The organism is Actinomadura sp. NPDC047616, from assembly GCF_040642915.1.
Lineage (GTDB): Bacteria > Actinomycetota > Actinomycetes > Streptosporangiales > Streptosporangiaceae > Spirillospora > Spirillospora miaoliensis.
In genome coordinates, this window is the sequence record NZ_JBEYTB010000003.1 from 395,508 (window position 1) to 452,385 (window position 56,878).

General features: G+C 72.7%; 53 protein-coding genes and 1 pseudogene (2 of these 54 only partly in view). 12 read left to right on the forward strand and 42 right to left on the reverse strand.

From position 1 onward, the window contains the following. The 4 genes from ABZ801_RS09385 to ABZ801_RS09400 form a co-directional block, all read right to left on the reverse strand. A protein-coding gene (locus ABZ801_RS09385) for an ABC transporter permease (protein WP_360694957.1) crosses the window boundary here: on the reverse strand, window positions 1-323 show its beginning. It extends 544 nt beyond the left edge of the window; 323 of the gene's 867 nt are visible here — the first part of the coding sequence; the start codon lies at window positions 321-323; its stop codon lies off the left edge, out of view. Next, window positions 323-1,570 carry a spermidine/putrescine ABC transporter substrate-binding protein gene (locus ABZ801_RS09390; protein WP_360694960.1) on the reverse strand — a complete coding sequence of 416 codons (1,248 nt, stop codon included), beginning with the start codon at window positions 1,568-1,570 and terminating at the stop codon, window positions 323-325. Before ABZ801_RS09390 ends, ABZ801_RS09385 begins: the two co-directional genes overlap by 1 nt. Next, entirely contained in the window at window positions 1,567-2,718 is a 1,152-nt protein-coding gene (locus tag ABZ801_RS09395; RefSeq protein WP_360694963.1) for an ABC transporter ATP-binding protein, read from the reverse strand. The genes ABZ801_RS09390 and ABZ801_RS09395 overlap by 4 nt, the downstream gene beginning before the upstream one ends. 231 nt (window positions 2,719-2,949) lie before the next feature. Then, window positions 2,950-3,378, reverse strand: coding sequence for an HIT family protein (locus ABZ801_RS09400; RefSeq protein ID WP_360694966.1), 429 nt, complete (start codon window positions 3,376-3,378; stop codon window positions 2,950-2,952). Window positions 3,379-3,446: 68 nt separating this feature from the next. Between ABZ801_RS09400 and ABZ801_RS09405 the strand changes: the two are divergent. Both ABZ801_RS09405 and ABZ801_RS09410 read left to right on the forward strand, forming a co-directional pair. Beyond that, a pseudogene (locus tag ABZ801_RS09405) lies at window positions 3,447-3,827 on the forward strand (ATP-binding cassette domain-containing protein); the annotation flags it as partial. Window positions 3,828-4,796: 969 nt separating this feature from the next. Next, entirely contained in the window at window positions 4,797-5,486 is a 690-nt protein-coding gene (locus ABZ801_RS09410; protein ID WP_360695750.1) for a hypothetical protein, read from the forward strand. A gap of 37 nt (window positions 5,487-5,523) precedes the next feature. On the opposite strand, the gene ABZ801_RS09415 is transcribed toward ABZ801_RS09410, so the two are convergent. From ABZ801_RS09415 to rlmN, 3 genes are all read right to left on the reverse strand, one after another. Beyond that, window positions 5,524-6,327, reverse strand: a complete 804-nt coding sequence (locus ABZ801_RS09415; protein WP_360694969.1) for a YwqG family protein — start codon at window positions 6,325-6,327, stop codon at window positions 5,524-5,526. 63 nt (window positions 6,328-6,390) lie between these two features. Continuing rightward, complete coding sequence (locus ABZ801_RS09420) at window positions 6,391-6,897, reverse strand: DivIVA domain-containing protein (protein ID WP_344948117.1); 507 nt, start codon at window positions 6,895-6,897, stop codon at window positions 6,391-6,393. Window positions 6,898-6,995: 98 nt separating this feature from the next. Continuing rightward, entirely contained in the window at window positions 6,996-8,144 is a 1,149-nt protein-coding gene (gene rlmN, locus ABZ801_RS09425) for a 23S rRNA (adenine(2503)-C(2))-methyltransferase RlmN (protein WP_360694973.1), read from the reverse strand. Between the two features lie 120 nt (window positions 8,145-8,264). Here rlmN and ABZ801_RS09430 point away from each other — a divergent pair, with 120 nt between their 5' ends. Beyond that, window positions 8,265-9,398 carry a suppressor of fused domain protein gene (locus ABZ801_RS09430; RefSeq protein ID WP_344948111.1) on the forward strand — a complete coding sequence of 378 codons (1,134 nt, stop codon included), beginning with the start codon at window positions 8,265-8,267 and terminating at the stop codon, window positions 9,396-9,398. A 72-nt stretch (window positions 9,399-9,470) separates the two neighbouring features. On the opposite strand, the gene ABZ801_RS09435 is transcribed toward ABZ801_RS09430, so the two are convergent. From ABZ801_RS09435 to rpsB, 5 genes are all read right to left on the reverse strand, one after another. Further along, on the reverse strand, window positions 9,471-10,418 hold the full coding sequence (locus tag ABZ801_RS09435) for a phosphatidate cytidylyltransferase (protein WP_360694982.1): 948 nt from the start codon (window positions 10,416-10,418) through the stop codon (window positions 9,471-9,473). Between the two features lie 50 nt (window positions 10,419-10,468). Continuing rightward, the gene (frr, locus tag ABZ801_RS09440; protein ID WP_344948493.1) at window positions 10,469-11,026 is read right to left on the reverse strand and encodes a ribosome recycling factor; all 558 of its coding nucleotides are present in this window, start codon (window positions 11,024-11,026) and stop codon (window positions 10,469-10,471) included. A 183-nt stretch (window positions 11,027-11,209) separates the two neighbouring features. Then, the gene (gene pyrH / locus ABZ801_RS09445) at window positions 11,210-11,989 is read right to left on the reverse strand and encodes a UMP kinase (protein WP_344948106.1); all 780 of its coding nucleotides are present in this window, start codon (window positions 11,987-11,989) and stop codon (window positions 11,210-11,212) included. A 534-nt stretch (window positions 11,990-12,523) separates the two neighbouring features. Next, window positions 12,524-13,360 carry a translation elongation factor Ts gene (tsf, locus tag ABZ801_RS09450; RefSeq protein WP_344948103.1) on the reverse strand — a complete coding sequence of 279 codons (837 nt, stop codon included), beginning with the start codon at window positions 13,358-13,360 and terminating at the stop codon, window positions 12,524-12,526. Between the two features lie 94 nt (window positions 13,361-13,454). Next, window positions 13,455-14,384 (reverse strand): 30S ribosomal protein S2, encoded by a 930-nt coding sequence (gene rpsB, locus ABZ801_RS09455; RefSeq protein ID WP_360694987.1) that lies wholly within the window; start codon window positions 14,382-14,384, stop codon window positions 13,455-13,457. 314 nt (window positions 14,385-14,698) lie between these two features. Here rpsB and ABZ801_RS09460 point away from each other — a divergent pair, with 314 nt between their 5' ends. After that, a complete protein-coding gene (locus tag ABZ801_RS09460; protein ID WP_360694990.1) occupies window positions 14,699-15,574 on the forward strand; it encodes a peptidoglycan DD-metalloendopeptidase family protein in 876 nt (291 codons plus the stop codon). Between the two features lie 333 nt (window positions 15,575-15,907). On the opposite strand, the gene ABZ801_RS09465 is transcribed toward ABZ801_RS09460, so the two are convergent. Beyond that, window positions 15,908-16,837 (reverse strand): tyrosine recombinase XerC, encoded by a 930-nt coding sequence (locus ABZ801_RS09465; protein ID WP_360694993.1) that lies wholly within the window; start codon window positions 16,835-16,837, stop codon window positions 15,908-15,910. Window positions 16,838-16,979: 142 nt separating this feature from the next. Here ABZ801_RS09465 and ABZ801_RS09470 point away from each other — a divergent pair, with 142 nt between their 5' ends. From ABZ801_RS09470 to dprA, 3 genes are read left to right on the forward strand one after another with little or no spacing between them, the layout of a single operon-like run. Then, the gene (locus tag ABZ801_RS09470) at window positions 16,980-17,489 is read left to right on the forward strand and encodes a YraN family protein (RefSeq protein ID WP_360694996.1); all 510 of its coding nucleotides are present in this window, start codon (window positions 16,980-16,982) and stop codon (window positions 17,487-17,489) included. A 1-nt stretch (window position 17,490) separates the two neighbouring features. Continuing rightward, complete coding sequence (locus tag ABZ801_RS09475; RefSeq protein ID WP_360694999.1) at window positions 17,491-19,047, forward strand: YifB family Mg chelatase-like AAA ATPase; 1,557 nt, start codon at window positions 17,491-17,493, stop codon at window positions 19,045-19,047. Beyond that, window positions 19,044-20,183 (forward strand): DNA-processing protein DprA, encoded by a 1,140-nt coding sequence (gene dprA, locus ABZ801_RS09480; protein WP_360695002.1) that lies wholly within the window; start codon window positions 19,044-19,046, stop codon window positions 20,181-20,183. The genes ABZ801_RS09475 and dprA overlap by 4 nt, the downstream gene beginning before the upstream one ends. Before the next feature lie 644 nt (window positions 20,184-20,827). On the opposite strand, the gene ABZ801_RS09485 is transcribed toward dprA, so the two are convergent. The 9 genes from ABZ801_RS09485 to ffh form a co-directional block, all read right to left on the reverse strand. Next, window positions 20,828-21,142: a DUF2469 domain-containing protein gene (locus tag ABZ801_RS09485; protein WP_360695005.1), complete on the reverse strand. Its 315-nt coding sequence runs from the start codon at window positions 21,140-21,142 to the stop codon at window positions 20,828-20,830. After that, window positions 21,139-21,879: a ribonuclease HII gene (locus ABZ801_RS09490; RefSeq protein ID WP_344948082.1), complete on the reverse strand. Its 741-nt coding sequence runs from the start codon at window positions 21,877-21,879 to the stop codon at window positions 21,139-21,141. The genes ABZ801_RS09485 and ABZ801_RS09490 overlap by 4 nt, the downstream gene beginning before the upstream one ends. A 1,037-nt stretch (window positions 21,880-22,916) precedes the next feature. Continuing rightward, window positions 22,917-23,813 (reverse strand): signal peptidase I, encoded by an 897-nt coding sequence (gene lepB / locus ABZ801_RS09495; RefSeq protein WP_360695008.1) that lies wholly within the window; start codon window positions 23,811-23,813, stop codon window positions 22,917-22,919. A 281-nt stretch (window positions 23,814-24,094) separates the two neighbouring features. Beyond that, entirely contained in the window at window positions 24,095-24,448 is a 354-nt protein-coding gene (rplS, locus tag ABZ801_RS09500) for a 50S ribosomal protein L19 (protein ID WP_344948076.1), read from the reverse strand. 130 nt (window positions 24,449-24,578) lie between these two features. Beyond that, on the reverse strand, window positions 24,579-25,364 hold the full coding sequence (gene trmD, locus ABZ801_RS09505; protein WP_360695011.1) for a tRNA (guanosine(37)-N1)-methyltransferase TrmD: 786 nt from the start codon (window positions 25,362-25,364) through the stop codon (window positions 24,579-24,581). Between the two features lie 214 nt (window positions 25,365-25,578). Further along, window positions 25,579-26,202, reverse strand: coding sequence for a ribosome maturation factor RimM (gene rimM / locus ABZ801_RS09510; RefSeq protein ID WP_360695014.1), 624 nt, complete (start codon window positions 26,200-26,202; stop codon window positions 25,579-25,581). Window positions 26,203-26,204: 2 nt separating this feature from the next. Then, complete coding sequence (locus ABZ801_RS09515) at window positions 26,205-26,447, reverse strand: RNA-binding protein (RefSeq protein ID WP_067918821.1); 243 nt, start codon at window positions 26,445-26,447, stop codon at window positions 26,205-26,207. A gap of 2 nt (window positions 26,448-26,449) precedes the next feature. Continuing rightward, complete coding sequence (gene rpsP, locus ABZ801_RS09520; protein WP_344948064.1) at window positions 26,450-26,926, reverse strand: 30S ribosomal protein S16; 477 nt, start codon at window positions 26,924-26,926, stop codon at window positions 26,450-26,452. A gap of 1,062 nt (window positions 26,927-27,988) precedes the next feature. Further along, a complete protein-coding gene (gene ffh, locus ABZ801_RS09525) occupies window positions 27,989-29,569 on the reverse strand; it encodes a signal recognition particle protein (RefSeq protein WP_360695018.1) in 1,581 nt (526 codons plus the stop codon). 363 nt (window positions 29,570-29,932) lie between these two features. Here ffh and ABZ801_RS09530 point away from each other — a divergent pair, with 363 nt between their 5' ends. Together ABZ801_RS09530 and ABZ801_RS09535 are read left to right on the forward strand one after the other, a co-directional pair. Then, the gene (locus ABZ801_RS09530; RefSeq protein WP_360695021.1) at window positions 29,933-30,661 is read left to right on the forward strand and encodes an RNA polymerase sigma factor; all 729 of its coding nucleotides are present in this window, start codon (window positions 29,933-29,935) and stop codon (window positions 30,659-30,661) included. Between the two features lie 50 nt (window positions 30,662-30,711). Beyond that, window positions 30,712-31,599 (forward strand): hypothetical protein, encoded by an 888-nt coding sequence (locus tag ABZ801_RS09535; RefSeq protein WP_360695024.1) that lies wholly within the window; start codon window positions 30,712-30,714, stop codon window positions 31,597-31,599. 58 nt (window positions 31,600-31,657) lie between these two features. Here the strand turns inward: ABZ801_RS09535 and ABZ801_RS09540 are convergent, their stop codons facing one another. The 17 genes from ABZ801_RS09540 to ABZ801_RS09620 form a co-directional block, all read right to left on the reverse strand. Further along, window positions 31,658-34,117, reverse strand: coding sequence for a [protein-PII] uridylyltransferase (locus ABZ801_RS09540; protein ID WP_360695027.1), 2,460 nt, complete (start codon window positions 34,115-34,117; stop codon window positions 31,658-31,660). Window positions 34,118-34,125: 8 nt separating this feature from the next. Next, window positions 34,126-34,464 (reverse strand): P-II family nitrogen regulator, encoded by a 339-nt coding sequence (locus ABZ801_RS09545; RefSeq protein ID WP_285493269.1) that lies wholly within the window; start codon window positions 34,462-34,464, stop codon window positions 34,126-34,128. Further along, window positions 34,461-35,816 (reverse strand): ammonium transporter, encoded by a 1,356-nt coding sequence (locus ABZ801_RS09550; protein ID WP_360695030.1) that lies wholly within the window; start codon window positions 35,814-35,816, stop codon window positions 34,461-34,463. Before ABZ801_RS09550 ends, ABZ801_RS09545 begins: the two co-directional genes overlap by 4 nt. A gap of 289 nt (window positions 35,817-36,105) precedes the next feature. Continuing rightward, entirely contained in the window at window positions 36,106-37,269 is a 1,164-nt protein-coding gene (ftsY, locus tag ABZ801_RS09555; protein WP_360695033.1) for a signal recognition particle-docking protein FtsY, read from the reverse strand. A gap of 150 nt (window positions 37,270-37,419) precedes the next feature. Continuing rightward, on the reverse strand, window positions 37,420-41,091 hold the full coding sequence (gene smc / locus ABZ801_RS09560; RefSeq protein ID WP_360695036.1) for a chromosome segregation protein SMC: 3,672 nt from the start codon (window positions 41,089-41,091) through the stop codon (window positions 37,420-37,422). Between the two features lie 725 nt (window positions 41,092-41,816). Next, entirely contained in the window at window positions 41,817-42,014 is a 198-nt protein-coding gene (locus tag ABZ801_RS09565; protein ID WP_344945204.1) for a hypothetical protein, read from the reverse strand. A 252-nt stretch (window positions 42,015-42,266) separates the two neighbouring features. Further along, window positions 42,267-42,548 (reverse strand): acylphosphatase, encoded by a 282-nt coding sequence (locus ABZ801_RS09570; RefSeq protein WP_360695040.1) that lies wholly within the window; start codon window positions 42,546-42,548, stop codon window positions 42,267-42,269. A gap of 19 nt (window positions 42,549-42,567) precedes the next feature. Continuing rightward, the gene (mutM, locus tag ABZ801_RS09575) at window positions 42,568-43,488 is read right to left on the reverse strand and encodes a bifunctional DNA-formamidopyrimidine glycosylase/DNA-(apurinic or apyrimidinic site) lyase (protein ID WP_344945208.1); all 921 of its coding nucleotides are present in this window, start codon (window positions 43,486-43,488) and stop codon (window positions 42,568-42,570) included. 46 nt (window positions 43,489-43,534) lie between these two features. Further along, the gene (rnc, locus tag ABZ801_RS09580) at window positions 43,535-44,332 is read right to left on the reverse strand and encodes a ribonuclease III (RefSeq protein WP_344945506.1); all 798 of its coding nucleotides are present in this window, start codon (window positions 44,330-44,332) and stop codon (window positions 43,535-43,537) included. A gap of 307 nt (window positions 44,333-44,639) precedes the next feature. Continuing rightward, window positions 44,640-44,819, reverse strand: a complete 180-nt coding sequence (rpmF, locus tag ABZ801_RS09585; RefSeq protein ID WP_344945211.1) for a 50S ribosomal protein L32 — start codon at window positions 44,817-44,819, stop codon at window positions 44,640-44,642. Window position 44,820: 1 nt separating this feature from the next. Next, complete coding sequence (locus ABZ801_RS09590) at window positions 44,821-45,387, reverse strand: YceD family protein (protein ID WP_344945214.1); 567 nt, start codon at window positions 45,385-45,387, stop codon at window positions 44,821-44,823. Between the two features lie 150 nt (window positions 45,388-45,537). After that, window positions 45,538-46,023: a pantetheine-phosphate adenylyltransferase gene (gene coaD / locus ABZ801_RS09595; RefSeq protein WP_344945217.1), complete on the reverse strand. Its 486-nt coding sequence runs from the start codon at window positions 46,021-46,023 to the stop codon at window positions 45,538-45,540. A 119-nt stretch (window positions 46,024-46,142) separates the two neighbouring features. Continuing rightward, on the reverse strand, window positions 46,143-47,570 hold the full coding sequence (locus ABZ801_RS09600) for a penicillin-binding transpeptidase domain-containing protein (protein WP_360695045.1): 1,428 nt from the start codon (window positions 47,568-47,570) through the stop codon (window positions 46,143-46,145). A gap of 57 nt (window positions 47,571-47,627) precedes the next feature. Continuing rightward, complete coding sequence (rsmD, locus tag ABZ801_RS09605; protein WP_360695048.1) at window positions 47,628-48,197, reverse strand: 16S rRNA (guanine(966)-N(2))-methyltransferase RsmD; 570 nt, start codon at window positions 48,195-48,197, stop codon at window positions 47,628-47,630. A gap of 123 nt (window positions 48,198-48,320) precedes the next feature. After that, window positions 48,321-49,193 carry a HEAT repeat domain-containing protein gene (locus tag ABZ801_RS09610; protein ID WP_360695051.1) on the reverse strand — a complete coding sequence of 291 codons (873 nt, stop codon included), beginning with the start codon at window positions 49,191-49,193 and terminating at the stop codon, window positions 48,321-48,323. A gap of 221 nt (window positions 49,194-49,414) precedes the next feature. Further along, a complete protein-coding gene (recG, locus tag ABZ801_RS09615; RefSeq protein WP_360695054.1) occupies window positions 49,415-51,622 on the reverse strand; it encodes an ATP-dependent DNA helicase RecG in 2,208 nt (735 codons plus the stop codon). 38 nt (window positions 51,623-51,660) lie between these two features. Further along, window positions 51,661-53,259 carry a DAK2 domain-containing protein gene (locus ABZ801_RS09620; RefSeq protein ID WP_360695057.1) on the reverse strand — a complete coding sequence of 533 codons (1,599 nt, stop codon included), beginning with the start codon at window positions 53,257-53,259 and terminating at the stop codon, window positions 51,661-51,663. Window positions 53,260-53,527: 268 nt separating this feature from the next. On the opposite strand from ABZ801_RS09620, the gene rpmB reads away from it, so the two are divergent. Further along, window positions 53,528-53,722 carry a 50S ribosomal protein L28 gene (gene rpmB / locus ABZ801_RS09625; protein ID WP_030164391.1) on the forward strand — a complete coding sequence of 65 codons (195 nt, stop codon included), beginning with the start codon at window positions 53,528-53,530 and terminating at the stop codon, window positions 53,720-53,722. A gap of 155 nt (window positions 53,723-53,877) precedes the next feature. On the opposite strand, the gene thiD is transcribed toward rpmB, so the two are convergent. From thiD to ABZ801_RS09640, 3 genes are all read right to left on the reverse strand, one after another. After that, window positions 53,878-54,696, reverse strand: a complete 819-nt coding sequence (thiD, locus tag ABZ801_RS09630; protein WP_360695060.1) for a bifunctional hydroxymethylpyrimidine kinase/phosphomethylpyrimidine kinase — start codon at window positions 54,694-54,696, stop codon at window positions 53,878-53,880. 51 nt (window positions 54,697-54,747) lie between these two features. Beyond that, on the reverse strand, window positions 54,748-55,230 hold the full coding sequence (locus tag ABZ801_RS09635) for a cellulose binding domain-containing protein (RefSeq protein WP_360695063.1): 483 nt from the start codon (window positions 55,228-55,230) through the stop codon (window positions 54,748-54,750). A 256-nt stretch (window positions 55,231-55,486) separates the two neighbouring features. Next, entirely contained in the window at window positions 55,487-56,407 is a 921-nt protein-coding gene (locus ABZ801_RS09640; protein WP_360695066.1) for a thiamine-phosphate kinase, read from the reverse strand. A gap of 101 nt (window positions 56,408-56,508) precedes the next feature. Here ABZ801_RS09640 and ABZ801_RS09645 point away from each other — a divergent pair, with 101 nt between their 5' ends. Beyond that, window positions 56,509-56,742, forward strand: a complete 234-nt coding sequence (locus ABZ801_RS09645; RefSeq protein ID WP_344945246.1) for an Lrp/AsnC ligand binding domain-containing protein — start codon at window positions 56,509-56,511, stop codon at window positions 56,740-56,742. A 15-nt stretch (window positions 56,743-56,757) separates the two neighbouring features. Beyond that, on the forward strand, window positions 56,758-56,878 hold the start of the coding sequence (locus ABZ801_RS09650; protein ID WP_360695069.1) for a DUF3515 domain-containing protein. Its footprint extends 386 nt past the window's final position; 121 of the gene's 507 nt are visible here — the first part of the coding sequence; it begins with the start codon at window positions 56,758-56,760; its stop codon lies beyond the right edge, outside the window.

The window sequence follows — 56,878 nt, forward strand, 5'->3', positions numbered from 1 at the left end:
AGGAGCAGGAACAGGTACGTCGACTTGCGCCGTCCGCCGCGCGACGCGATCCAGTACGCGGCGGGGTAGGCCAGCGCCACGCACGCCAGCGTGGCCAGCAGCCCGTACCACAGCGACCGCGCGAACTTGTCGCCGTAGGTGGACAGGCCGTCGGTGTAGTTCTGCCAGTGGAACGTCTGCCGGAACCCGTCCACGAGGTTGCCGGTCTGCAGCGACAGCGACACCATCAGCACGAGCGGGACGACGAAGAACACCAGCATCCACAGCCCGGCCGGCAGGATCATCAGGTACGGCGCCAGGCCGCGCCGTGCCGGACCGGCCATCACGAACCCTTGGTGATCGGCTCGAAGGTCTTCTGGTACCGGGCCTCCTCGGCCTGGGTGAGCCGCCGGTAGTGCCGCAGCCGGGCCATGTCGTCGGCGGCCGGGAACACCAGCGGGCTCGCGCCGAGCCGCTCCAGGTCCTTCTTCTCCGCGCCGGTGGCCGTGCGGGCGTGCTCGGCGATCACCGCCCGGGTGGCGGGGACGGGCGTGATGTAGTTGATGAACTCGGTCAGCGGCGCGTTGTTCTCCGGGTCGTACAGCCAGTCCATCATCGTGATCGCGTCGACCGGGTTGGCGGCGGTCCTGGGGATGCACAGGTTGTCGGTCCAGATCGTGCCGCCCTCCTCGGGCACCACGAACTTCACGTCCGGCCCGGCCAGGCTGTAGGCGTCACCCGACCACGCCATGGTCAGCCACACGTCGCCCTTGCTGACGGCGTCGATGTAGTCCTGTTCGTAGTACTTGCGGACGATCCCCGCGTCGCGCTGCCGCCGGAGCCGCGCGGCGGCCTTCTCCCAGTCGGCGGGCGTCGACTTCTCCGGGTCGACGCCGATCAGGAACAGGCCGAAGTTGCCGAGCTCCTGGGAGTCGGCCATCATGCCGACCCGCCCCTTGTACCGGGTGTCGAACAGCTGCGCGATGCTGGTGATCTCCTCCTTGACGTACCTGGTGTTGTAGGCGATCCCGGTGATCCCCGACACGTAGGGGACGGTGAACATGTTGCCCGGGTCGTACGACGGGTTCCTGAACCCGGGCCCGGCGTTGGCGGCGAACGTCTTCAGCCGGGAGTGGTCGAGCGGCGCCAGGTAGCCGAGCTGGCGGAGCTTCTCCAACTGGATGCCGTTGGTCATGACCATCAGGTCGAAGCCGATCGACTGCCCGGCCGCCAGCGGCGCCTGGATCCTGCCGAACCAGGACGCGGTCTCCTGGATGACCTCCTTGTAGTCGACCCGGATGCCGGTGGCCTTCTCGAACGCCTTGAGCGTCGCCCGGTCGTCCTCCATGTACCCGGGCCAGTTCGCCCAGCTCAGCCTGCCGGTCCTGGCCTTGCCCGCCCAGTACTCCGCCACCTCCGACCGGGTGACGTTCTGCTTGCCGCCCTGCCCCCGCACACCGCACGCCGTCAGCGCCAGCCCGGCCCCGGCGGCGCCCAGCAGCCGCAGGACGTCCCGGCGGGGCCGGGTCAGCCCGCGCAGCAGCGAGGGATCGAGGTGGTTCCCGGCGGACGGCCGGTGCGGGCTGGTCATTGCGCTGCTCCCATGGCGTACGAGTGTCGCGGCTCCCACGACAGCCAGACGGTGTCCCCGCGCCCCGCGACGTCCTCGGCCGACGTGGCGTTCTGCGCGAACACCACCATCTCCGCGCCGGTCGCGGTGCTGACGTTGTAGTTGGTGGACGTGCCGAGGTAGACGACCTCGGTGACGGTGCCGCGGACCGCGCACAGCGCGCCGCCGGGCCGCCGCGTCCCGATGCCGATCTTCTCGGGCCGCACGGTCAGCTCCAGCCGCTGCCCCGGCGCCGCCGCCAGTCCCGGACGCAGCGGCACCTCGATCCGCCCGTCCGGGCCGTAGGAGATCACCGCGTGGCCGTCCTCCGTCCCCGCCACCTCGCCCACCAGCAGGTTGGACGTGCCGATGAACCCGGCCACGAACCGGCTCGCCGGACGCTCGTAGATCTCCCGCGGGGTGCCGAGCTGCTCGATCCGCCCGTCGTTCATCACCGCGATCCGGTCGGACATGGTCAGCGCCTCACCCTGGTCGTGCGTGACGTACACGAACGTGATGCCGACCTCGCGCTGGATGCGTTTCAGCTCCACCTGCATGGCCTGGCGCAGCTTCAGGTCCAGCGCGCCGAGCGGCTCGTCCAGCAGCAGCGCGCGCGGCCGGTTGACCAGCGCCCGGGCCAGCGCCACCCGCTGCTGCTGCCCGCCCGACAGCTCGCCGGGCCGCCGCCTCTCCAGCCCCGTCAGGTCGACGATCTCCAGCATCTCGCTGACCCTGCCCTTGATCTCCGGCTTGGGGACGCGGCGGCGGCGCAGCCCGAACGCCACGTTCTCGAACACGCTCATGTGCGGGAACAGCGCGTACGACTGGAACACCGTGTTGACGTCGCGCCGGTTGGGCGGGACACCGGTGACGTCGGCGCCGTGCAGGTACACCTCGCCCGCCGTCGGCTCCTCGAACCCGGCGACCATCCGCAGGGTGGTCGTCTTGCCGCAGCCCGACGGGCCGAGCAGGGAGAAGAACTCGCCCTGAGCGATCGTCAGGTCCAGTCCCCGGACCGCGGTCACCGTCTCGCCGTGAGAGTGGTACTCCTTGGCCACCCCCGCCAGCTCGATCGCGGGAAGCGCGGCGCCGACGTCGGCGGGCGTCGCGGCGTGCTTGGTCTCGGTCATCGGGGGTCCTTCGGTCCTGGGGGCGCCGGCCGCCGATGTGCTCGACGCAGGCGTGGTCCTCGACGCCGTACCGTAGCCGGAGTGCAGCAACGCCCCGTCCCCAGGGCGCCCTAGCGGCTCACAACCGTCCGTTCGGCACCCAGCCGCACCGTCGACACAACCCACCCGGCACACTCCCAAAGCCATAACTTCCACAGCCCACGCGGCGTCAGAAGCGGGCTCGGGGCACGGTTACAGGGCAGCGCGGAGGCGGGCGGCGTAGTCGGCGGCCTCGGTGTCGGAGGCGTACTTGTGACGCGGCCAGAAGAAGCCGCGCAGGCCGTCCTTGCGGTTGCGCGGTACCACGTGGACGTGGAGATGGGGGACGCTCTGGCTCACCTTGTTGTTCATGGCCACGAAGGACCCGGCGGCGCCCAGCGCCGTCTCCATGGCCGACGCCAGCAGCCTGGCGTGCGCGAAGAACGTGCCGAGCATGTGCTCTGGCAGGTCCGGCAGCGTCTCGATGTGCTCGCGCGGGACCAGCAGCGTGTGTCCCTTGAACAACGGCCGGGTGTCCAGGAACGCGACCGCGTCCGCGCTCTCCAGCACAAGGTGGGCTGGACGCTCGCCTTTCACGATCTCGCAGAACAGGCACGGCTTGGCGGACACGGACTCTCCCATGCGGGCATTGTGCCGCGCGGCGGAGGCTAACGGCGCGCTTACAGGGCCGACACTACGCTCTGGCGTCCATGCGCTTGGACGACGTCGCGTTCCGTTACAGCAGGAAGGGCCCCTGGATACTCCAGGACGTCTCCCTGTCCCTGCCGCCCGGTCGCATCACCGAGGTGACCGGGCGAAACGGTGCCGGGAAATCCACCCTGCTGCGCCTGGTCGCCGGTCTGCGTCCGCCTCGGCGCGGCGCGGTCATCGATCGTCCGCAGCGCGTCGGTTACGCGCCCGAGCGTTTCCCCACCGACCAGCCGTTCACGGTGCGGTCCTACCTGTCGCACATGGCGGCCGTGCGGGGCGTGACGCTCTCGGTCATCGACGAGTGGGCCGAACGGCTGCGTTTTGGGCACCTGCTCGGCGTCCGGTTGCCGGAACTGTCGAAGGGCAGCGCGCACAAGGTCGGCCTGACGCAGGCCTTCTTCGCCGGGCCCGGTCTGCTCGTGCTGGACGAGCCCTTCGCGGGCCTGGACGCCGAGACCCGCCATGCCCTCCCGGATCTGCTCGCCGAACTGGCGTCGGAAGGCGCCATCGTGGTCCTGAGTGACCACCAGCGCTGCCTAGACGAACTCCCGGCCATTCACCGAGTCCACGTGGCGAACAACACCGTCCGCCCCCACACCCTTGATGACCCGGACCTCGCCCAAGCCTCCCAGACCTCGCCTGTCGCCCAGCCGGACCCCTCCCACCCACGGGCCGCGTCCCCTCCACCGCCCCTCTCGCCAGACGACAGGTCTTCGCCCACAGCCCCGAATGACCAGGAGCCCCCAAGCCAAGCCCACATATCCCGCGAGACCGCCAACAACCACAACTCCCACACCGCAACCACAACTGCCAACACCGCCCACGTCAGCTCCCCACCCCACAACGCACCGGCCGCATCACCAACCGAAAAGCCCAGCACCACAACCACAACGGGCAGCACCGCCGAGGCCAGCTCCCCACCCCACGGCGAACCTGTCCCCTCGCCAGGCGACGACCCCAACACCACAACGGCACGCGACACCACCCACACGGCAGGCGACACCACCCACACGGCAGGCGACACCACCCACGTCGCCTCCCCGCCGCAGAACACACCGGCCGCGTCACCGGCCGAGAAGCCCAGCGCCGTAACGGCAGCGGGCGGCGTCGGCCAGGTTGGCTCCCCACCGCATGGCGCTGCGGCGGTGCGCGCGACGCCAGTGGTCGGCCGGGTGGTCGGAATGGGTGGTGAGAGGGCTGAGGGGGCAGGGCGTGACGTCGCCGGGCATGACCAGGGGGCTTCGGGGGCCGCTTGGGCCGTTGGAGGTCGTGGTGCGGGCCGACGAGGTCGACGCCGTGGAGGCCAGGCTCCGTGCGGACGGTCATCAGGTGCGCAGGAGGGCCGGTCAGTGATCGCACTCGTCCACTTCCAGGTGTCCGGATACGTCCGGTCTCTTCGCGTGCTGCATCCGTTGATCGTCGTCCTGCTGTTCATGGCGCTGGTGCTGCTGCAGGGCCCCTCGGGGGACGACGCGCGCACGCTGGCCGCGGGCACCTTCGGGGACGTGGCGGCGTTCGCCTTTCCGGTGTGGGCGTGGACGGCCCGGGCGCTGCTGGACACGCAACCCGACGAGCAGCGTGCTCTTTCGGCGACGGCCGCGCGGTATCGGCCGGCGTTCGTGCTGGCGGGGCCCCTGGCCGCGTACGCGGTGAACCTCTGCCTGGCCGGCCTGGTCCTCGTCGCGCCGGTGGCCCAGGCGCTGGCGGCCGGGGTCGGCGGTACGGCGGTGGTGACGGGCGTGGCGCTGAACGCGCTGGTGGCGGCCGCCGCGACGGTGCTCGGCGTCTGGACCAGCCGGGCGATCATTCCCGACCCGGGCCTTTCGGTGCTCATGCTCCTCGGAGGCGTGACGGCGGCGCTGCTGCTGAGCCTGAGCCCGCTGTCGTGGGCGGCCGTCCCGATGGTCGAGTGGCTGAGGGCCGCGCAGGACGGTCCCGAAGCCCTCGTCTCGGCCTTCCCGGGTCTGGCCCTCCACCTGGTGCTGTGGTCCGCCGTGTTGGGCATCGCCTACGCGGCGACCGCCCGCAACCGTGTCTGAGCCTCACTGAGCGCCGCGCCCGTATGGGTTCGTGTGGTCATGTTGCCTGGAGGGTCAGCCAGGCGTGGTGGAGGGGTTGGTCTCGGTGGGTGCAGAAGTAGACGCGGCCGGGGTCGCCCCAGTGCCAGTCGAGGCGGGGGTCTGAGTCGAGTTGGAGCAGCAGGTTGCAGTTCTGGGTACTGTCCTCGGACACCGGGGCGCCGAGGTTCTGGCCGGAGGCTCGTTGGCAGTCGGGGCCGAGTGGGCGTTGGACGAGGGCGGGCCAGCCGCCGATCTGGTGGACGGGCGTGTCGTCCGGCCAGATGTGCTGCAGCCAGGCCGCGTGCAGTTGCTCGTACACCGGGAGCGTGCCGCTGTAGGTGTTCTCCAGCTGCCGTAGGACGGGCTCCTGGGGCGCCGGCAGGGACAGGAGGGGAGTCGCGCGCAGGGTGCAAGGCGGGTAGGTCACCGTTCCCTCCGGCGGCTCGGTCTCTTTCAGGTCGCCGGTGAGGAGCCTCCAGCCGTCGCGTTGGCCGGGCTCGTCCCCCCACGGGCGTGGGATGGCGCTGGCGTAGTAGAAGGCGACCTGCCCCTCGGTGGGAAGCCCGGGGAGCGCCACCACCGCGGCCAGCCGGGTGAAGTCGACCGTACAGAGGTAGTCGAGGGGGCGGCCGTTCCAGGTAGGCCACGGTGCGCCGGCGGGGAGCAGGGGCGCGCCGCCGAACCGCACCGCGGCCTCGCCGTCCGGGCCGAGCCGCACGGCGGGCCGGACCAGCGTCAGGAGCGCCGCGATGACCTCGGGGGCGAAGAAGACGCCGAACATGGAGCGCAGCCGCTGACGCTGCGCGGTGAAGTGATCCATGTCACGAGCGTCGCGCGTCCGGCAGTCGTTGACCAGAGCCACCGGAAACTGTGGATAACTCTGTCAGCGGGGTTCGAGCGCCCCGGCGAGCTGGATCAGGAACTCGTCGACCTCGCGCTCGTCGTAGCCGGGCCCGAGACGGACGATGCGGAACGCGCTCTCCCGGACGTCACGGGCGGTCACCGGCGGGGCGGCGCCGCGCAGCCCGTCGACGACGCGGTCCAGGAAGGCGTCCACGTCACGCACGTCGTACCCCGCGCGCACGCCCGAGCCGGAGAACCGGGCGTTCTGGATCCAGGTGATCAGCCATCCGGGATGCACCCGGGGCCGCCGGGGGCGCTGGCCGAGGGGCGCCGCGGCCTGCAGTTCCAGGACGCATTCGCGCAGCAGCTCGTCCACCGCCCGTGGCTCGTAACCGCGCAGGACGACGTCGAACCGGGTCCGGCGCACCTCGTCGGCGGTCACCATGGTGCCGCCCCGCAGCGCGTCACCGATCCTGCGCAGCAACCCGTCCACCTGGGCGCGGTCGTAACCGCGCAGCGCCACCGGCAGGCGCGTCCCCGTCCTCACGGCACCGGACTCCTCAGCGTTCCGCGCGTGCCGTCCGGGGCGGCCGGCGCCCGCCTCGCCCGAGACCGAGACGACGCAGAACGCTCCCTTCCGGCCCGCTACTTCGCGGTGGTCGCGGCCAGCTGGCCGCAGGCACCGTCGATCTCTCTCCCCCGAGTGTCGCGAACCGTGACCGGCACCCCGTGCGCCTCCAGCCGGCGGACGAACTCGCGCTCGTCACGGGGCCGGGAGGCGGTCCACCTGGATCCCGGCGTGGGGTTCAACGGGATCAGATTGACGTGTACGAGGTGCCCGCGCAAGAGCCTGCCGAGAAGATCCGCCCGCCACGCCTGGTCGTTGACGTCCTTGATCAGGGCGTACTCGATGGAGACGCGGCGCCCGGTGCGGTCGGCGTACGCCCACGCCGCGTCCAGGACCTCCTGCACCTTCCACCGGTTGTTGATGGGAACGAGCTCGTCGCGCAGCTCGTCGTCGGGCGCGTGCAGCGACACCGCGAGCCGTACGGACAGGTCCTCGGCGGCCAGCTTCTCGATGGCGGGGACGAGCCCGACCGTGGAGACGGTGACCGCGCGCTGGGAGATGCCCAGCCCGCGTGGGCTGGGGTCGGTGATGCGCCGGACGGCGCCCAGGACCGCCTTGTAGTTGGCCAGGGGTTCCCCCATGCCCATGAAGACGATGTTGGAGACGCGTCCCGGCCCCCCTGGGACCCGCCCAGAGGCCATGGCGCGCGCGCCCGCCGTGACCTGCTCGACGATTTCGGCCGTGGACAGGTTACGGGTCAGCCCCGCCTGGCCGGTGGCGCAGAACGGGCAGTTCATGCCGCAGCCAGCCTGGGACGACACGCACATGGTGGCCCGGTCGGGGTAGCGCATCAGCACCGACTCGAACAACACGCCGTCAAAGGCCCGCCACACCGTCTTCAACGTGGCGCCACCATCGCACGACAGGTCCCGTACGGGGGTGAGCAGGGTGGGCAGCAGTTCCGCCGTGAGCCGCTCGCGTACGGCCGCGGGCAGGTCGGTCATCTGCGCGGGGTCGTCGACCAGGCGCGCGAAGTAGTGGCGGGACAGCTGGTCGGCCCGGAAGGGCTTCTCCCCCAGCGCGGCGACCGCCTCCCGGCGTTCGGCCGGGGTGAGGTCGGCCAGGTGGCGCGGCGGCTTGGCCCTGCGGGGCGCCGCGAAGACGAGCTTGGCCGGAGTCTTCTTCTCGGCGGCCCCGGTGGTGGCTGGTTCGGCGGTGGCAGACATGGTGTTCCCAGTGTCGCAAACCCCGCCGCATGCCCCGACCGCCGTCACCCCGGGAACGCGCCGATGCCCATGGGCGCGACATGCCTGCGCACGGCCCTGTGTGCGGCTAAGGTCTCGATCATGTCGGTATTGCGCAGGGGGTCCTCTACAGCCGCGACGACCGTCCTGTCCGAGGTCAGCCCCTACGGGAGCCGCCGGCTCGTCATCGAGTCCGACGGAGTGGTCACCGCCGCGTACCTGAAGGACGTCCGCGGCAACGTGGTGGGGGCCGCGTGGGTCGCCAACCATCAGGCGGCCCCCGTCGAGCAGGATCGGGCCCGGGTGGACGCGGGGCTGGCGCCGCTCATGCCCGCCTCGCATGTGCGTCACCCCGAGGGCCGTAAGCCCCTGCAGGCCGACTCACTGGAAGTCGTGTGGTTCGAGGAGGGCGACGGGGTCGCCGTCCTGGAGGCGGGGGAACCGCTGTGCGTCATCCCCGGCTGGTCCGACATGAGCCGGGGCATTCCCGGCTACAGCCGGGACATGAAACGGCAGAGCCCGTTCGCCTTCCCCCTCGACGACGAGATCGACGAGTTCACGCCTCGCGTCAAGCGCGCGCGGGAGCACTGGGAGGTCTGCGCCAAGGACGGCTCCTGGGCGGACTTCCAGCAGTCGATCCTCGGGCACCTGCTGCAACGTCTCGGCCCAGGCGGTCACTACTGGCACGACGTCGGCCGCCAGCATCCCGGGGGGAAGAGCGGCGTGGCGCCCACCGTCGGCGTCTCCGAGCGGCCCGCCCAGGAGGGCCGGGATTTCACCGTGCTCAGCACCGTCGGCATGAGCCGCCAGCGGATGCCCACCATCGAGCTGTACGAGGACGACGTCTCGCCTCACAGCCGCATCGAACTGGCCGTCGCCACGACCCTGCCCAGTCAGCGCGCCGGCAGCATCTTCCCGTGGCTGTCCCAGTACCCGTGGCGATCGGTCACGTGGTTCGCCCCCGGCGACGTGGTGAAGTGGTACCACGAGGCGCACACGTTCCCCCTCAACACCGAGGGCTCCCAGTGGGAGGGTGTGCTGCTCCTGGAGGACCCGAGCCGTCTCGCAGGGCCGGTGCCCCCCGGCCTGACGGGCTTGTCCATCGGCGGCGACCACGTGCGGTGGCTGTGGCTGGTGCCCATCACCGCCGAGGAGCACCGCTACGCCAAGAACGAGGGCTCTGACGCCCTGGTACGCCGTCTGGCGCAGCAGGGCCGTTCCTGGGTCGTCTCCTAGGCGTCCGCACCGGTGGGCGCCTTGCGGGGCGTTCACACCGGTGCGCGCCAGACCTATTAGGCCGCGCCAGGCCTATTTGGCGGGGACGAAGAGTTCCAGCAGGAGCCACACCACGGGAAGCGTGGCGATCAGGGAGTCGAGGCGGTCCATGACGCCGCCGTGCTCGGGCAGCAGCGTCCCCATGTCCTTGATCCCGAGATCCCGTTTGATCATCGATTCGACGAGGTCGCCCACCGTCGCGGTGACGACGGCGGCGGCGCCGATGACGGCCCCCTGCCACAGGTGCCCGTCGTCCAGCAGCCACCACACCAGCCACGCGCCCACCGCCATGCAGGCGATGGCCGAGCCGGTGACGCCCTCCCAGGTCTTCTTGGGGCTGATGGACGGCGCCAGCTTGTGCCTGCCGAAGAACGACCCCGCGAAGAACCCGCCGATGTCACTGGCGACGGTGACCGCGACGAACACCACGATGCGGTCGTCACCGTCGTCCGGCCGCAGCAGCAGCGCGGCGATGCCGCCCATGACCGCCAGGTAGCCGACCAGGAAGAGCCCGGCGGTGACGTCGCGCACGTAACCGTCGGCGCCCTGGGGCATCCGCCACACGAGCACGCCGAGGATGGTCAGGGCGGCGGCGGCCACCAGGCCCGTCGGCCCCCACGCGTACGACGCGGCGGCGGTGGCGACCGTCCCGGCGGCCACCGGGATGAGCGGGCCGCGGATGCCGCGCGTGGCGAACGCCCCGTTCAGCTCGTGCAACCCGATGAGCAGGAAGGCGGCCAGGACGCCGAGGAAGATTTCCTTGACCGTGTACAGCGATACCAGCACCAGGCCGCCGAGCAACACGCCCACGCCGACGGCGACGGGCAGGTTGCGGCCCAGCTTCTTCTTGGGCGCGGGCGCGTCACCCGGATCCGGGGCAGCCGGGGACGACGCGTCGCCCGGAGGCCCCGGGGAGTGCGCGTCCCCCGCGCGGCTCGGCGAGGGCGCGCCCTCCGCGGGACCGGAGGGACCGGAGGACACGTGGGGCTCAGCCGGTGAGCCCGACGGCTCTCCGGTCTCGTCCAGCTCCATCAAACTTCGAGCAGCTCCGCCTTCTTGTGCTCAAGCAGCTCGTCGACCTGCGCCACGTAGCGGTGCGTGACGTCGTCGAGCTCCTTCTCGGCGCGCCGGACCTCGTCCTCGCCCGCCTCGCCGTCCTTGGCCAGTTTGTCGAGGGTCTCCTTGGCGCGGCGGCGGATGTTGCGGATGGCCACCCGGCCCTCCTCCGCCTTGGTCCCGGCGACCTTGATGAACTCGCGCCGCCGCTCCTCCGACAGCTCGGGGAAGACCACGCGGATGACCTTGCCGTCGTTGGTGGGGTTGACGCCGAGGTCGCTGTCCCGGATCGCCTTCTCCACCGCGGCCATGGAGCTCCTGTCGAAGACCTCGACGATGACCATGCGGGGTTCGGGCAGCCGGAACGACGCCAGCTGGTTGATCGGCGTCGGCGTCCCGTAGTACTCCGCGGTGATCTTGTTGAACATGGCGGGAGTGACGCGGCCGGTGCGGATGGCCTGGAAGTCCTCCTTGGCGACCGCGACCGCCTTCTCCATCTTCTCCTCGGCTTCGAGGAGGGTCTCGTCGATCACTTCGACTCCCATGTCACCTAGTCGGCCCTTGCCACCTAGCCATTGTCCCCTGATCCCCGGGTCCCCGGGGCCACGGATCCACCGCTTTCCCGGAATCGGACGCCGCCGTCCGGTCCGCGGCGGCGCCTCGGCGGACGGACCGACCCGGCGGCCCGGCGCCCGGCGCGCCGCGTCCCGGCCGTGTCAGCCGTCCGCCCGGGAGACCAGCGTGCCGATCTTCTCACCCCGGACGGCCCGGACGATGTTGCCCTGGCCCATCAGGTCGAACACCACGATGGGCAGCGTGTTGTCCATGCAGAGGCTGATGGCCGTGGCGTCCATGACCTTCAGGCCCCGCTGCAGCACCTCACCGTAGTCCAGCCGGTCGAACTTGACCGCGTCCGGATTCTTGCGCGGGTCGGCGTCGTACACGCCGTCCACCTGCGTGGCCTTCAGCACCGCGTCGGCGCCGATCTCCAGCGCGCGCTGGGCGGCGGTGGTGTCGGTGGAGAAGAACGGCTGGCCCAGCCCGGCACCGAAGATGACCACGCGGCCCTTCTCCAGGTGCCGGATGGCGCGCCGCGGGATGTACGGCTCGGCGACCTGGCTCATGGTGATCGCGGTCTGCACCCGGGTGTCCAGGCCGATCTTCTCCAGGAAGTCCTGCAGGGCCAGGCAGTTGATGACCGTGCCGATCATGCCCATGTAGTCGGCGCGCGCCCGGTCCATGCCCCGCTCGGCCAGCGCGGCGCCGCGGAACATGTTGCCGCCGCCGCACACCACGGCGACCTGCACGCCTTCGCGCACCGCCTCGGCCACGCCCTCGGCGACGTGCTGCACGACGACGGGGTCGATGCCGAGCGGGTCGGCGCCGGCGAACGCCTCGCCGGACAGCTTCAGCAGCACCCGCTTCCACCCGGCGCGGTGCGGGCGGGCCGTGGACGACGAGGCCGCCGTCGTGTCAGTGGTCGATGTCTCCTGCACGTCGGCGGCCTCCTCGATACGGCGTCTGCTGGGTTGTGTCGGCATGCCTTGCCTCGCATGCTTCCAGGGCTTCCCCCAAGGGCTTCCCGGAATCGGGGAGATTTCCCGGCGATCGGGCGCCCCGTTCGCACTGGGCTTTCCCCGAGGCTCCGGGCCCTCACGCGAGCCCCCTCGTGGGTCCTTCCGGGCTCACACGGTAGTCCCTGGACCCACACGGTAGCCCTTGCGGGGGGCGTCCCGGGGAGAGCAGGCCCCTGCCTCCAGGATGCACGCCCGGTCACGGCTCGGGCCGGGCGACGCTCCGGGCGACATGGCCCGTTCAGGACCGCCACCCTGTCTGTCGCTGTCCGTTGCCCGTCCTGACGGACCGGTCCGCTGACCGGATCCGGGCCGGGACGCGCTGCCTTTCGTCCGGCCGGATCCGAGCCTGTGGCGGGACCTGGGAGCCGGCGGCCACGGACGGCGCCGCGTGTGGGGGTGCCTCCGTGCCCGGCCCCGGGTCACCGGTTGTTCCGGCCTCGTCGAGGCGGGGTGTCAGGCCTGTCCGACCTTGAAGCGGGCGAACCGCTTGACCTTGACCCCGGCCTCGTCGAGGACCTTGGCGATGGTCTTCTTGTTCTCCTTGACGAACGCCTGCTCCACCAGGACGAAGTCGCGGAAGTAGGCGTTGACCCGACCCTCGACGATCTTCGGGATGGCCTGCTCGGGCTTGCCCTCCTCGCGGGTCAGCCGCTCGGCCAGCTCCCGCTCCTTGGCGATCACGTCGGCCGGGATGTCGTCGCGGGTGAGGTACTTGGGCGCCATCGCCGCGATCTGCTGGGCGATGTCCTTGGCGACCTCGGCGTTCTCGGTGTCCAGCTCGACCAGCACGCCGGTGGTCGGCGGCAGCGACGGGTCGGACTTGTGCAGGTAGCTGGCCACGTAGGCGCCGGTGAAGTGGGCGTAGCGGCCCAGCTCCAGCTTCTCGCCGATCTTGGCGCTGGCCTCCTGGATCAGCGCCTCCACGGTCTTGCCCGGCTCGATCTCGGCCGCCAGCAGGCCCGCGGTGTCGGTGACGTCGCTGCCCGCGGCGAACTCGACGATGCGGTTCGCCAGCTCGATGAACTCGGCGTTCTTGGCGACGAAGTCGGTCTCGCACTTCAGTTCGAGGATCGCGCCGTCGCCGGTGCCGTTGAAGTACTCGGCGATCAGGCCGTTGGCGGCGGTGCGCTCGGCGCGCTTGCCGACGTCCTTGGCGCCCTTGAGCCGCAGGATCTCCACGGCCTTGTCGAAGTCGCCCTCGGCCTCGGTCAGGGCGTTCTTACAGGCCATCATGCCCGAGCCGGTCAGCTCGCGGAGCCGCTTGACGTCAGCGGCGGTGAAGTTCGCCATCGCTCTCTTCGTCTCTGTCGTCGTGGGACGTAAGGCTTGGGTGGAGACCGGGCTCCGGGGCCGCCGTCAGGGGCGGCCCCGGAGCCCCCGGTCGTCAGGCTCCCGCGGCCCCGCCGTCCTTGTCCTCGGCGGGGGCGGCGTCGGCGGCAGGAGCGGCCTCGGCGGCCGGGGCGGCCTCGGCGGCGGGCTCGGCGGCGGGCTCGCCCTCCTTGGGCGCGGCCTCGGCGGCCGGGGTCTGGCCGCTCTGCAGCAGCTCGCGCTCCCATTCGGCCAGCGGCTCGGCGGCGGCGCCGCCCTCGGCCGGCTTCTCGTCCCCGCCGGAGGCGGCCCCGGCGCGCGCCATGAGCCCGTCGGCGACCGCGTCGGCGACGACGCGGGTCAGCAGGCTGACGCTGCGGATGGCGTCGTCGTTGCCGGGGATCGGGTAGTCGACCTCGTCGGGGTCGCAGTTGGTGTCGAGGATCGCCACCACCGGGATGCCGAGCTTCTTGGCCTCGTTGACGGCGATGTGCTCCTTCTTGGTGTCCACGATCCACACGGCGCTGGGCACCTTGGCCATGTCGCGGATACCGCCGAGCGTGCGCTCCAGCTTGTCCTTCTCGCGACGCAGGCCCAGCAGCTCCTTCTTGGTCATGCCGGAGCCGGCCACGTCGTCGTAGTTGATCTCCTCCAGCTCCTTGAGCCGGGTGAGCCGCTTGTGGACGGTGGAGAAGTTGGTGAGCATGCCGCCCAGCCACCGCTGGTTGACGTAGGGCATGCCGACCCGCGTGGCCTGCTCGGCGATGGCCTCCTGGGCCTGCTTCTTGGTGCCGACGAACAGGATCGTGCCGCCGTGCGCGACCGTCGCCTTGACGAACTCGTAGGCGCGGTCGATGTACGACAGCGACTGCTGCAGGTCGATGATGTAGATGCCGTTGCGCTCGGTGAAGATGAAGCGCTTCATCTTCGGGTTCCACCGGCGGGTCTGGTGGCCGAAGTGAACGCCGCTCTCGAGCAGCTGCCGCATGGTGACGACGGGTGCCATGGCCCGTGATCTCCTGTCCGGCCCGGTCGTTATCCGGGCCACGTCTCGGTTGTCCGCCTGCGCCCGCGACACGGCCGCGCCGTCAACGAGTGACGGACCGAGCGGCTGTGCCCCACCGGCGACCAGGCCAGGTGGCTGGCGAGCGCGTGAATTCGGCCGTCTGGGTGAGCACCCACACGACCGTTGCCCAAGTCTACGGGATGTCCAGCGCACGGGTGGAACGGGCCGCACCGGCGGCCCTCGGCTCGCGGCGGTTATCCACATGCGTTACCGGATCTGGCGACCTTCAGACGAGAGGGAGCAGGCTGCCGGACATGAGCCTACTCACCATCCTCCTCACATGCACCACCCTGGCGGCCCTTCTGCCTCCCGCCACCCCGTCTCCGACCAGCGTGTTCACCTCAACCGCCCCAGGCCACCCGGCACCCTCGGCGGCGTCGCTGGGCCCCGCCGCCCCGCCTGCCTCGGGCCGCTCCGTCGCGGCCGGCTCCCTGGTCTCACCGCCACGCCCACTCTTCTCGGCGCCAGCGCCCTCACAAGGCGGCCCCTCCGGGCCGTCAGGCCACTGGCGGTGGCCGTTAGGGCCGCCCGCTCCTAAGGTGCTGCGGTTGTTCTCTCCGCCGCCTTCCCCGTGGGGCGCCGGTCATCGGGGCGTCGACCTGGCGGCCCGTCCGGGCGAACCGGTGTACGCGTCCGCCGCAGGGCACGTCTCCTATGCGGGACGCCTCGCAGGCCAGGGCATCGTGGCTGTCACCCATGGCGCGCTGCGCACCACGTATCTGCCGGTACGCCCCGCCGTCCGTCGAGGACGCCAAGTGAACCCCGGCACCCGCATAGGCACCGTGGAGGCCACCTGGCCACACTGCCCGACCACATGCCTGCACTGGGGCCTGATCCACGGCTCGGTCTACCTCGACCCGCTTCGCCTGGTACGGCCGAAGGTCCGCCTCCTGCCCTACTGGGAGCCGCGTCCCCAGCCGAAACCGTCGCCCCCAACGCGAACGACCGCCTCCCCGGGCATGGACCTACGGGACGCCACAACGGCAGGCGGTGGAGCGCTGGTAGGGATGCTGCTGGCCTTCCTCCTGAGCCTGGCCTGGCGTCACGGCCGCTCCCGTTCGTCCACGCGCCGCCCACCCCCGGGCGTCATAGACCTGACCAGAGAACGCCGCCAACGCCGCGCCCGCTGACCTGCGGCACCAGGCGGGCACGTCGGTACGGGCGGCGGCAACGCGGCAGACCGTGTCACCTGCGTCGCCGCCCCACGGAAAGCACGGCGACGTAGAGGCATGGGTAGCCACGAGACAGGCGGAGGTGTGGCCGGAGCGCCCCATCTGGTACAGGACGGCTCTCTCGTGGGGTGTCACAACCCGCTCCGAGGGGCGTTATGGCACCCGATGTCTGTTGCCAAGGGTTGCGCCGCGACGGCTCATCACTGTTCTCCCGGCCGCATCCCAGTCAGCCACATCAAATGCTTGCGGGCGGTCGGTACCGTACGCGCGGGGCATCCTTGGCGCCAGCCGCTATTCGGCGCCTCGGGGGTGGGCTTGGCGGTGGACCTGTTTGAGGCGTTCGACGGAGACCTGGGTGTAGATCTGGGTCGTCTGCAGGGAGGCGTGTCCGAGCATTTCCTGGACGCTGCGCAGGTCGGCGCCGCCTTCCAGCAGGTGTGTGGCGGCGCTGTGACGAAGGCCGTGGGGGCTGAGGTCCGGCATGTCGCCCACCTCGGCGATGCGCGTGTGGACGATCCGTCGTGCGCTGGTGGGATGCAGGCGGCCCCCGCGTGCGCCGAGGAAAAGCGCCGGGCCGCTGTGCTCCGTCGTCAGCTCCGGGCGGCCGTACCGGAGCCAGTCCTGTACGGCGCGGGCCGCCGGGTCGCCCATCGGCACCGTGCGCTCCTTGCCGCCCTTGCCCAGGACGCGCACGGTCTGGCGTTCGGTGTCCAGGTCGTCGACGTCGAGGCCGCACAGCTCGCTGACGCGCACGCCCGTGGCGTACAGCACCTCCAGTACGGCACGGTCACGCAGTCCCAGAGGCCCCTCTGCGGTCATGTCGTCCAGCAGACGGGCGATCTGGTCCTGCGCCAGCACAGTGGGAAGGTCGCGTAGCCGTTTGGGTGTGCCGAGGAGCAGCCCCGGGTCGTCCGGTATGAGGCCCCGCCGGAACAGGTAGGCGGTGAAGGTGCGCGCGGCGGCGGTGCGGCGGGCCAAGGTCGCCCGGGAGCGGCCGACAGAGTGCTGCCTGGCCAGCCAGGCGCGCAGGACGGCGACGTCGAGCGCCTCCACCCCGGACACCCCGACCTCGGTGGCGTAATGGCAAAGGTCCTGGATGTCGCCGAGGTAGGCGCGCAACGTGTGCGGCGACACTCCTCGTTCGGCGCGCAGATGCCGCTCGAACTCCGCCAGCACCTCTCGCGGAACGGCGGGCGATTCGGGGGCGTCGTCGGCGTTCACAGCCGCCACGCTGCGCCAAGGAGGCCGTGAAGGCAAGCATCCGCCGGTGCTCCGAAGATCACAGTTCCGGGTTATCCACAGAATCCCGTTCACCTTTTGCCCGCCGTGACGCCCCGTCACCGTTGATGCACGGAGGTGAACCATGAACGACAACGCGAGTCTCGGACGCCGCGGCGAGCAGGCGGCGGCCGCCTACCTGGTCGGGCTGGGCTGGACGATCCTCGACCGCAACTGGCGGTGCCCGGAGGGCGAGCTGGACATCATCGCCCATGACGGCAGGCGCCCCGTCGTCTGCGAGGTGAAGACCCGCAGCACGGCGGCCTACGGTGCGCCGCTGGAGGCGATCACGCCCGACAAGGCCGCCCGGTTGCGGCGACTGGCCGGCCGGTGGGCGGCCGCGCACCGGATCCGCAGCGCCGACGTCCGCATCGACGTCCTCGGCCTGATTCCCTGTGCGGCGCCGTCCCCGGTCGAGGCCGGCGGCAGGGGCGTCTCCTGGATCGTCAGAGGGGCGTCCAGGAAGCGCCGGCCCGCCGCCAGAGCCGGCAAGTACAACGCACGCCACAGACGAACGGCCGGCCCCCTCCCCGGCGGCGGCCACTACGCAGAGAGCTGCGGGTTCTCCGTCGAACACGTCCGGGGGGTGTGCTGAGTTGACGCTCGCCAGAACCCGATCCGTATCCCTGGTCGGAGTGGACGGCTTCGTCATCGACGTCGAGGCGGCCATCACCAGCGGCGTTCCCGGCCTGCACCTGGTCGGCCTGCCGGACGCCGCGCTCAACGAGGCACGTGACCGCGTGCGGGCGGCGATCTTCAATTCCGGCGAGGATTGGCCCAACCGGCACGTCACGGTGTCCCTCTTCCCGGCCAGCCTGCCGAAACGCGGCTCGACCTTCGACCTGGCCATCGCGATCGCCCTGCTCGCGGCGGCCGAGGCCGTACCGCCGCGGTCCTGCGCGGGGCTGGTGATGGTCGGGGAACTCGGGCTGGACGGCCGGATCCGCTCCATCCCGGGCGTGCTGCCCGCCGCTCTGGCCGCCGCGAACGCCGGCTGCCGCACCGTGGTCGTCCCGCAGGCCAACGCCGCCGAGGCGGAACTCGTCCCCGACCTGCAGGTGATACCGGCGCGGACGCTACGCGGGCTGCTGTGCCTGCTCCGCGACGAGCCGCCGCCGATCGAGGAGGACGACGACCCGCTCCCCCTCCGTACCGCTCCGGAAGGGCTGACCTTCGGCAGCCAGGCGACCCGCACCGGGCTCGACCTGGCGGACGTGCGCGGCCAGGCCGAGGCCCGCCGTGCCCTGGAGATCAGCGCGGCCGGCGGCCACCACCTCTACTTCTGCGGCCCTCCGGGTTGCGGCAAGACCATGCTCGCCGAACGTCTCCCCACCCTGATGCCACCACTGGAACCGGAGGCGGCGCTGGAGGTCACCGCGCTCCACTCCGTCGCCGGAACCCTGCCACCGGACCAGCCGCTGATCACACGCCCCCCGTTCTACGCACCCCACCACACCGCCACCCGCTCGGCCATGGTCGGCGGCGGTTCCGGCCGGACGCTGCAACCCGGCGCGGTGTCCCTGGCCCACCGCGGCATCCTGTTCCTGGACGAGGCGCCCGAGTTCTTGAGCGGGGTTCTGGACGCGCTGCGGCAGCCGCTGGAGGAGGGCTCCGTACGGATCTCCCGCACGGAGGGGGCGGCGAGCTTCCCCGCCCGGTTCACGCTCGTGCTGGCCGCCAACCCGTGCCCGTGCGCGGCGGCGAAGCCGATCGACTGCTCCTGTGCGCCCGGCATCCGGCGCAAGTACCTCTCCAAGATCTCAGGGCCGCTGCTCGACCGCATCGACCTGAAACTGGAACTGGTCCCCGCCAGCCGCGCCGAACTGCGGTACGACCTGGAGTTCGCCGAGTCCAGCCAGGTCGTCGCCGAGCGCGTCCAGGAGGCCCGCGACCGGACGCTCAAACGCCTGGCCGACACCCCCTGGCGGTCCAACGCCGAGATCCCCGGCCCTGACCTGCGCCGACGCTTCACGCCCGCACCGGAGGCGATGCACGCCGCCGACGAGGCCCTGCAGAACGGCACACTCAGCGCCCGCGGTCTCGACCGCGTCCTGCGGGTCGCCTGGACGATCGCCGACCTGGCCGGCCGCGACCAGCCCTCCGAGGACGACATCGGCGGCGCCCTCGCCTTGTGGACGGGGAAGCGGCCGTGACCGGCGAACGCCTGGCCAGGGCCGCCCTGACCGCCACCGCCGAGCCCGGCGACGCGCTGCTGAACCGCATCGTCGACCGCCTCGGCCCGGTCGGGGCCGTCGAGGCGATCCGCACCGGCGACGTCCCCGACGACCTGCTGTCCGAGCGCCTCGCGCGCTGCCTCCAGCACTGGCGGATACGGTCGGCCGCCGCGGAACCCGAACGCGATCTGGAGATCTGCGAACGGCTGGGCGGACGCCTGATATGTCCCGGCGACCCCGAATGGCCCACCACGCTTGACGATCTCGGCGGAGAGCGCCCGTACGCGCTGTGGCTGCGCGGCCCCGGCGACCTGCGCAACGCCTGCCTGCGCTCGGTGGCCATGGTCGGATCCCGCGCGGCGTCCTCCTACGGCCTGCGCGTGGCCGCCGAGTTCGCCGCCGACCTGGCCGAACGCGGCTGGGCGGTGGTCTCGGGCGGCGCGCTCGGCATCGACGCGGCCGCGCACCGGGGCGCCCTGGCGGCCGACGGCCCGACGGTCGCGGTCCTGGCCAACGGCGTCGACATGCCGTATCCGGCGTCCAACGACGGGCTGTTCGCCGAGATCGCCCGGCGCGCGGTGCTGGTCAGCGAGTCGCCTCCGGGGGTGGAACCGCACCGCCTGCGCTTCCTCGTCCGCAACCGGGTGATCGCCGCGCTGTGCAGGGGCACGGTGGTCGTCGAGGCGGAGGCGCGCAGCGGGGCCCTCAGTACCGCCGCCTGGACCCGCAAGCTGGGCCGCGTCCTCATGGCGGTGCCCGGCCCGGTCGACTCGCGAACGTCGGTGGGCTGCCACAGGCTGCTCCGGGAGGACCCGTCCGCCTCCTTGGTCACCCGCCCCGAAGAGGTCGTCGAGGCGGTGGGCCGTATCGGCGACGACCTGGCCCCCGTCCCGTCCGGCCCCGTGCTGCCCCGCGACCGCCTGGAGCCGACCGCCCGCGCCGTCCTGGAAGCCCTCCCCGGCAGAGGCGCCGCGGGTCCCGCGCAGATCGCCGTCAAGGCGGGCGTCGACCTGGCCACGGTCAACGGCAAGCTCGGCCTCCTGGCCGCCGCGGGCTTCGTCGAACGCTGCGCCGCCGGCTGGCGCCTCACCAAGTCCGCCAAACAACCCAAATGACCATCGCCCGGCCGTAACGCCGCCCGCAGACAACCCCCTCTGCCCAACAGGAGCGATCCCAATGTCCGATGAGCGGTGCGCCGAGAGAACGCCCAGCCCCCGCGACACCCAAGCTCATGGAGCAGGCCAGCTCACACGCACCAACGAGAGGAAGGGCGAGACCACCTCATGGGAAATCAGCATCGGGCACCATCTGCCCCAACGGCCGGAGTCACACGAGGGGCGGCTGCGGCGGCCCAGTCCGGCGTAGCCGCCACCCACGCCTGCGCGCCGCGGGCTGCCCCCGGTCATCGCCGAGGCCTCCGACACAGGTCAAGCAAGCCCTTGGGATCGGGCACCAACGGCCCGTACCCCAACTCGGTCATGCCCACCGCGCCGTACTGCTGGCCGCGGGTAGCCCACCGTTGTGCGGTTCTGACCGAGACCTGGAAGCGTTCGGCCGCCCACCCCGGCGGCCACCCGTCCTCGGCAGGCGGCGCAGGCAAGCCCACCGGTCTCAGTCCGCGGCGCCTCCGGATTAGCCGTGAGGGCCTCTTGGGGCCGGGTGCAGATGTCCCAATCCACACCGCCCCCTGAAGCCCCTGACTCACTCCGAGATCACCTGAGCCTGTCCGCCGCATTCCCGACCCCCGCGGTCGGCACGGCTAGTGGTTGGCGGGCAGTTCGAAGTCGCTCTTGGAGAGTTCTTCGATGTTGACGTCCTTGAACGTGACGACCCGTACGTTCTTGACGAAGCGGGCAGGCCGATACATGTCCCACACCCAGGCGTCCTGCATGGTGACCTCGAAGAAGACCTCTCCGTTCTCGGAGCTGCGCACCTGCAGGTCGACCGAGTTGGTGAGGTAGAACCTGCGCTCGGTCTCCACCACGTAGGCGAACAGGCCGACGACGTCGCGGTACTCGCGATAGAGCTGCAGCTCCATCTCGGTCTCGTACTTCTCGAGATCCTCGGCGCTCACGCTCGTGCCCCTTCCGTCCGGCCTTCGCCGGGAATCTCCCCCACGGGGCCGTACCCGGCCTCCTCCCCCATGGCCTCCCCACCATTGTTACGCACGGCCCGCCCAACGTTCACGAAGGAGAACCGATGCTCCGGACACGGCCCGTACCTGGCCAGCGCAGCGGAGTGATCACGAGTCACGTACCCCTTGTGCACGTCGAAGCCGTACAGGGGATAGCGCTCGTGCAGGTCGATCATGATGCGGTCCCGGGTGACCTTGGCCACGATGGAGGCCGCCGCCACGCACGCCGCAACCTGGTCCCCCTTGATCACCGCCAGCCCGGGGACGTCCAGACCGGGAACGGCGAACCCGTCGCTCAGCACGTACGCGGGCCGCCGCTCCAGGGCCGCCAGCGCGCGTCGCATCCCCGTCACGTTGCACCGGTGCAGTCCCAGCCGGTCGACGTCGTGACATGGGACGATCAGGGCGCTCCACGCCACGGCCCGTTCGACGATCTCGGCGTACAGTTCCTCGCGTCGCGCCGGGGTGAGCAGCTTGGAGTCGGTCAGCCCCTCGATCCGTCCGCGTCGCCCGCCCGGCAGGATCACCGCGCCGACCACCAGCGGCCCCGCGCACGCACCGCGGCCCGCCTCGTCGACACCGGCCACCGGGCTGAAACCCGCGTGCTCCAGCGCCCGTTCGTAGCCGTACAACCCGGCGTCCCGGCGCGGTGTGAAGCGGAGTGGACGACCTCTCATGGTCCGCAGCGTACGTCGCCCGCGCCCACCGCTGCGCCCGGAATACGACTCAGACCCCCACCAGTCCCCCCTTCACGTCGCGACTTGCCGGATTCACACCACTCACTTGGCGAGCACCCCCTCCAGCAACGCCACCGTCTTCGCCGACGGGAAAGCCCAGCCTGACCGGCCAGCGGCTCCGTGGAGCCGGCGGCGGGTGTGCGTCTGGCGGCACTGCCAGAACTGCAGCACGCGTGCCCGCTGGCGGGAGCGTTGGCAGCGGCGCTGCCGGAACTGCAATACGCGTGCGAGCCGACGACGGGTATCGCGTTGCCGGCGCTGCCGAACTGCGGCACACGAACGAACCGACGACGGCTGTGGCGCATGGCGGCACTGCCGGAATTGAGTACGCGGGCGGGCTGGGGTCGCTGTGCCTCGCAGCAGCCGTTCGGCGACGCCAGCACGCTGGCATGGAACTCACGAGCCTTTGCCAGCGGGCAGCGCAGGTCGTCTGTGCCTCGCCTGGGAGGTGAAGCGATCAAGGAGTGGGAGCGCGGAACCCGGTGATGCCTGTGGGTTGTGGCGGAGAGAAGGGGTCAGCGGCGGCGCAGGCGGTGGCCGCGGCGGAGGTAAGTCATGGGGACCGCACCTGCGAGGCCCAAGGCGATCGGCGTCGCGGGGAGGACGTCCGCGGCGGCGTCGGCGGCGCCGCCGGAACTGTGGCATACGTGTGAACCGGCGGCGGATGTGGCCATTGGCGGCACTGCCGGAACCGCGGCACGGGAGCTGGTCAGCGCCAGGGCGTTGACGGTGCTGCCGGAAATGCGGCACGTGTGCCCGCCAGCAGGGGCGTTGGCGGCGGTGCTGCCGGGGTGTGGCAGTGGGTGGGCTGGGGGCGCTGTGGCTCGCGGCAGCCGTTTGGCGACGGCCGTACGTTTCTGGCTTGGAACGCACGAGCCTGTGCTGGCGCGCAGGCGTCTGTGCCTCGGCTGGGAGGGGAGGCGATCAGGGGCTGGGGGTGCGGAATCTGGTGCCTGTGGGGTGTGGTGGAGAGGAGGTCAGCGGCGGCGTAGGCGGTGGCGGCGGCGGAGGTAGGTGATGGGGACGGCACCTGCGAGACCCAGGGCGATCGGGGTCGCGGGAACGACGGCCGCGGCGGCGTGCAGGGCCGGTTGCTCGAAGGTCTTCGGGATCGGGAGGCTGCCGATGTGCCCGAAAGGCCAGACGATGACGAACGCGCGGCCGATGACGCGGTTGGTCGGGATGGTGCCGCCGCCGGGGTCGCCGCGGTGCGCCCGCGAGTCGGAGGAGACTTCACGATGATCGCCCATCACCCACAGCTGGCCGGGCTGCACCACGTGATCGAACGGCTCGTTGGACGGCTTGTTCTGCTCGCCCGTGACCGGGTCGGTGTACAGGTAGGAGCGCTCGTCCAGCGGCGTGCCGTTGACGGTGATGCGTCCCTGGGTGTCACAGCACTTGACGTGGTCGCCGGGCGTCCCGATGACGCGCTTGATGTAGTCCTTCTCGCCGGGCACCATGCCGAAGGTGCGGCCGATGCCGCGCAGCGCCCGGGAGACCGGGTTGCCCGGCTCCTGCACCTGCACCTCGGGATCCCAGGAGTCCAGGCCGTTGAAGACGACGATGTCGCCGCGCTCGATGTCCCGGGTGTGGTAGACGATCTTGTTGACGAGGACGCGGTCGCCGATCTGCAGGGTGTTCTCCATCGACGCCGACGGGATGTAGAACGCCTGCACCGCGAACGCCTTGATGATCAGGGCGAGGACCAGTGCCACCCCGATGAGGATCGGCAGTTCCTTCCAGAAAGAGCCCTGCTTGCGTTCCTTGCGGCCGCCGCTCTCCCCCTCGTCCGAGGACGTCTCGCCAGCGTCCTGCGCACCGGAGGTCACGGTCTGCTTGTCGTCGGGCACCGCGCCCTCGGCTTCCGATCGCACGTCTCTCCGATCGTCCTCGTCACTCATCCCAGCGCAAGCCTATCGGCGCGGACGCCGTCGCACCCCGCGCGCACGACCGTGTCGCGCCCGGCACGGCCGGACCCGACACCGAGTTCGCCGCCCAAGCGGGCGGCGCTCCGTTCACCTCGAAGGGTTCCTGAAACGACGCCCCGCCACAAGGCGAGTTCAAAGCGATTACCCGGAATTGAGAGGAAAATGCCGGAGGAAACAGGTCGGCGCCCCGGACCGCGGTCCGAGGCGCCGGGAAGTCGCGGAGGCGATCAGAAGTCGCGCTTCTCCTTGATGCGGGCCGCCTTGCCGCGCAGGTTGCGCAGGTAGTACAGCTTGGCCCGGCGGACGTCACCGCGGGTGACGACTTCCAGCTTCTCGATGTGCGGGCTGTTGATCGGCCAGGTGCGCTCGACACCGTACCCGCCCTTGCTCACCTTACGCACGGTGAAGGTCTCGCGGGCGCCGCCGCCCTGCCGGCGGATCACCACGCCCTCGAAGACCTGGATCCGGGTGACCTTGCCCTCGGTGATGCGCGCGTGCACCTTCACCGTGTCGCCCGGACGGAACGCCGGGTGGTCGGTGCGCAGCGTGGCCTGCTCGATCTCACGGATCAGGGTGTGCATGACAGCGGTTCCTCATGGTCATACGCGGCCGTCCGAGAGGCCCCGGAGGTGAGGTGGGGGCGTCGCGCCGCGCGAAATGGATCTTGATGGGAGTCTGTGTGCCGGACGCGTGCGCGCGCACGGCGACGATTCAGTGTGCCATATCTTCGTCGTTCACCGGAAAACCGGCCTCGGCCAGCACCCGGCGGTCGTGCGCGTCAAGTGTCGCGGGGTCCAGTTGCGCGGCCAGTTCCGGACGGTTGCGCACGGTGCGCCGCAGCGCCTCGTCGCGGCGCCAGCGGGCGATGGCGCCGTGGTGGCCCGACAGCAGGATCTCCGGTACGGAGCGGCCGCGCCAGACCGGTGGCTTGGTGTAGACGGGGCCCTCCAGCAGCGACTCCATCGCACCGGGGGCGAACGAGTCGTCGGCCACCGAGTCGGCGTTGCCGAGCACGCCGGGCAGCAGCCGGCCGACGGCCTCGACGATCACCAGCACCGCGACCTCGCCGCCGGCCAGCACGAAGTCGCCCAGGCTGACCTCGTCCACCGGCATGCGGGTGCGGGCCTCGTCCACCACACGCGAGTCGATGCCCTCGTACCGGCCGCACGCGAACAGCAGCCAGGGCTCGGCGGCCAGTTCGGCGGCCATCGCCTGGGTGAACGGACGGCCGCTCGGCGTGGGGACGATCAGCCGGGGGGCTGGGCCGCCGGGGGGCGCGATGGTGTCCAGCGCCTCTCCCCATGGTTCGGGTTTCATCACCATGCCGGGCCCGCCGCCGTAGGGGGTGTCGTCGACGGTGCGGTGCCGGTCATGGGTCCACTGCCGGAGGTCGTGCACGTGCACGTCGAGCAGGCCGGTGCGGCGCGCCTTGCCCAGGAGGGAGACGTCCAGCGGAGCGAAGTACTCCGGAAAGATCGTGACGATGTCGAGCTTCATCAGGCTTTTCGGTCGTGCCGGTTCACGGGGTCCCGACCGTTCTTCGCCCCGGAATCGGATGTGTCGTCCTACGTCGGCGGGCCCTTGATCGGCGGGCCTTTGGTACTCAGTGCGATGGTGGCCCTGTCGGTGCTGCCTCTTGATCGGACGGGGCGGCCGCGGCCCTCGGTGGGACGCCGCGCGGCCGGTGACCGACGGCGGCGGGCCGAGCCGCTCAGTCGAGGAGGCCGGGGGGCGGGTCGATGCGCAACCGCCCCCCGGGAACGTCCACCTCCGGAACCAGGGCGGCGACGAAGGGCACCAGCGCCTCGCCTCCGCCGGTCCGCCGCACCACGAGCAGATCCTGCCCGTGGTGCCGCACCTCGGCGACGGTGCCGACCTCGGTGCCGTCGACGGTGACCACGGCCAGCCCGATGAGCTCCTGGTCGTGGAACTCGTCGGGATCGGCCGAGGGGGGGATGTCAGAGGGATCGACGACGAGCCAGGTGCCGCGCAGTTCGTCTGCGGCGTCCCGGTCGTCGACCCCGGAGAAGCGCACGAGCAGCCGACCCGAGTGCCATCTGGCGTGCTCGACGGTCAGCGGACCGGCGGCCGCGGGGTCGGTGGCCAGCTCCGTACCCGGTGCGAACCGGCGATCGGGATCGTCGGTGCGCACGTCGACGGTGAGCTCGCCGCGAACCCCGTGCGGACGACCGACCCGGCCGATGACCAGCTGGTCGGCCGGCTCGGTGCCCGGACCGGCCGCCCCGGAGCCGGCACCGCGGGCCCGAGCGAAGCCGCCCGCGGGGCGCCGAGCAGGCGCCGCCGCCCCTGGGGCGCGGCCGGCGCGGGGTCGCATCGTCAGCGGACCTCGTGCAGGTCGAGCAGGTCCACGCGCACGTGCCGGCCCCCGGACAGGGCGCCGATCACGGTGCGCAGGGCCTTGGCGGTACGACCGCTGCGGCCGATGACCTTGCCCAGGTCGTCGGGGTGCACCCGCACCTCCAGAACCCGGCCGCCCCTGATCCTGCGGGCCTTCACCCGGACGTCGTCCGGATGCTCGACGATCCCGCGCACCAGGTGCTCGAGCGCTTCTTCGAGCACGTTTAGCCCTCGCTCTTAGCTTCGGTGTTGTCCTCGGCCTTGGCCGCGGCGTCCTCGGCCCGGTCCTCGCCCTTGCCCTTCTTGGGCTCGGACTTCTTCCGGGACCGCGCCGTCGTGGCGGCGGCCTCCTCCTCGCCGAGCGACTCCTTGACGGCGGCCTCGAACAGGGCCTTCTTGTCGGGCTTCGGCTCGGCCTGCTTGAGCGTGCCCTCGGCGCCGGGCTCGCCCTTGAACTTCTGCCAGTCGCCGGTGATCTTGAGGAGGTTGAGCACCGGCTCGGTCGGCTGCGCGCCGACGCCCAGCCAGTACTGCACCCGCTCGGAGTTCACCCGGATGAGCGAGGGCTCCTGCTTGGGCTGGTACAGGCCGATCTCCTCGATGGCCCGGCCGTCACGCTTGGTACGGGCATCGGCGACGACGATCCGGTACTGCGGGTTCCGGATCTTCCCCAGACGCTTGAGCTTGATCTTGACTGCCACGGGTGTGGTGTTCTCCAGACTTCATACAGGGCCGAGCGGGCCTCACCAGGTGGGGATACCGGCTACCGGCCGCTCCATGGACTCCGGCCGCCCAGGACGAGAGAGGGCGCCTGCGCGTATCCGGGTTTCCAGCCTGCCATTCTGCCAGACGATCGCCCCGATAACCCAATCGCGCCATGACACGCCGCCCACCCCGCCACTTCTCCCTCTCGGACCACATCCCTACCGCCGCCTTACCGCCCAGCCCGCACCATTTCGCTGTCGTCCGACAGTTTCAGGATTTGGCCGCAGACCCCTCTGTCCCGCCGCCGCTCCCACAGCCCGCAGAGGTCGCAGCGACTGCCGCAGCCGCCAGAACTCCCTCCCACACCGCCCACCCCATGGGGCCAGCGATCAACGAATCGACTCCAATGCCGTTTGATGCCGGCGCCCGGCACACCCGAGCAGCAGCAGGCCGCGCCACCCCCCATCGCCCCAGTCAGCTCCCCCAGCCCGGGAGTGGCGGCCGCACATGACCGTGCGGGGCAGGACGGGGTGGTCGAAGTCGCCGCCGGGGGCCGCAGGTCAGCCCCGGAAACGCCGATCAGCACGAAGTAGCCACGCGCCAAACCCAGCTCTCGCAAGACGACGAGGAACGCACCCTCCCGCACGCCATCTCCCGGACGGCGCGTGGTAGCCGCGCGCTGGCCCCAGCACACGGAAGACGACGAGGAAGGCACCGTCCCGCGCGCCATCGTCCTGTTCGGCGCCCCGGCGACCATGTTCCGGTAACCGCCACGTCTCACAACGCACCGGACCGCCAGTCGGTCGCGTAGCTCTTACACCCAGCAAGACGCCACCTGTGCCGTGCGGCTCCTTGCGGCGTGTACCAGGCCGCTGGCCGGGTCGTTACGGCGCGCCCTCGTGAGGGGGCTGCGCCGTCCACTCGGCGTCCCTGCCTGGGCCTGTAACGGGGCTAGCTGGGCGCCGGTGGGGTGCCTGGCCGCGTCTGGCTGCTGGGTTGTTGTCCTCTGGCGGTGGGTCCCTGGAGGTTACGGGAGGGGTTGCGCTACCGGGAGGTGGTTACTTCTTTTTGCGGTTTTGGAGTTTGCCCAGGTCCGGCATTTGGAAGCCGGGGGGCAGCTGGCCGCCCAGGCCCGGGGGCAGGGCGCCGGGGCCGCCCAGGCCGGGAGGCAGGCCCTGGGGGATGTTGCCGTCCGGAGTGGGGGCGGTGGGTTCCTTGGGGCCGCGGCCGGCAGCGGCGCGCTTGCGCGGGTCGCCGCTGCGCTGCTTGCCCTTCTTGTTCTTGGCCTTGGCCGCCTTGGCGGCCTTGCGGCGGCCGGGCATGCCGGGGAAGCCCATGCCGCCCGCCATCTGGCGGACCATCTTCTGGGCGTCGAAGAAGCGGGTCACCAGGCTGCTGACCTCGCCGACCGTGACGCCCGAGCCGCGGGCGATGCGGGCCCGGCGGGAGCCGTTGATGATCTTGGGGTTGGCGCGCTCCTGCGGGGTCATGGAGCGGATGATGGCGGCGACCCGGTCCAGGTCGCGGTCGTCGATCTGGCTGATCTGGTCGCGGACCTGCCCCATGCCCGGCATCATGCCGAGCAGGTTGCCGATCGGCCCGAGCTTGCGGATCATCATCATCTGCTCGAGGAAGTCCTCGAGGGTGAAGTCCTCGCCCGAGGCGAACTTCGTGGTCATCCGCTCGGTCTGGGCGGCGTCGAACGCCTGCTCGGCCTGCTCGATCAGGGTGAGGATGTCGCCCATGTCGAGGATGCGGCCGGCCATCCGGTCCGGGTGGAAGACGTTGAAGTCCTCCAGCTTCTCACCGGTGGAGGCGAACATGATCGGGCGGCCGGTGACGTGCCGCACCGACAGGGCGGCGCCGCCGCGGGCGTCGCCGTCGAGCTTGGTGAGCACGACCCCGTCGAAGCCGACGCCGTCGAGGAACGCCTGGGCGGTGGTCACCGCGTCCTGGCCGATCATCGCGTCGACGACGAAGAGGATCTCGTCCGGGCGGACGACGTCGCGGATGTCGGCGGCCTGCTGCATCATCTCGGCGTCGATGCCGAGCCGTCCGGCGGTGTCGATGACGACGACGTCGTGCTGGGCGTGCCGGGCGTGGTCGAGCGAGCGGCGCGCCACGTCGACCGGGTCGCCGACGCCGTTGCCGGGCTCGGGCGCGTACACCGCCGCCCCGGCGCGCTCGCCGACCACCTGCAACTGCTGGACGGCGTTGGGACGCTGCAGGTCGGCCGCGACCAGCAGCGGCGCGTGCCCCTCCTGCTTCAGCCAGCGGGCCAGCTTGCCGGCCAGCGTGGTCTTACCCGAACCCTGCAGACCCGCCAGCATGATCACGGTGGGCGGGTTCTTGGCGAAGCGGATCCGGCGGGTCTCGCCGCCGAGGATCTCGATGAGCTCCTCGTTGACGATCTTGACGACCTGCTGGGCGGGGTTCAGCGCCTGGGAGACCTCCGCGCCCCGGGCCCGTTCCTTGACCCGCGCGATGAAGTCCTTCACCACGGGCAGGGCAACGTCGGCCTCCAGCAGCGCGACACGGATCTCGCGGGCCGTCGCGTTGATGTCGGCCTCGGAGAGCCTGCCCTTGCTGCGCAGCGACGAGAAGACCGTCGTCAACCGGTCGGAGAGCGTCTCGAACACGTCTGGACCCGTCCTTGAAGCTTCTGGGATCGGTTATCAGGGTATCGGGTGAACGGCCGGCTCCTGCCCGGCCGGCGCGGCGCGGCCGCCCCTGGCCTGCGAGGCCGTCCGGAGCCCCGCCCAGAGCCCCCCACCCTCGGCCCGGACGGAGCGTCGTGGGAGCGTACGCCCACGTCACGGTGGCGTTGCTTTAGTCGGTGGTCCTTGCAACATAGCGGCCCTATCCGGAGACTTGGGTGCTCGACGTGAAGTGGTCCTTTCCCCGCGATGAGGGCGGACCGCCGCACGTCGTGCCCGACCGACCCCGAACCCCCATTCCGAGGATGCCTTGGTGAACACCTGGGCCCGGCCTCCCGGTCGCCCATGAGCAGACGTGGGAGGACCCGCCGCGTCGACCCGCACGACCAGGGGCTGGAGGCCGCGCTGCGCGCCGCGCAGGCCGGGGACGAGGCGGGGTTCCGGATGCTCTACCGGGACCTGCAGCCCCGGCTGCTGCGCTACCTGCGGGCGCTGGTCGGGGTGGAGGCCGAGGACGTGGCCGCGGACGCCTGGCTGCAGATCGCGCGCGACATCGGCTCGTTCGAGGGCGACTACGACCGGTTCCGGGGGTGGGCGTCGACCGTGGCGCGGCACCGGGCGCTGGACCACCTGCGCCGGGTCAGCCGCCGGCCGGACACCAGCGCGCAGATCGACGAGCTGGGCGATCTGGTGGGCGGCGACGACACCGAACGCGACGCCCTGGCGCGATTGTCCACGGACGCGGCGGTCGCGCTGATCGCGGGGCTGCCGCAGGACCAGGCCGAGGCGGTGCTGCTGCGCGTGGTGGTGGGCCTGGACGCCAAGGAGGCGGGACGGGTGCTGGGCAAGCGGCCCGGCGCGGTCCGCACCGCCGCGTACCGGGGTCTGCACCGGCTGGCCGAACGGCTCGCCGATCTGCCGGCCGGGAGCACCGCCCCGCCGGCCGAGCGTCCGCCCGCCCCCGGTGGGCCGGCCACGGGGCCGCCGGTGGACGCCGGGCGCAAGCGGCGGCGGGCGCGGCGGACCGTCGGGCCCGCCGAGGACCGGCGCGGCCCGACGGCCGGTCAGGCGTGAACGGGTCCGGGTGTGACAGCTCAAGGGGATGTGGCGCTGGAGAGAGTGAAATGAGTACGGGCAGCCAGGACTTCGACCGCGCCGCAGCGGAGCATTTGCTCGACGGCGCGGCGGACGGTCCGCACGCCGATCCCCTCGCCCGGCTCCTCGCCAGCGCCGCCGCGCCCGCCCAGGACTCGGAGCTGGCGGGCGAGGAGGCCGCCGTGGCCGCCTTCCGCGCCGCGTCCTCGGCGAGCGCCGCCGCGCCGCACGGGGCCGCCGCGCCGCACAGGGCCACGGCGTCGCACCGGGCGGGGCGGGGCCGTCCGCGGCTCGCCGGCGCGTTCACCGCGAAGATCGCTGCGGCGGTGCTGGTCACGGTGGTCGGCGGCGGGGTCGCGGTGGCGGCGGGGACGGGGACCCTGCCCCTGGGGCCCGCCGGTAAGGACACGTCCTCGTCCCGCAGACCGCCGTCCTCCCCGACCGCGCCCACGCCGGTTCCGCCGCGGCCGGGCGGCACGACGAACCCCTCCAAGGGGACGGCGGCCGACCCGAAACTGGTCGAGCAGTGCCGCGACTACGCGGGCCTGGACAACAACGACAAGGCGAAGGCGCTGCGTTCGCGGCGGTTCCACGACCTCGCCGAGGCGGCGGGCAGCAAGGGCCAGGTGGCCGGTTACTGCTCGCGGCTGCTGCGGCCGACGCCGCAGGGGAGCAACGGGGCGTCCACGCCGCGGAGCCCTGCGCAGAGCAGCCGTCCCCCCGTCGACACCAGGCCGACGGGCCGCGACGACAACAACGGCAACAAAAGGCCCACTAACACCCCGAGCCCCGGCTTCGGAGAGAAGCCCGATGGCGTCTCCCCGCACAGGCCGACCGGCCGTCCGTCGGGTTCCCACCGGCCTGGCCCGCGTCCCGACAAGCCCGGGTGGCCCGGACACGGGCCGGACGCCCCCTGAGCCGGGTGGGGAGGCGGCTGTGCCCCCGAAGCCGCCTCCCCACCCCCTGACGGTGGTGTCAGCGCAGCGCGGCCAGGACGTGTCGGCGTACCGATACCAGGGCGTCGGGGTCGGTGAGGGGGCGTCCCTGCGAATCGACGACGTAGAAGACGTCCACCGCCTCGGCGCCGAGCGTGTCGACCTGGGCGGCGCGCACGAACAGGCCGCACTCCCCTAGGGCCTGCCCGATCCGCCACAGCAGGCCCGGGCGGTCGTGGGCGCGGACCTCCACGACGGTGGCGGTGCTGGACGCGTCGTGGACGATGCCGACGCGCGGGGGCGGCACGGTGATGCCGGGACGGACCCGCATGGACCGCGCACGCCGTTCCAGGCGTTCGGCCACGTCGAGCCGGTCGGCGAGCATGCGCCGCAGGTCGGCTTCCAGCGCGGCGGGGTCGGGCGGTGTGCCGTACTCGGGGACGGCCGTGAAGTCCAGGACGGCGGTGTCGCGGGACGAGGCCGAGGGGGACGACACGGTTCGGGCCGAACGTACGACGAGCCTGTGCAGGGCCAGCACGCCCGCCGCGCGCCACAGCAGCCCGGGGCGGTCGGGGGCGGCGATGGTGACGCGCGACCCCGCGATGCGCACCGCGCCCCCGTCGTGGCGGGCCAGAGCCAGGGTTTCGGGGCCGAGCACAGGGGCGGGGGGCGGCGTCCCCCCGGACAGGGCGGCGGCGGTGCGGCGGGACAGCTCGGCCACCTGCCGGGCCTTCCAGCTCCCCCAGGCGGACGGGCCGGTGGCCTTGGCGTCGGCGACCGCCAGCGCCGACAGCAGCTCAAGGGTTTCGCGTTCCCGTCCCGGAACGGCCTCCAGCGCCCTGGTGACGGCCTGGACGGTGGCGGGGTCGTCGATGTCGCGGCGGGTGGCGGTGTCGGGCAGCAGCAGGTGATGCCGGACGAGGGTCTCCAGCACGCGCACGTCGCCGTCCGCGAAGCCCATCCGGGCGCCCAGGTCGCGGGCCACGACGGCGCCGCCGGCCGAGTGGTCTCCGGGCCAGCCCTTGCCGATGTCGTGCAGCAGGGCGCCCACCAGCAGCAGGTCGGGCCGGGCGACCTCGCGGGTGAGCGCGGCGGCCTCGGCGGCGGCCTCCACCAGGTGCCGGTCGACGGTGAAGCGGTGGAACGGGTTGCGCTGTGGCCGGTTGCGGACGCGTTCCCAGTCGGGGATGAGCCGGACGATCAGCCCGGCCTGGTCCAGGGCCTCCCACACGCCGATGGCGGCGCCGCCCGCCCCCAGCAGGGCGACGAGGGCGTCGCGGGCCGCGTCGGGCCAGGGCGCGGACGGCAGCGCGGCGCGTTCGGCGAGCCGGTCGACCGTGGCGGGGGCCAGCGGCAGGCCCGCCTGGGCCGCCGCGGCGGCGACGCGCAGCACCAGGGCGGGGTCGTCGAGGTCGGCGCCCCGGGCGAGGACGACCTCGCCGTCGTGCTCGACGGCGCCGTCCCCCACCGGCTTGCGCTCCACCCCGCGCGCCACGCCGCGTCCCGGCGCCCGCCCGGCGCCCGCCCCGGCGCTCATCGCCGGGCCGGGACGGACCTCGGTCTCGGCGGCGGGCGGCAGTGAGCGCGGGGTGCCGGTGCCGCGGCGGGAGGCGCAGAAGCGTTCGACGCGGCGCCACAGGTCGTCGCCCGCGTAGGTGATCGTCCGGGCGGCCTCGGCGACGGCGCGCAGCAGCACGTCGGCGTCGAGGAGGCCGAGGGTGTGCGCGACCGGTTCGTGCTCCTGGAGGACCAGCCGGTCGGTGGCGCGGCCGGTGACCTCGTGCAGCGCGTGCCGGACGTCCAGCAGCAGGCCGTGGGCGGCGCGGACGCGCTCGCCGGGCGCCGACGCCACCCAGGACGCCGCGACCGCCTGCATGACGTGCACGTCGCGCAGCCCGCCGTGCGCCTCCTTGACGTCGGGTTCCAGCAGGAACGCCAGCTCCCCCTGGGACCGCCAGCGCTCGCGGCACATGCCCGCCAGCTCGGCCAGCCGCCGGCCGGCGTCGGCCCGCCAGTCGGCCAGCACGGCGGCGCGCAGCTCGCCGACCAGGGCGCGGTCGCCGGCGATCGGACGGGCCGACAGCAGCCCGAGCGCCGCCTTCATGTCGGCGCGCGCCACGGCCCGCGCCTCGGTCACCGTGCGCACCGAGTGGTCCAGCCGCAGTCCCGCGTCCCAGATCGGATACCAGACCCGGTCGGCGATGTCGGCGATCTCGGGGTGGCCGTCGTGCACCAGCACCAGGTCCAGGTCGCCGCCAGGGGTCAGCTCGCGGCGGGCGTGGCTGCCCACCGCCAGCAGGGCCACCCCCCGCGCGGGGGCGTCCCGGTGCGGCACGCGCTCCCTCGCCAACAGACCGGTCAGCCAGCGGTCCAGCTCGTCGGCGCGCGCGGCCCGCGCAGCCGCCAGTGCTGCGCGGGCCGTGTCCGTGGTGCCGCCCGTGCCGGTCGCCGAACGGGTCTCCTCGATCTCTCCCCCGGATGTTCCGTGAACGAGGGCCACGCGGTGACCTACAGGGCCTCGGGGCCGGTCTCGCCGGTGCGCACGCGCACGACGGTCTCCACCGGGACGGCCCACACCTTGCCGTCGCCGATCTTGCCGGTCTGCGCGGCCTTGACGACCACGTCGATGACGTCGGCGGCGTCCTCGTCGTCGACGAGGATCTCCACGCGCAGCTTGGGCACCAGGTCGACCTTGTACTCGGCGCCCCGGTACACCTCGGTGTGCCCCTTCTGGCGGCCGTAGCCGCTGGCCTCGCTGACGGTCAGCCCCTTGACCCCGAAGGTCTCCAGGGCCGCCTTCACCTCGTCCAGCTTGAACGGCTTGATGACAGCGGTGACCAGCTTCATGCGTCGGCCTGCACCTTCTTGGTCGAAGCGGCGCCGCCCTCGGAGACGGCGGGGGACTTGTGGGACGCGGCCGCGGCCAGCGACGTCCCGGACGGCACACCGCCGAAATCGTAGGCGGTCTCGGCGTGCGTGGCGGTGTCGATCCCGCTGAGCTCCTCGTCCTCGGGGATCCGGAAGCCCATGACCAGGTCGATGACCTTGGCGATGACGAACGTCGCCACGAACGAGTAGGCGAGGGTGGCCACGACGGCCACCGCCTGCTTGCCCAGCAGGCCGAGCCCGCCGCCCGCCAGCAGCCCGTCGGCGCCGGCGTCGTTGACGGCCGTGGTGGCCAGGACGCCGATCAGCAGCGCGCCGACGATGCCGCCGACCATGTGGACGCCGACGACGTCCAGCGAGTCGTCGTAGCCCAGCTTGTACTTCAGGCCGACCGCGAACGCGCACACCGCGCCGGCGACCAGGCCGAGCGCGATCGCGCCGATCGGCGTGACGAACGCGCAGGCCGGGGTGATGGCGACCAGGCCCGCGACGATGCCGGAGGCCATGCCCAGCGTGGTGAACGCGCCGTCGCGCAGCTTCTCGACCACGATCCAGGCGAACCCGGCGGCGCAGGTGGCGACCATGGTGTTGATGAACGCCACCGCGGCGGTCTCGTTGGCGGCCAGCGCGGACCCGGCGTTGAACCCGAACCAGCCGAACCACAGCAGCGCGGCGCCCAGCAGCACGAACGGCAGGTTGTGCGGGCGGCTCGGCTCCTTCGGCCAGTTCTTGCGCCTGCCGAGGACCAGGGCGAGCGCCAGGGCCGCGACACCGGAGTTGATGTGCACCACCGTCCCGCCGGCGAAGTCCAGCGCTCCCAGGTCGAAGATCCACCCGGCCTTGTCGTCGCCGTTGGACCACCACACCCAGTGCGCGATCGGCAGGTACACCAGGGTCGCCCACACCACGGTGAACACCAGCCAGGCGCCGAACTTGGCGCGGTCGGCCACCGCGCCGCTGATCAGCGCGACGGTGATGATGGCGAACGTCGCCTGGAAGGCCACGAACACCAGCTGCGGGATGCCCGAGCCGTCGTCGGCCGTGGCCGCCTTCTCCAGCCCGACCAGGCCCGCGTCGCCGAATCCCCCGATGAACGAGCTGAGCCCCCCTCCGTCGCCGAAGGCGAGCGAGTAGCCGTACACGACCCAGATCATCCCCACCACGGCGATGCTGGCGAAGCTCATCATCATCATGTTGAGCACGCTCTTGGCCCGGCTCATGCCGCCGTAGAAGAAGGCCACTCCGGGCGTCATGAGCAGCACGAGCGCCGTGCTCACCAGCATCCAGGCGGTACTGCCGCTATCGATCTTCATCTCGGGGAGAGTCCCTCCTCGACACGGAACTTGGACTGCTCAGAGCGTGTTAGGAAGCCGTTTCACCCGAAAGGCCCTTGTGTTTCTACGGTGTGAAACCCGCCACAGGGATGTTTCTGAAGTGTTTCGAAACCCTCACCGGCCGTTGTTTCGCGTTTTCCGGCCGTCTTCGACGGACGTAACACGCCTTGACAGGCGTCCGAAACCAGCAAAGAAGAACGCCCCAGCGGCACCTGTGGTGCCACTGGGGCGTATGTGACGGAATCGTTCCGGCGGACGGAGCGCCGGCTCAGTCCCCGAGAATGGCGTCGACGAACGCCTCGGGCTCGAACGGGGCGAGGTCGTCGGGCCCCTCGCCCAGCCCCACCAGCTTGACCGGGACGCCGAGCTCGCGCTGCACCTGCACGACGATGCCGCCCTTGGCGGTGCCGTCCAGCTTGGTGAGCACGATGCCGGTGACGTTGACGACCTCGGCGAACACGCGGGCCTGCTGCAGGCCGTTCTGGCCGGTGGTGGCGTCCAGCACCAGCAGCACCTCGTCCACCTCGGCCTGCTTCTCCACCACGCGCTTGACCTTGCCGAGCTCGTCCATCAGCCCGGTCTTGGTGTGCAGGCGCCCGGCGGTGTCGACGATCACCGTGTCGACCTTGGTGTCGATGCCGGTCTTGACGGCCTCGAACGCGACGCTGGCGGGGTCGGCGCCCTCGTCGCGGCGCACCACCTCGGCGCCCACCCGCGAGCCCCACGTCACCAGCTGGTCGGCGGCGGCGGCGCGGAAGGTGTCGGCGGCGCCGAGCACCACGCTGTTGCCGTCGCCGACCAGCACCCGGGCCAGCTTGCCGCAGGTGGTGGTCTTGCCGGTGCCGTTGACGCCGACGACCAGCAGCACCGCCGGGCGGTTGCCGTGCCGCGCGGTGCGCAGCGAGCGGTCCAGGTCCGGGCCGATCTGCTTGACCAGCTCCTCCTTGAGCAGGGCGCGCACCTCCTCGGGGGTGCGGGCGCCCAGCACCTGCACGCGGGTGCGCAGGTCGTCGGTGATCTGCCGGGCCACGCTCACGCCGATGTCGGCGCCGATGAGCGTGTCCTCGATCTCCTCCCAGGCGTCCTCGTCCAGCGTCTCGCGCGACAGCAGGCCGAGCAGGGTGCGGCCGAAGGCGTTCTGCGACCGGGCCAGCCGCGCCCGCAGCCGCACCAGCCGTCCCGCCGACGGCGGCGGGACCTCGATCTCGGGCTTGGGCGGGGCGGGCGGCGCCTCCACCGGCGGCGCGCGCTCAAGCGTCGTCGCCGCCCGATCCTCCTCCTCGACGGTGACGGTGCCGGCGCCCGTCACGGTGGGCGGCGCCGGAGGCTCGACGGGCGGGCGGGGCTTGCGGCGGCCGGGCCGCAAGAACAACACGCCGCCCACGACGAGCGCGAGGACGGTCAGCCCGGCGATGAGGATCAGATACTCCATAGCGTCCCCAGTTTTCCAGACCGGCGCCGATGCGCCGACCACCGGTCCACTACCCGCCCTGGGCGTCCCTCCTCCCGTCGGCTCACGGTCATCCGGCCGTCTCGTCCGGGACAGGCCAGGCGGGCAGGGCGGGCGGGCTAGGCGGGCGGGCTAGGCGGGTTCGGGTTCGCGCAGGCGCTGGCTGACGACCTGGGTGACGCCGTCGCCGCGCATGCTGACGCCGTAGAGGGCGTCGGCGCCCTCCATCGTGCGCTTCTGGTGGGTGATGATGATGAGCTGGGAGTTCTCCCGCAGTTCCTCGAACACCGTGAGCAGGCGCTGGGTGTTGGTGTCGTCGAGGGCGGCCTCCACCTCGTCCAGCACGTAGAACGGGGACGGGCGGGCCTTGAACACCGCCACCAGGAACGCGATCGCCACCAGGGAGCGTTCGCCGCCCGACAGCAGCGACAGCCGCTTGACCTTCTTGCCGGGCGGGCGGGCGGCGACCTCCACGCCCGTCTCGAGCAGGTTCTCGGGGTCGGTGAGCGACAGGCTGCCCTCGCCGCCGGGGAACAGCCGCACGAAGATCCGCTCGAACTCGCGGGCGGTGTCCTCGTAGGCGGTGCCGAAGACCTGCTGAACGCGGTCGTCGACCTCCTTGACGATGCCCAGCAGCTCGCGGCGGGTCTTCTTCAGGTCCTCCAGCTGGTTGGTGAGGAACGCGTGGCGTTCCTCCAGGGCGGCGAACTCCTCCAGGGCCAGCGGGTTGACCTTGCCGAGCTGGTTGAGCTGGCGTTCGGCGGTCTTGGCGCGCTTCTCCTGGGCCGCCCGGTCGTACGGGACGGGCCGGGCGTCCTCCCCCGCCTCGGGGCCGGGCGGGACGGGCTGGTCGGGCCCGTACTCGTTGATCAGCGCCTCGACCTCCAGGCCGAACTCCTCCAGCGCCCGCTGCTCCATCTGCTCCAGCCGCAGCCGCTGCTCGGCGCGGGCGACCTCGCTGCCGTGCACGACGTTGACCAGCCGTTCCAGGGTGCTCGACAGCTCCCGGACCTGGGTGCGCACCACCTTCAGCTCCGACTCGCGGGCGGCGCGGGCGCGTTCGGCGGCCTCGCGCTGCGCGACCGCCGCCGACAGCGACACCTCGATGCGGTCCAGGGACTGCCGGGCGCCCGACAGCACCGCCTGGGCGATCTTGGCCTGGCGTTGGCGGCGGGCGCGGCGGCGTTCGGCCCGGACGCGTTCCTCGCGTTCGCGGCGGGCGGCGCGTTCCAGCGCGTCGGCGCGGCCGGCGATGGCCTGGACGCGCTCCTCGGCGGTGCGGACCGCCAGGCGCGCCTCCATCTCGGCGGCGCGCAGCTCCTGGCAGCGGGCCGCCAGCTCGTCGCGGGCCTCGGTGTCGTGCCCGGCGTCGTCGGCGACCTCGGCGGCCTCCTCCGCTTCGGCCAGCCGCAGGGCCAGCTCCTCGGCGGCCTGGGCGTCGCGTTCCAGGGACTCGTTGGCCGCGTCCAGCGCCTTGGTGAGTCGCTCCACCTCGCCGCGCGCGGCGCGCACGCCCGCCTCCAGCCGGGCGGCCTGCTTGGCCTCCTGGGCGGCCTTGCTCTCGAACTCGCGCAGCCTGCCGCGGACGCGGTCCAGGTCGCTCTGGGCCTGATTGACGCCCGACTGGGCCTGGTTGACGGCCGCCTGGGCGGCGTCCAGGGCGCTCTGGGCCTGCTGCTCGGCCTCGACGGCCTCGGCGAGGTCGGCGGCGCTGCGTTCGGCGGCGGCCTCGGCGGCGGCGAGGTCCTCGGTGGCCTGGTCGAGGGTGGCGCGCATCTGCAGCAGGCTCTGGGCGCCTCCTGCGGCGCCGCCCTGGGCCCAGTGGGCGCCGACGAGGTCGCCGTCGCGGGTGACGGCGCGCAGGCCCGGCTCGCGCCGGACGAGCTCGGCGGCGGCCGCCACGTCGTCCACCACGGCCACGTCGCGCAGCAGGTGCCGCAGGGCCGGACGGATCTCGTCGGGGACGGTCACCGCGTCGGCCGCGTAGTCGACGCCGGGCAGGCGGTCGTCCGGCGGCGCCTCCGCCCCGCCTCCGACGACCAGGCCGGCCCGTCCCGCGTCGCGTGCGCGCAGCAGCGTCAGCGCGGCCTCCGCCGTGTCCAGCGAGCCGACCGCGATGGCCTCGGCGGCGCCGCCCAGCGCGGCGGCCACGGCCGTCTCGTAGCCGGGCCGCACGGTGAGCAGCGACGCCACCGTACCGAGGACGCCCCGCAGGGAGCCGTCAGAGCCGGCGGCGAGCAGCGCCTCCCCGCCGTCGGCCGCCGACCCCAGGGTCAGGTTCAACGCCTCGATACGGGCCTGCAGGGCCGTCACGTTCTTCTGGGCGGCCTGGTCGGCCGAACGGGCCGCCGCCACGGCCGCGCGGGCCGCCTTCAACTGCTGGCGGGGCCCGTCCACGGCGGCACGGGCCTCCTCAAGGGCCTCCTTGGCGGTGGCCAGGGTCTCCTGGGCGAGCTCGTGTTCGGCGACGAGTTCGGGGTCCTCGACGACCTCGCCCTCGTACGCCTCGTACTCGGCCTGGGCCGCCTCCGCGCGCGCCTCGGCCTCGGCGCGGGCCTCGGCGAGACGGCCGATCTCCGACTCGCCCGCGTGGACCTTGCTGCGCAGCGCCTCCACACGTCCGCGCAACCGGGCCAGTTCCTCGCGGCGGTCGGCGGCGGCGCGCGCGGCGGCCTGCAGGCGGCGCTCCTCGGCGGCGAGGGCCTCCTCGGCGCCGGAGCGTTCGGCGACGGCGCCGTCCAGCCCGGCCTGGGCCTCCTCCAGGGCGGCGCGCTGCATCTCCTCCTGCTCGCGGATCTGCGCGGCCTCGCGTTCCAGCTCCTCGGGGTCGCGGCCGCGCCGCTCCTCCTGGTGCGCCTCGGTGGCGTTGCGGTGCCGTTCGGCGGCCAGGTCGGCGACGCCGCGCAGCCGTTCCCGCAGCGCCGACAGCTTGAACCAGGTGTCCTGGACCTGCGCCAGCTTGGGCGCCTCGATGGCCTCCTCGGCCTCCAGCTCGCCCTCGCGGCGCTGCGCCTCGGCCAGGGCGCGTTCGGTCTCGGCGCGCCGCTCCCGCACGGCGGCCTCGTCGGCGGCCTCCTGCTCCAGCCTGGTGCGCAGGGTGACCAGGTCGTCGGCGAGCAGCCGCAGCCGGGCGTCGCGCAGGTCGGCCTGGATGACCGCGGCCCGGCGGGCGATCTCGGCCTGCCGGCCGAGGGGCTTGAGCTGGCGGCGCAGCTCGCCGACCAGGTCCTGCACGCGCGTCAGGTTGGCCTGCATGGAGTCCAGCTTGCGCAGCGCCTTCTCCTTGCGCTTGCGGTGCTTGAGGACGCCGGCGGCCTCCTCGATCACCGCCCGGCGGCCCTCGGGGCCGGAGTGCAGCACCCGGTCCAGCTGCCCCTGCCCGATGATCACGTGCATCTCGCGGCCGATGCCGGAGTCCGACAGCAGCTCCTGGATGTCCAGCAGGCGGCACGGGTCGCCGTTGATGGCGTACTCGCTCTGCCCGGACCGGAACATCAGCCGGCTGATGGTGACCTCGGTGTAGTCGATGGGCAGGGCGCCGTCGGCGTTGTCGATGGTGAGGACGACCTCGGCGCGGCCCAGCGGGGGGCGGCTGGCGGTCCCGGCGAAGATGACGTCCTCCATCTTGCCGCCGCGCAGGGACTTGGCGCCCTGCTCGCCCATCACCCAGGCCAGCGCGTCGACGACGTTGGACTTGCCCGACCCGTTCGGCCCGACGACGCAGGTGATGCCGGGTTCGAACTTCAGGGTCGTGGAGGACGCGAAGGACTTGAAGCCGCGCAGCGTCAGGCTTTTCAGGTACACGCGCTCGCTGTCCTCCTCGACGGATCGCGCAGGGCCACGCCCCCGAAACGCTCTTTGTGCGGGCCACCCCTACGTCCCCCAGACGGGCGGCCCCGTGGCGCATTCCCGGCGGCAGGGCCGGGAGCTTGTCGAACGATACCGGCCAAGACGCCCCTGGCCCGGCATCCGCGCTGCCGTTCCCTTCTAATGTGCCACGCCCGATGTGCCGGGGTCCGCCCGTATCAGCCGAACGTCGTCGGCGGAAACCGCGTTTACGGAAGCGGCGATCGGGGAGGGGGTCGGCACTGCCGACGCGGCGAGGGGCGCTGGTGGCCGGGCGTGGACGGCGCCGACCCGGTCGAGGCGGGGTGCCGCCCGGCTACGGCTGTCTGCCCGCTCTTCCGTCCGTCCCGGCGGGACAGGCGGTCGCGAGGGAAAAGGCGCTTCCGTCCGGCCGCGCGGGGACGCGGCGTCGCCCTGATGGTCTGCCGGATCCGGGGGCGGATGCCGTCACGTCCGGCGGGCTGGATGTCCGGCGGCTGCCACGACGGGCCGTGCCGGATGCGACGCACCCCGGCCCACCTGGAGCTTCTCGGGCGGCACCGGGCCCGGCCGCGACATCTCGCGCGGCGTGCCGAGGACGTGCCGCCCCGTGGGGAACATCACCAACGACCGGTAAAAAGGTGCAAAACAATAGGGACGCCCGACTCGGCGTCCCTGTGTTGTTTCGATGGAAAAGGCGCCGATCAGGTCAGCGCCGGTTCGCGGTCCTTCACCCCGAGCGAGATAACGTCGTCGTCTGCCGCCGAAGCGAGCGCGTCGTTCTCCGCCTGAAGCCGTACCAGCTCGGCTTCCAGATCACGTACGCGCTGCTGCAGGCGCCGCATCTCCGCGACCATCCGGGGGTCGGGACCGCCGACGTGGCCGAGTAGAGCCTTCGCCATGACTAAGGGTCCTCCACGCTGAGTAACCAGCAGGGATCGCGCACGAAGAGCAACGAAGTGTTGGTGCGCGTATCGTCTAGAGTCGCACCGGCCGGTGTCCTGGTCAAGACGCACATCACAGGCCGGTAACAACCTGTCGTCACTAGTTTAGCAGGTACAAACCGGAATTCCCTACCCGATCATCGGGTCCTCGCCCCGGCGTGCGCGCCGCCCGCCTTCCCGCAGGTCAGCGGCCCCGCCCCGGGACGCCGGTCAGCGCTCCTCGAAGCCGACGGCGCCACGCGGCTCGCTCCAGCGCTCGGCGACGCCGGTCACCTGTCCGGGTGTGCCCGGGCCGCGCAGGAGCTCCAGCAGCCGCTCACAGGCCGTACGCGGCCCTTCGGCGACCACCTCCACCCGGCCGTCCCGCAGGTTGGTGGCGCTGCCCGCCAGGCCCAGCTCCAGCGCCCGGGACCGCGTCCACCAGCGGAACCCCACGCCCTGCACCCGGCCCCGCACCCACGCGGTCAGCCGCACCGTCGCCTCGTCGGTCACAGCCCTCCCCCACGGCCCTTCAGTAGCGCGCCCGGCGGGGACGCGGCTGGCACTTCGGGCAACTGTAGGACGAGCGGTTCATGAACGCGTCGCGCCGGATCGGCGAGCCGCAGCGCCGGCACGGCTCGTCCCTGCGCCCGTACACGTCCAGGGAGCGGTCGAAGTAGCCGCTCTCGCCGTTGACGTTGACGTAGAGGCTGTCGAACGAGGTGCCGCCCACCGCCAGCGCCGCCGTCATGACCTCGCGCGCCGCCTCCAGCAGGCGCCGCACCTCGGCGCGGGTGAGGGTCTCGGTGGGACGCGCCCAGTGCAGCCGCGCCCGCCACAGCGCCTCGTCGGCGTAGATGTTGCCCACGCCGCTGACCAGCGACTGGTCCAGAAGGGCCCGCTTGACCCCGGTGTGCCTGCGGCGCAGCGCCCGGTAGAACGCCTCGTCGTCGAAGGCGTCCTCCAGCGGGTCGGCCGCGATGTGCGCGATCGGTTCCGGAACGGACGCCATCGTCGCCACCGCCACCGACGGGGCGAAGGCGTCGGGGACCAGCTCGGTCAGCATCAGGTGGCCGAACGTCCGCTGGTCGACGAACCGCAGGTCGTGCCCGTCGTCGTCGAACACGATCCGTATCCGCAGGTGCTTCTCCAGGGCCCGGCCGGGATCCCCGACGAGCAGCTGCCCGCTCATGCCCAGATGGGCCAGCAGCGCCTCGCCCGCGCCGTCGCCGGACGCGCTCCCCGGGCCGGTCAGGGGCAGCCACAGGTACTTGCCGCGGCGGCGCGGCACGTCCACCGTGCGGCCGGGCAGGCGGGCGGCGAAGTCGTCGGGGCCGGGGACGTGGCGGCGCACCGCACGCGGGTGCAGCACCTCGGCGGACCTGATCGTGCGGCCGGCCACATGGCGTTCCAGCCCGCGCCGGACGACCTCGACCTCGGGCAGCTCAGGCATCCCGGGCCCCCGGGGCGTGCACGGCGAATCCGATCATGTCGCCAGACTACGGGCGCCCGGACGTGCCCGCGCCGTCGTCGGCGGCGCCGTTACCGGAGACGTCGCGCGCGCCGCCGCCCGGCGCGTCCCGCTCGGGTCCGTTGGCGGCCTCCCGCCGCACGGCCATCTCGCGGATGGCGTTCCAGGCGGCCTCGGCGGCGTGCTGCTCGGCCTCCTTCTTGCTGCGGCCCTCGCCCGAGCCGTAGGTGACGCCGCCGACCCGGACGGACGCGCGGAAGGTCTTCTGGTGGTCGGGCCCGCTCTCGGCGACGTGGTACTCGGGCACGCCCAGCTCCTCGACCGCGGTCAGCTCCTGCAGCGAGGTCTTCCAGTCCAGGCCCGCGCCCAGGCCCGCCGAACGGGCGATCAGCGGGTCGAACAGCCGGTGCACCAGCGCGGACGCCTCGTCCAGGCCGCGGTCCAGGTAGACGGCGCCGATCAGCGCCTCCAGGGTGTCGGCGAGGATGGACGCCTTGTCGCGGCCGCCGGTGCCCTCCTCGCCCCGGCCGAGCCGGATGTGGGCGCCCACGCCCAGCGACCGCGCCACGCCCGCCAGCGCCCGCATGTTGACCACGGCGGCGCGCAGCTTGGCCAGCTGCCCCTCGGGCAGGTCGGGGTGGCCGCGGAACAGGGTGTCGGTGACGACCAGGCCCAGCACCGAGTCGCCGAGGAACTCCAGGCGCTCGTTGGTGGGCAGGCCGCCGTTCTCGTAGGCGTACGAACGGTGCGTCAGCGCCCGTTCCAGCAGTTCGTCGGAGACGTCCACGCCGAGCGCGGCGACGAGTTCGGCGCGGTCGGCGGGCACGGGTTCGGGTTTCTTGGCGCTCACAGGCCCTCCTCGCAAGGCCCCGCAGCCGCGTGCGCCGCGGCTGCCGTCACGGCGGGCGACCGGCCGGACGGCACGGGACGGTGCGGCGAGGAGAGTTCCGCGAAGACGAGGTGCGCGCCGGTCGACCGGCCCAGGGGGCCTTTCCCGGCGTGCACCACGGCCTCGGGCGCCCGTCCCCGACCTCGCTCGCCCGCGCCGGACCCGGCCCGCCGGGTGGTCGATGGCGAAAGCACCTCAAGGGGCGGCCGCGCCGCGCGCGGATCCGCCCCCCGTGGTACGTAGGTCAGGCCGACGGGGTGATGACCTGCCGCCGGTCGTAGGTGCCGCACGTCTGGCACGCGACGTGCGGGAGCTTCTTGTCGCGGCACGTCGGGCACTCGATCAGGTTCGGCGCGGTGGCCTTCCACTGCGCACGCCGGTGCCGCGTGTTGCTGCGCGACTTCTTCCGCTTGGGGACGGCCACGTCAGCCCTCCTGCTTTCCTTCTCGTCGGTCGTGTGGTCCGCTCCCGCCCGGAGGCAGATCCGGGGGAAGCAGGCCCCGAAGGGCCTCCCACCTGGGGTCGGCCGCCTCGTGGCGGTGCTCCGGGCCGACGTCGGCCAGCCGCGCGCCGCAGTCCGGGCACAGCCCCGGGCAGTCCTCCCGGCACAGCGGGGACAGCGGCAGCGCCAGCACCACCGCGTCCCGCAGCACGGGTTCGAGGTCGATGAGGTCGTCCTCGAGTCGGAGCTCGTCGTCCTCCGCGTGCCCGCCGGAGCGGGTGTCAGGATAGACGAACAGCTCCTGGAAGTCCGCCTCGAAGGTCGAGGCGATCGGGTCCAGGCAGCGCGCGCACTCCCCCTCCAGGGGCACGCGCACCGTCCCGGTCACGAGCACGCCCTCCAGCACCGCCTCGAACCGCAGGTCCAGTTCCAGGTCCGCGCCCTCGGGAACGCCCACCATCTCGACGCCGAAATCCTCCGGGGCGGGCACGACCAGGGTCTCCTCACGCGACGACCCGGGTTGCCGGCTCAGCGCTCGGGTGTCGAGCACCAGCGGGCGGGTCGAGTCGAGGCGGGACAGAGGATTCCTACTTTCGTGACGCATGGTGGATCACGGCCGTCGCTCCAGGCCGATTTCCCAGGGTACCGAACCGTACGGCCCGCACCCAACTCAGGGCGACCCGGGGCGTCCGGCGCCGGTTCAGGCGGTGGGTTCCTGGAGGCGTTCGACGAGCCGCTCGTGGACGATGTCGGGCACCAGCCCGGAGATGTCCCCGCCGAACCGCACGACCTCCTTCATGAGGCTGGACGACAGGAACGCGTACTCGGGGTTGGTGGCCATGAACAGCGTCTCCACCCCGGCGATGCGGTGGTTCATCTGCGCCATCTGCAGCTCGTACTCGTAGTCGCTGACGGCGCGCAGCCCCCGGACGATCACCGGGATGTTCTGCTCCCGGCAGTAGTCGACGGTCAGGCCGTAGAACTTGTCCACCTTGACGTTGCCGTACTCCTTGGTGACCTCGGCGATCATGTCGACGCGCTCGTCGACGGTGAACAGGCTCTTCTTGGCTTTGTTGATCAGAACGGCGACGACCACCTCGTCGTAGAGGCGGGAGGCCCGGCTGATGATGTCGAGATGCCCATTGGTGACGGGGTCGAACGATCCCGGACAGACGACACGGCGCACGAGGTTAGCCCCTTCGGTCCCGCGGTTGCGACCTGCGGCGCGACCGTACCAAACCGCGTTCGGTGCGCTTTCACCCGGGCTCCTGCCCCGCCCGCGGCCGGCCACACCCCGCGTTCCGGCTAGCCGAGGGCCTCGATGACGCGGGCCGCGATGGGGCCGGAGTTGATGCCGTATCCGGGGGCCTCGGTCATCACCGCGACGGCGTAGCGGGGGTCGGAGCGCGGGCCGAAGCCGATGAACCACCGGTCGTTGTACGAGGCGCTCTCCACGTCGGCGGTGCCGGTCTTACCGCCCAGCACGGCGCTGCCTTGCAGGGTCTTTCCGGTACCTTCCCGCACCACGGCCTCCATCATGTCGCGCATCCGCCGGGCCTGGTCGGCGGAGAGGGCGCGGCCCAGGCGGCGCGGCCGGGTCTTCTCCACCGGCGACCCGTCGGCGCCCAGCAGCCGGTCCACCAGGTACGGCTTCATGACCTGCCCGTCGTTGACCGCCGCGGCCGCGACCATGGCCATCTGCAGCGGCGTGGCGACGGTGCTGCCCTGCCCGATCGCGCCCAGCGCGGCCAACGCGGGCTGGTCGGTGCGCGGGTAGGAGCTGGCCGCGCTGTTCACGCCGTCGGCGATCGCGATGCGGCCGCCGAAGCCGAACCTGGCCGCCTGGTCGGCCACGGCGGCGTTGCCGGGCTGCTCGGCCCCCATGTACGCGAACGTGGTGTTGCAGGACTGGGCGAAGGCGTCGATCAGCGGGATGGCCGCCTGGTCGCACTGGCCGCCGATGTCGGCGGCGTCGTTGTTGATCGCCTGTCCGGCGCCCCTCGGCCGGTAGGCGCGGCCCGCCCGGACCCGGGTGTTCTCGTCGGCGCCCGCCGTCATCGCGGCCGCCGCGACGACGGCCTTGAACGTGGACCCGGGCGGGAACAGCTCGCCGGTCGCCTTGTTCAGCATCGGCTTGAGGGGGTCGGCGTTGAGCCTGCGGAACGCCGCGTCGGCCCGCCCGGCGTCCAGGGTCGACACCTCGTTGGCGTCGTAGGACGGCGTGGACGCCAGCACCAGAACGGCGCCGGTGGACGCGTCGAGCGCGACGGCGGCGCCGCGCCGGGCCCCGGAGGCGGCCAGCGCCTGGTAGGCGGCGCGCTGGGCGTCCGGGTCGACGGTGGCCTCGACGGTGCCGCCCGGGATCTTCTTGCCGAGGATCCGGTCGACCAGGCTGGTGGTGGCCAGGCGGGGGTCGGTGCCGTCCAGGATGTGGTTGCCCGCGTCCTCCAGGCCGCTCTGGGAGAACCGCGAGAAGTATCCGGTGACCGGCGCGAACACCCTGCCGTCCAGGTAGCGGCGCTGGTAAGTGCGCTCGCCGGGCACCTGCCGCGACCAGGCGAGCCGCTCGCCGCCCGCCACGATCGGCCCGCGCGCGATCTTGTTGCGGTTCTGGAACTGCCGCGCGTTGAGCCGGTCGTCGCGCAGGTTCTGGGCGTCGAAGCCCTGGAGGTAGGTGACGTTGGCCATGAGCGCGAGCACCATGACGACCGTGAGGACCCAGGTCCGCCTCACTGCCTTGTCGGTGCCGCGCATCATCCGGAGCCATACCCCCAGGGGCGCCGGTTGCTCCTACGACCGCTCCACGGCGCGGCCGTACCAGAACACGGCCTCACCGTAACGCCGGTCCCGCTCGGCGAGATAGCCCTCGGGCCACTGGGGCGGGGCGCCGCGCGCCGCCCGTTCGACGACGACGAGGGCGTCGGGGGCCGTCCAGCGCTGGTCCCGCAGCGTCTCCAGGAGACTCGTCACGGCGTCGTCGGACAGCGCGTACGGGGGGTCGGCGAAGACGAGGTCGTACGGCTCGTCCGGGGGCCGCCGTACGACGCGTTCCACCCGGTCGGCGCAGACGCGCGCACCCGGCAGGCCCAGGGCGGCCACGTTCTCCCGGATGACTTTGACCGCGCGCGGATGCGACTCCACCAGCAGCGCATGCGCGGCCCCCCGGGACAGCGCCTCCAGGCCGACGGCACCCGATCCCGCGTACAGGTCGACGACGCGCAGCCCGTCCAGCGGCCCGAGCAGTGCGCCGATGGTGGAGAACAGCCCCTCCCGGGCGCGGTCGCTGGTAGGCCGCGTGTCCCGCCCCGCCGGCACGACCAGCCGCCGCCCGCCGGCACTCCCCGCAATGACCCTCGTCATGCCCTCAGTATCGCGGCGCTCGGATGGCGGCCGTGAGATAAGGCGGGCGAGGCGTCCCCACCCCAGGACGCCCCGCCCACGCCGGTATCGGGCCCGTGCCGGGCCCGTGTGCGCCGCCAGCCGTCAGGCCAGCGCCCAGCGGACCTGCGTGCGCACACCCGGATCCGGATCGGCCAGCGCCTCGGTGAGGGCGGTGAGCACGTCCGGTCGGTGCGAAGCCCATCGTTCCAGAGACTGGACCGCTGCGCGTCGCACGTCCACGATACGGTCACGCAGCGCCCGCACGAGCGGCGGGACCGCCGTTTCCGGGTCGTCGGCGGCGCCCAGGGCCAGCGCCGCGCGTCGCCGCACCTGCCAGCTGGGGTGGGCGAGGGCGGTGACGACGCGTCCGGCCAGCGGCTCGGGCACGCGCAGCCCGGCGGCGGCGTCCAGCGCGGCCATCCGCACCACCGGGTCGTGGTCGGCGAGCAGGTGCTCCAGGGCGGGCAGCCCGGCGGGCCGGGCCAGTCTGGCGAGTCCCTCGGCGACCGCGACCCGCACCTCCCGCGCCGGGTCGTCGGCGGCGTCGGCGACCTCGGCCGCGGCACGCAGGGCGACGAGCCCGAGGACGGCCTGTACCCGCAGGTGCGGCTCCCCGTCGTGCAGGCCCTGCGCGTACAGCTCGCAGGCCGTCTGGGTGAGGACGGCCAGCACCTCGGCGGCGGCCTCGCGCACATACGGATCAACGCTGTGGGACCGGGCCAGCAGCAGCGCCTCGACGCCCTCCTCCCCGAGGTACAGCTCGGGCAGGTCGCGCAGCGCGTCGGCGGCGACGCGGCGGACGCCGGGATCGGCGTCGGCCAGCGCCCAGGCGAAGGTGTCGCCGGCGGCCAGCGGGGCGCGGCCGGCGCGGGCCCTCCCGGCCAGGCCGTGGAGGGCGGCGGCGCGCACCTCGGGTCCGGGGTCGCGCAGGAGCCCGTCCAGCTCGGCGGGCCCGCTGTAGTCGGTGGTCGTCATGGGGGAATGCCTCCGGTGCCGTCGGAACCTGTGGACGTCGGTTCAGCGGCGCGGACACAACGCGCTGGCCTGGCGCCGGAAGTCGACGTGCAGGCGGGCGGTCAGGGGCCGGATCGGAGACACGACCCCATCGTCATCGAAAAAACCCACCAAGTCAACCTATTAAATAGGAAATTCTCGCCATGGCGTCCGTCACAGGACCGGACGCGGCCCGTGCCAGGTCAGGCCTTCTCCAGGTAGTCGGCGCGGTCCTCGTCCAGGAGGGCGGCCAGCTCGTCGGCGAGCGCGGGATGCCCGGCCAGGTCGGGGTCCTCGTCCACCAGCCGCGTGGCCTCCTCGCGGGCGGCGCGGATGACGTCCTCGTCGCGCTGCAGCGTGAGCAGCCGCAGGCTGGACGAGCGCCCGGCCTGGGCCGCGCCGAGCACGTCGCCCTCCCGGCGCTGCTCCAGGTCCAGCCGGGACAGCCGGAACCCGTCGGTGGTGGAGGCCACCGCGTCCAGCCGCTCACGCGACCCGCTGCCGGGCTCGGCGTCGGTGACCAGCAGGCACAGGCCGGGCAGCGTGCCGCGGCCGACGCGGCCGCGCAGCTGGTGCAGCTGGGAGACGCCGAACCGGTCCGCGTCCATGATCACCATGACGGTGGCGTTCGGCACGTCCACGCCGACCTCGATGACCGTGGTGGCCAGCAGCACGTCCAGCTCCCCCGCCGCGAAGCGGCGCATGACCGCGTCCTTCTCGTCCGGGTGCAGCTTGCCGTGCAGGACGCCGATGCGCAGCCCGGCCAGCAGCTCGCCCTCCAGCCGGGGCAGCAGCTCCATGATCCCCAGCGGGGAGCGCCGTTCGGCCTCGTCCTCGGCCACCACCGGGGCGTCGTCCTCGGCGCCCTCCTGCTCGCCGATGCGCGGGCAGACGATGTAGATCTGGCGGCCCTGCCGCGCCTCCTCCTTGATGCGCTCCCAGATGCGGGCGAAGTACGCGGGCTTCTCCGGGGGCACCACGTGCGTGCGGATCTCCGACCGCCCCTCCGGCAGCTGCCCCAGCACCGAGGTCTCCAGGTCGCCGAACACCGTCATCGCGACCGTGCGGGGGATCGGCGTGGCGGTCATGACCAGCACGTGGGGCCGCCCCCCGGACACCTTCTCGCGCAGCGCGTCGCGCTGCTCGACCCCGAACCGGTGCTGCTCGTCCACCACCACCAGGCCCAGGTCGGCGAACTGCACGTGCCCCTGCAGCAGCGCGTGCGTCCCGACGACGATGCCCGCGGCGCCGGACGCCACGTCCAGCAGCGCCTCCTTGCGGGCCTTGGCGCCCTGCGACCCGGTCAGCAGCGCCACCCGGGTGGCGTGGTCGGCCCCGCCGATCTGCCCGGCCTGGGCCAGCTCCCCGAGCATCCCGGTGATCGACCGGTAGTGCTGCTGCGCCAGCACCTCGGTCGGCGCCAGCAGCGCCGCCTGCCCGCCCCCGTCCACCACCTGCAACATCGCCCGCAACGCCACGATCGTCTTGCCCGCGCCGACGTCGCCCTGCAGAAGGCGGTGCATGGGGTGCTCGCGGGCCAGGTCCGCGGCGATCTCGTCGCCGACCTGGCGCTGGCCCTTGGTGAGCTCGAACGGCAGGCGGGCGTCGAAGGCGTCGAGCAGGCCGTCCGCGACGGGGGGACGCGGTTTGGCGGGCAGGGCGCTCGCGGCACGGCGGCGCCGGGCCAGGGCGATCTGCAGGACGAACGCCTCGTCCCACTTCAGCCGTTTGCGGGCGCGGCCGAGCTCCTCCCAGTCGCGGGGGCGGTGGATGCCCTCGTACGCCTCGCGCAGGCCGACGAAGCCGTAGCGCCGCCGGATCGGCTCGGGCAGCGGGTCGTCGCCGAGCCCCAGGCCGTCGAGGTTGTCCAGCAGGACCCCGACGGACTTGCCGATCGTCTCGATGTCCAGGCCCTTGGTGGAGGGGTAGATCGGGATGATCTCGTCGGCCCACTCCTGGGCGGCCTCCTCGGCGTCGCGCGCCGCGACCACCTTGTACTGGGGGTGGGCCAGCTGGCGCTGCACGCGGCCGCTGCGCGGGCGGTAGGTGCTGATCTTCCCGGCGAACAGGCCGCGGGTGCCCGGCGACAGCTCCCGTTCGGGCCGGTAGGAGCCCTTGCGGCCGAAGAAGCTCAGCTTCAGCTCGCCGGTGCCGTCGGTGACGGTGATCTCCAGGACGTAGCCGGGGCTGCGGCTCAGCGTGCGGCCCTGCACCTTGACGACCTCGGCCATCACCGTGACGTGCTCGCCGTCCTGCAGGTCGTTGAGCGGGGTGAGCTCGCCGCGGGTGGCGTACCGGCGCGGATAGTGGTGCAGCAGGTCGCCGACGGTCTGCAGGTCCAGGCCCTTGTCCAGCACCTTGGCCGTCCTGTCCCCCAGGACCTTGCGCAACGGCTCGTCGAGTTTCGCCACGTCCCCCTTTCTACCGCGCGGCGCCGTCAGAGGCGGGGTCACTCGATCCCGACGAGCAGGGGGTACCGCTCCTGGCGGCCGTCGTAGACGACGACCTCCACGTCCGGCCGGTGCTCGCGCAGGTGGTCCTCCAGCGCGGCCGCCAGCCCGGCCGGGGCGTGCGCGCCGGCGATGAGGGTGACCAGCTCGCCGCCGCCCGACAGCATCCGGTCCAGCACCTGCCGGGCCACGTCGGCGAGATCCGCGCCGATCATGGCGACGTCGCCCTCGATCAGGCCGAGGACGTCGCCGGGCTGGCACAGGCCCACGCTGGTCATGGCCTCCCCGGCGGCCACCTCCAGATGCCCGAACCGGGTGGCGCCCGCCGCCCGGGTCATGGCGATCACGTCGTCGTGGAAGCGGCGCAGCGGGTCGTGCACGGCCAGCGCCGCCAGGCACTGCACCGACGCCCGGGTGGGGACGACCGCGATGCGCACGCCGCTGTCGCGGGCCCGTTCGGCGGCGGCCTCGGCCAGGGCCAGCACCTCCGGCTCGTTGGGCAGCACCGCCACCTCGTCGCCCGCCGCGATGATCGCGTCGGCCAGCACCGCCAGCGGCGGCGCGGCGCCGGGCGCGCGGCGCACCACCCGCGCGCCGCAGCTCTCGAACAGCTCGGCCAGCCCGTCGGCCGCCGTGACCGCCACCACGGCTCGTCCCGCGCACGGCGCCTGCGGGTGCTCCTCGGCGTGCAGGTAGGTGACGCGGATGCGGTGCGGGCGGCCCGCCCTCAGGCCCGCCTCGATGGCCGCGCCCGCGTCGTCGACGTGCACGTGGACGTTCCACAGCCCGTCACCGCCCACGACGACCAGGGAGTCGCCGAGCCGGTCGAGGTCCTCGCGCAGGTCGGGGACGGTCTCGTCGGGCGCGTCCAGCAGGTACATCACCTCGTAGCCGGGGGCGGCCTCCTGCCGGGCGGGGCGCTCCCCGGCCGGGGGGACCCCCGTGCGGGCGGGCACCTCGTACCGTTCGGGGTACTCGTCGGTGAGCACGGCGGCGAGGGCGTCGAGCACCACGCACAGCCCCGCGCCGCCCGCGTCCACCACGCCGCTGCGGGCCAGCACGTCGAGCTGCGCGGTGGTGCGGCGCAGCGCCTGCCGCGCCCCGGCGGCGGCCGCGCGGGCGGCTCCGGCCAGGCCGCCGGTCCCGTCGTCCCCGGTCGCGCCGTCGCCGGTTGCCGAGGACGCGGCGTCCAGCACGCTGAGGATCGTGCCCTCGACCGGATGCGCGACGGCGTTGCGCGCCAGGACCGCCGCGTACTCCAGCGCCTCCCCGAAGCGGACCGGGTCGGGGGACGCGCCCCCCGGTCCGAGGATCTCCGCCAGCCCGCGGAACACCTGGCTGAGGATCACCCCGGAGTTGCCCCGGGCGCCCAGCAGCGCGCCCTGGGCCAGCGCCCGCCACACGCCGGCCACGTCGGCATCCGCCCGCTCCGCCGCCTCGGCGGCCGCCAGGACGGTCAGGTGCAGGTTGGTGCCGGTGTCGCCGTCGGGGACGGGGAAGACGTTGAGGGAGTCGATCTCACCGCGGGTCCGGCCGAGGGCGTCGGCCGCCAGCCTGCTCCACCGCCGTACCGCCGCCGCGTCGAGGACCTCGCCCACACTCGCCCCTCTCCACCGGTGCCCGGCCGCCGCCGGAGGTGTCCGCCGGGGGCCGCAGGGGTTTCCGCGCCCCCATCTGTACCGCGCGCACCGTACCCTTGGGAACCGGTCGCGCTCGGCGTACGGGCGCGGCCGATTCGCCTCTCCGACGCCGGGTCGGCTACCCTGGTCCGTGCGCCTCGTCCGGGGTGCCATTCGCGAGCGCCGGTCCGTCCGGTGAGACACCGGTCGCTCCATCGCACAGCATCGACACCACTTGGAGTTTCCCGTGGCTTCCGTCTGCGACGTCTGCGGCAAGGGACCCGGTTTCGGCATGCGCGTCTCCCACTCGCACCGCCGCACCCCGCGCCGCTGGAACCCCAACATCCAGCGCGTGCGCGCCGTCGTGAACGGCAGCACCAAGCGGATCAACGCCTGCACGTCCTGCATCAAGGCGGGCAAGGTCGTCAAGCCCACCGTCTGAGACGGATCGGGGCGGCCGAGGCTGCTCGTCGAGCTTCGCTCGACTTCGCCGTTGCCGCGCCCGCTGTGTCTCCCAGGGGGCCGACCCCCTGGAACCCCCATGAGTCGGCTCACCGGTTCTCCGGCGAGCCGACTTTTTCTTGTCCGCGGGACGGGTCAGGAGGACTCGCGGAGCCGCCAGCCGTGGTCGACCGGGCCGATGCCCGCGCCCAGGGGGAATCCGGCGGCGATGGCCCCGGTGACGTACTCCTTGGCCTTGGCCACGGCGTCGTGGACGTCCTCGCCGCGCGCCAGGTAGGAGGCGATCGCGGACGCCAGGGTGCAGCCCGTGCCGTGGGTGTGGCGGTTGTCGTGGCGGGGCGCGGTGAAGCGGTACTCCCGCTCACCGTCGAACAGCAGGTCGGCGGGTTCGCCCGGCAGGTGGCCGCCCTTGATCAGCACCCAGCGGGGGCCGAGCGCCTTGACCGCCTCGGCGGCCTCGCGCATCCCCGACTCGTCCACCACCTTCACGCCGGTGAGCTGCTCGACCTCCCAGAGGTTGGGGGTGACGACGGTGGCGACGGGCAGCAGCGCGCTCCGGACGGCCTCGACGGCGTCGGGGGCCAGCAGCGCGTCGCCGTGCTTGGACACGCCGACCGGGTCGACCACGACGGGGACGTCCACCCCGGCGAGCACCTCGGCGACGGTCTCCACCAGCGCCGAGGACGCCAGCATGCCCGTCTTGATCGCGTCGGCGCCGATGTCGGACAGCACCGAGTCGAGCTGGGCGCGGACGGCCTCGGGCGGCAGCTCCCAGTAGCCCTGCACGCCCAGGGAGTTCTGCGCGGTCACCGCCGCGATGACGCTCATCCCGTGGGTGCCGAGGGCGAACATCGTCTTCAGGTCGGCCTGGATGCCGGCGCCGCCGCCGGAGTCGGAGCCCGCCACGGTGAGCACGAGCGGCAGTGCCTTGTCGGCTGGGGAGTTCTGCGTCATGCCGCCCACTTTAGGCGTTTCACCGCCGGGATGATCCGCGCGGAAGGCGGGTCAGACCCGGGTGCAGCGCAGGCGGTTCAGGACGCAGTAGTACGGGCCGTGCGGGGTGCCGGTGCCGACGAACACGATCCGGACGGACTGGCCGGGGGCGAGGGCCTGGGCGCCGGGGCGGCTGCGCACGTGGCCGGTCGTGCCGGTGCGCACGACGCTGGCGCCGGAGAACGACACGATCCGGGAGTTCTTGATCCTGAAGGCGAGGGCCCACCTCGCCACCGGCTGGGAGCCGCGGTTGGTGACGGTGGCGGTGGCGCGGTAGCCGGTCTCGGTGCGGGAGGCGACCCGGAAGGCCACCACCAGGCCGTCGGCGCGCTCGGCGCCCCGGCTGGCGCGGTCGCCCTGTCCGCGTTCGGACACCTGGCTCTCACGGTTGCCGGTGTGCGGCTCGGACGGGGCGCCGCCGGCGAAGTTCAGGGAGATCTGCTGGGTGCTGAACGCGTAGGCGACCACGCCGACGGCGATTACCAGCGCCAGCATCGGGAAGAGCGGAAGGGGAACGAGACCAAGGAGCTTGGACCACTGGCGGCCGGTCTCCGGCGGATCCGCGCCGGTGGCGTCGCCCTCGTCATCGGGTCGGTTCGGCTTGGTGTGTCGTCCCATCCCATCCCTCTTCGATCAGAGGATGTATACCAAACCAGCACCAAATGTGCCTACCAGACGGTGAAAGACGCACCGCGCCGTCAGACGGGGCTATCCGAGGCTGTCCGCCAGCCCGCGGAGCCCCTCGGCAAGCTCATCCGCGGAAATGGTCCCATCCTCCGGGCCCGTAGGGGCGGCCGTCCACCATGACGCCTTCGCCGTCGGCGACGCGGCCGATGACCGCCCAGGCGGGGGGCAGGTGCGCGGCGGGCGGGAAGGTGCCGGCGAACGCGTGGTCCTCACCCCCGGTGAGCGCGTGCCGCAGCCCGTCGGGCCCGAGGACCGCCGGTACGGGGACGGCCGCGGAGTCGACCTCGACGCGGACGCCGGAGGCCTCGGCGATGTGACCGAGATCCTGCAGAAGGCCGTCGCTGACGTCCAGCAGCGCGGTCGCGCCGGACGCGCGCGCCTCCTCGGCCGCCTCGTAGGGGGGACGGGGCCGCCGGTGCGCCTCGACCAGTTCCGCGGGCTCGCGCTCGCCGCGCCGCAGCAGCTCCAGGCCCGCCGAGGAGAAGCCGAGCCGCCCCCGCACCGCCACCAGGTCGCCGGGACGCGCCCCGGACCGCGTCAGCGGCGGCCTCCCGCCCAGGTCGCCCAGCGCCGTGATCGCGAGAGTGATCACCGGGGCCGCCACCACGTCGCCGCCGGCCACCGACGCGCCCGTCACCGCGCACTCGTCGGCCAGCCCCGCGTACAGGCGCTGCGCCCAGGCGGCCTCGGTGGCGGCGGGCGCGGCCAGCCCCACCAGCAGCGCGGTGGGACGGGCGCCCATGGCGGCCACGTCCGCGAGGTTCTGCGCCGCGGCCTTGCGCCCGATGTCGTAGGGGGACGACCAGTCGCGGCGGAAGTGCCGGTCTTCGACGAGCAGGTCGCAGGTGGCCACGACACGCCCGTCCGGCGCGGCGACCACGGCCGCGTCGTCGCCGGGGCCGAGCGGCACGTCCCGCCCGAGCGGCAGCCCCCTGGTCAGGCGGGCGATCAGCCCGAACTCCCCCAGCTCACCGATCGTGGTCATTCGCCCCCCGAAATATGGAGATCGCCCCCGACGCACCGTCACAGCGGGTATCACGATACGGTGACCGTCCGACGGCAAATTCTTCGCCCGGGGAGGACGAGATGGTGCGCGCCTACATCCTCATCCAGACCGAAGTGGGCAAGGCGGCCGAGGTCGCCCGTCAGATCGCCGACATCCCGGGTGTCGTCCAGGCCGAGGACGTGACCGGGCCGTACGACGTGATCGTCCGCGCGGAGTCCGGCAACGTCGACGACCTCGGCAAGCTCGTGGTGGCCCAGATCCAGGCGGTCGAGGGCATCACCCGCACGCTGACCTGCCCGATCGTGAACATCTGAGGCATCGACCCGACCGTGCGCCCTCCCGCCCCCCGCGTGCCGTCGCCCGCCGCCCGCCGCACGGCGCGGGCCCGGAGCGCCGCCCTGGCGCTCCTGCCCGCCGCCCTGCTGCTGGCCGGATGCGGCGCCGGGGCCG

Coding starts and splice junctions, on each gene's coding strand:
- ABZ801_RS09470 (WP_360694996.1), top strand. CDS start 16,980: ATGAACGACAACGCGAGTCTCGGACGCCGCGGCGAGCAGGCGGCGGCC.
- rplS (WP_344948076.1), bottom strand. CDS start 24,448: ATGCACACCCTGATCCGTGAGATCGAGCAGGCCACGCTGCGCACCGAC.
- ABZ801_RS09545 (WP_285493269.1), bottom strand. CDS start 34,464: ATGAAGCTGGTCACCGCTGTCATCAAGCCGTTCAAGCTGGACGAGGTG.
- ABZ801_RS09635 (WP_360695063.1), bottom strand. CDS start 55,230: ATGCTGGCGCTGGTAATCGCCGTCGGCGTGGTCGCCTACGCGTTCAGC.
- tsf (WP_344948103.1), bottom strand. CDS start 13,360: ATGGCGAACTTCACCGCCGCTGACGTCAAGCGGCTCCGCGAGCTGACC.
- thiD (WP_360695060.1), bottom strand. CDS start 54,696: ATGACGCAGAACTCCCCAGCCGACAAGGCACTGCCGCTCGTGCTCACC.
- ABZ801_RS09645 (WP_344945246.1), top strand. CDS start 56,509: ATGGTGCGCGCCTACATCCTCATCCAGACCGAAGTGGGCAAGGCGGCC.
- rlmN (WP_360694973.1), bottom strand. CDS start 8,144: ATGTCTGCCACCGCCGAACCAGCCACCACCGGGGCCGCCGAGAAGAAG.
- ABZ801_RS09535 (WP_360695024.1), top strand. CDS start 30,712: ATGAGTACGGGCAGCCAGGACTTCGACCGCGCCGCAGCGGAGCATTTG.
- ftsY (WP_360695033.1), bottom strand. CDS start 37,269: ATGGAGTATCTGATCCTCATCGCCGGGCTGACCGTCCTCGCGCTCGTC.
- trmD (WP_360695011.1), bottom strand. CDS start 25,364: ATGAAGCTCGACATCGTCACGATCTTTCCGGAGTACTTCGCTCCGCTG.
- ABZ801_RS09415 (WP_360694969.1), bottom strand. CDS start 6,327: ATGGATCACTTCACCGCGCAGCGTCAGCGGCTGCGCTCCATGTTCGGC.
- mutM (WP_344945208.1), bottom strand. CDS start 43,488: ATGCCTGAGCTGCCCGAGGTCGAGGTCGTCCGGCGCGGGCTGGAACGC.
- ABZ801_RS09530 (WP_360695021.1), top strand. CDS start 29,933: ATGAGCAGACGTGGGAGGACCCGCCGCGTCGACCCGCACGACCAGGGG.
- ABZ801_RS09400 (WP_360694966.1), bottom strand. CDS start 3,378: ATGGGAGAGTCCGTGTCCGCCAAGCCGTGCCTGTTCTGCGAGATCGTG.
- ABZ801_RS09460 (WP_360694990.1), top strand. CDS start 14,699: ATGAGCCTACTCACCATCCTCCTCACATGCACCACCCTGGCGGCCCTT.
- ABZ801_RS09565 (WP_344945204.1), bottom strand. CDS start 42,014: ATGGCGAAGGCTCTACTCGGCCACGTCGGCGGTCCCGACCCCCGGATG.
- ABZ801_RS09395 (WP_360694963.1), bottom strand. CDS start 2,718: ATGACCGAGACCAAGCACGCCGCGACGCCCGCCGACGTCGGCGCCGCG.
- ABZ801_RS09390 (WP_360694960.1), bottom strand. CDS start 1,570: ATGACCAGCCCGCACCGGCCGTCCGCCGGGAACCACCTCGATCCCTCG.
- ABZ801_RS09550 (WP_360695030.1), bottom strand. CDS start 35,816: ATGAAGATCGATAGCGGCAGTACCGCCTGGATGCTGGTGAGCACGGCG.
- rsmD (WP_360695048.1), bottom strand. CDS start 48,197: ATGACGAGGGTCATTGCGGGGAGTGCCGGCGGGCGGCGGCTGGTCGTG.
- rpsB (WP_360694987.1), bottom strand. CDS start 14,384: ATGGCACCCGTCGTCACCATGCGGCAGCTGCTCGAGAGCGGCGTTCAC.
- ABZ801_RS09490 (WP_344948082.1), bottom strand. CDS start 21,879: ATGAGAGGTCGTCCACTCCGCTTCACACCGCGCCGGGACGCCGGGTTG.
- ABZ801_RS09610 (WP_360695051.1), bottom strand. CDS start 49,193: ATGACGACCACCGACTACAGCGGGCCCGCCGAGCTGGACGGGCTCCTG.
- ABZ801_RS09640 (WP_360695066.1), bottom strand. CDS start 56,407: ATGACCACGATCGGTGAGCTGGGGGAGTTCGGGCTGATCGCCCGCCTG.
- ABZ801_RS09430 (WP_344948111.1), top strand. CDS start 8,265: ATGTCGGTATTGCGCAGGGGGTCCTCTACAGCCGCGACGACCGTCCTG.
- rimM (WP_360695014.1), bottom strand. CDS start 26,202: ATGCGACCCCGCGCCGGCCGCGCCCCAGGGGCGGCGGCGCCTGCTCGG.